The following is a 57671-nucleotide window of genomic DNA, read 5'->3' on the forward strand; positions in this document are numbered from 1 at the left end:
TCAGCAGTTGCTGATACAATCGGATTTGTATTAAGACCAGCAGGTTTCTTTTTCCCTGGATTTACCTTAAATGCGATACTCATTGGGGTAATATTCGGTTTGTTTTTCTATCGAAAGGAAATTTCGCTTAGTCGTATTGCGATTGCAAATTTAGTGGTAACCATTGTTATCACTTTAATATTAACACCAATTTGGTTAAACATTATGTTCGGAAGTCCGCTTTTTGCCGTTCCGCGCTTAATAAAAGCAGTGTTGCTTTATCCAATTGAAGTTGGGCTACTATATGGGGTATTAAAAAGTATTCAACGTGCAGATTTAAGGTTGTAAATGTTACAATTATCACTGTCATATCATTCGCATAAACTATTGTCAGAAGCTAAGTAAAGGATGATTCTCTTTGTTGAAAAATTACTATGTTTCAGCGAATACAGCGGAGGGTTATATCGATTTATTATCCTCCAATCTCCATGGGATAAAGGAAACAATTGAACTTGAATCTCATTCTTACCAAATGAATACGAAAATACTCCAACAGCTGATCGAACAATATAAAGATAAAACTCCGGTTGAAGTGTTAAAAAGTCCGATTAGCGAACGATATGTTGAAGGAATTATTCTCCGCGAGAAGGAAGTTGCAATTATTGGGGAAAGAAAATCCCCTTTTACAACTGAAGCATATGAACAATTTAAACAGGGTTTACGCATTCACGATAACTTGGAAAAAGTATATATTCAAGAAATGGATTTTACAAAAGCCAATCAACTAGCCGATGATTTTACGGAAAAGTTATTAGCAAACGAGTCAAAAATAGGTCGTACTCCACATATTTATCGACGATTATTTGGTACTAATACAGTAGATGGGGTTGTAAATGAGGTACCTAACCTCACTGAACATCTTAAGCAGGTGTATCATATTAAAGGACGTGCTGGGACTGGCAAGTCTACATTTATGAAACGGGTAGCAGAAGCCTGTCTAAATCATGGATTTGATCTTGAAATATATCATTGTAGCTTTGACCCGAACAGCATTGATATGGTACTCATACCAGCATTGCAAATTTGTCTGTTTGATAGTACAGATCCTCATCGTTTTGAACCGCAGGATACAAGTCGTGAGGTTATCATCGACTTATATGAAGAAACAGTGACACCGGGGACCGATGAGAAATATGCCGAAGAGATAAATAAACTTACGAAGGAATATAAAAGTTTTATGAAAAAAGGTTTGGCAGTAATTAAAGCGGAAGGTGAAAAAATAATAGCTGCAGATGATAAAAGGCCATTTTCCCAAATGGAAGTTGATGGAATTGTCAGTGAACTACAAGCGAAGATTAACTAAAGAGGCTGGGACAAAACTAGCCAAAAGAAGAAAATTAAAAGGATCCAAGCAATAAAAATGTTGCTTGGATCCTTTATTGATGAAAATACATCATCGTCAGTTACTGTTTTTCTGGTATTTGCGGTGAACTTCCTCAAGTTCACCGCCATTAATGCAAAGGCCAATTCATTGGTGACCTTTCGTTTCCCTCTGACGGAAAATCGAGTGAAACCCAAATTAGCCTTCAAGAATCCAAAAACTGGCTCTACGTCAATCTTACGTTTTCCGTAAATTGCTCCAGTTTTCTCGTCTGAAAGCTTAGTACGTACATATTCTTTTAGGGACTCCCATTTTTCATTGAAAAATACTTTTCGATTGTTTCCAGGCTTCGCCTTGGTGCACAACTCTCGCAGTGGACAGTCTGAACAGTCCTCACATTCATACACTTTAAATGTACGAGTGAATCCATACTTATCTTTGCGTTTGGAATGGTAGGCAAACCGAAGGTTTCTTCCATTAGGGCATAGATAGGAATCTTCTTCTTCGTTGTACTTCCAATTATCTACATGAAAAGCATTCTTCTTATGTTTCTTTTTCTTCTCCTTTCGATACTGGTTATATGTAATGAGTGGTGTGCGTTTTCTATTTTCGATGATGTCTTCATAGTTTTGTTCGCTGCCATATCCGGCATCCGCAACAATATAATCTGGAAGTTCAAAGAACTTTTCTTCTATGGTATTCAAAAAAGGAATCAAAGTTCGTGTATCTGTTGGGTTTGAAAAAATATCGTAAGCAAGTGTGTATTGACCTTCCGTAGCCACTTGTACATTATAACCAGCTTTCAGTTGTCCGTTCTTCATATAGTCGTCTTTCATACGCATAAATGTCGCATCTGGATCTGTCTTCGAATAGCTATTGCGGTCACCGAAAATCTCCATATCTTTTTGATACTTTTGCTTCCGCCTAATGAAATCCACAAACTGCTTACGAACTTGTTTCGGAAACTTTCGTTTCGAACGAATCTTCTTGCGTTCACTGCCAATCTCGCAAGTTTCAATCTTTTCGTTGTATTCCTCAATTCTTTCATCTAATTTCTCAACTACTTTTTCCATTTCTTGAACGGATAATTCTTCTTCATTTTCACGTTCGATTGCCGGGATGATTTCTTTCTCTAACAGCTCATCATATAGCTGATTTGACTTTTCGATGAGCTTTTCGTTATATCTTTCTATGGATTTTCGCCAAACAAAAGTGAACTTATTTGCGTTCGCTTCAATCTTCGTTCCATCAATAAAAATAGCTTCTTCTTCAATTACTTTGTTTTCCACCAACTGATTGCGGAACTGCACAAAACATTCCCGAAGGAGATCTTCAATCAATGGATTAGAACGGAATCGATTAATCGTGCGGTAGCTTGGTTCATAACCTTGGGCCAACCACATCATTCTAACACTGTCATGTAATAAAGCTTCGATTTTGCGACCGGAAAAAACGGATTGAGTATAACCACACAATATAATTTTCAACATCATCCGAGGATGGTAAGCAGGTCGTCCGGTTTGACGTAAGAAATCTTCGAACGCTTCATCAGGAATACTTTCAACTAAATTATTAATCGCAAATGCAATATCATTTTCTTGTAACTTAAATTCTAAATCTAGCGGCAAAACTACTTGATTCATGGTATAATGTTTAAACATAAGGACACTCCTTTTTTGAATTTTTGTGTGGTAACTTAAATTTTATCAAAGGGTGTCCTTTTTGAAAATAATAAAAAGCCGTTAGCCTACACTTTTTGTGTAAGCCGACGGCTTTGTTTTTATTTAGAGGGTTTTGTCCCACCCTCTTTTTCATTTCATTTATTCAAACTGATTCAAAAGCTCCTCTGTACCATTCATAAGTGTTTCATAAACTGTTTCTGAGATTTGTTTCTCTTTATATTGGTATTCCAGTAAGTCCTTCAATCCGCGCAGGTGTTTAACGGTTTTATCGTCATTCCCTATTTTTTCAAATTGTGCGACAGCCTGTAGATGAACCTTTAGATTGTGTAGGGCTGCATCATGGTTAAACGCGCCTTCTTCTTCCAATTGTGCTACCAGCTCCATTAAACCATTTACATCAACAATCGTTTCATTGATTTTTTCTAAGCCATCTATTGCTGCCTGTAAATCAGAAATTGCTTTTTCCAGTGCTTCTTCACTATGAATCTCCTTTAATACCGTTTCAGCTTCCGTTATTGCTGTTTGTAATGCTTCAAAGGATGCTTCCGTATATTGATTGTTTGCATTTGAAATCGCTTTGGCTTCTGCTATTAATTCTTCGAGCGCAGTAATGTCTAAGATTACAAAGGTCTTCTTTATAGTACCTTCATATTGAACAATACCCTGAATGGTAATGATTGCTTCGCCTGGTTCCGTGTTATCTTCATAAGTGACGCGATAGTCTATTCCCTGTTCAAGTTCCTCAGAATCCAATGTTACCGTTGGTTGAGGGGTCTTGGCTTTTCCATCATAGGGATATACCTCTTCTTCTAGGGTGACAGTTGCATCTGCCAATGATTCTTTAGCAGCGGGGGCTTGACGAAGCCTTATTTCATTTGCTGTCATAAACTTATTAGCCTGATCTCCATACGTTGACAAGGCTGTTAAGCGCACAAATTTAGCCTCTTTTGGTTCATCGAACGTCGCGATGGACCAAGTGTCCCTTTTATTCGGCCAATTGCCAACTGATACTTCTTCCCAGGTCTTATTATCCAAAGAAACTTCTACTTTGTATTCATTCACAATACCATTACTACTTCCACCACGAGACAAATAACGGAGTGCATCAATTTCTGTTGCCTCTTCCAATTCTATAGTAATCCAGAAATTAGAAGGATCTGTTCCTCCCCAAGGCGTATGGAAAATAGTATTTGGATTATTATCCACTGCAAAATTAGGATCTCCTTCTGTTTCATGATTTTGATGGTAGTCTCCGGCAGTTGCTGTCGTTTTTTCATACGGGTAATCTCGTAAATCACTATCTGCTGGTAAATCTTTATCCGGTGCTGGCTGATCGAGATGAATCGTATACGTTTCTCTAGCTGAGTGGTCCTCTGATTCTGTAATGATTCGAATGACATTTTCAACTGGTTCAAGAACGGTGACAGCGACATTCTTACTACTCTCTGTTTCCACTACTGCTTTCTGGTATTCTGTCTTAATCACTTTACTTTTTAATTCTGAAGGAGAAACATGCTTCCCATTTAGCAAAATATGATCCAATTCTGCTTCGCTATTTTCGATTAATGCGCTATGTTCCTCTCTTAATTCCACCTCTGACAGTCCGACTGCATAATGCTTACCTGCACTACTGATTCCTGGATCACTTGTTAAGACAATCTTAAATGCAACTGCAGGGACTCCGTCAAAGCGATAGTTCACTTTTGTAATATTTGGAGTGCCTTCAGATGTTTCTCCTTGGGTTACATCTACATCGTCTAATTTGGTCCATTTTGCGTTTTCTGTTCCTTCGTTAGACCAATAGAGTTCGACATTTTCAGGCAGTTTTGCAGCCCAATTATCTTGATAGAAGTATAAATCTGCAGACCCTAAAAACTGTGCTGTTGCATAGGTGAAAGTAATTTCAGCTTGATTATTTCCTGTTTGGGCCATATCATAATTCGTCCAGATAGACGGGTTTGGTCCTTCCTGAACCGTTTTAAATCCTGTATCGCCATCAACGATTGCTGCTAAATTATCAGATTGCAATTCTTCTGGTATATCCTGTGTTATTGTCAGGTGATTACCTGCAATATTATCACCTAGAGTATATTTTTTATCAGCCACACGAACAGATGCGGTAACTGGAATATCTTCCCCAAATACAGTTGATGTTCCTGCTACTTTTACAATTCCCGGTTCCTGATAGTTCTTATCATCTTGCGCTTCCCATTCCACAGGAAATTCAGTTTCTAAAACATCACCATTCTCTAAAACAAGTGGTCTGCTAGATGGTAATTTAACCGTATCTGTTCCCGTTTCAACAACTTGTGAATAATTTAGAAGTCCACCAACCGATTGTAGTACAGTAACATTCGCAAATACGAGAAGGTCATGCTTTTTTAAATCTCCTGCCACATTGACAGTCCCAGGAGTATTAAACATGTCTTCTTCTATATCCCATGTAATTTCGCTCGTTTCTGTCGTGCCATCACTGAAGCGCAGCTCTGTCTCCGTTACAAGTTTTGGTTGGTATCCTAATTTTACATAGTAATTTTTTGGCATTGTATACCCTACAACATATTTTTCTGTCGGCATTTCAGAATCTTGGGTCGTTTGAATAGTAATACTCTGACCCTCTATTCCTTCACCTTGTACATGAAGGGTCATTTCTCCTGCATCTGTTGTAGATTTTACAATTGCTACAAGCTTTCCATTAAATAATTGACGTTTTCCACTGTCATATGGTTCATGATCGACTTGATCTCCGTTGTCAAGGGCCATAAGTTCCCCATCACCACTTACACTGGCTTCAACCAAATTCGCAGCATCTTCAACGATATTTCCATGTTGATCAACTGCTTCAATAGTAATATAGGATAAATCACGACCATCGGCTACAATCGATTCTCTGTCCGCTTTTAGTGTTAATTCAGATGTTTCCTCAAATGTAGTAACACTGCTCCGTCCTTCTGTGTCAGTTATTTCAACCCCATTTTCATCATAAGCCTTGGCATGGACGGTTCCATCCTCATATGGAACATTCCACGTTAAATATAGATTTCTAAAATCTTTATCCTTCTTATCCTCACCCTCATAAATCTGGTACTTGTGTCCTGCATCTGTTGTATAAGATGTAAATGTTTTCTTACCTAGCGATTTTTCCTCCCCTTTTTGATTCGTAAAGAATAATTCAACGCTAGGAGCATTACTATAAACATCCACACGTACATTGCCTTGTTCATCGATTTCAACCATATCCTCTTTCCATGCTGGGAGAACATGAAGCGTATCTACTTCCTCATTCCATTGGGATTGATAGAAATAGAATCGATCCTTAGGCAATCCTGCCGTGTCGACAATACCAAAATAACTAGACTTAGGTGATGGCCATGCACCGGTTGGACCCGAACCTACATTATTCCATGGAGTTGGCTCGCCAAGATAATCAAAACCAGTCCAAACAAATTCACCGGCCATAAAATCACGGGTTATGATTGTATGCCATGATTCTGCTGAAAGATGTCCCCATCCAACAACAGATTCATCATATGATGTTAAATGTCTATCATAATTGGAAGGTTTATAAACTCCACGACTGTTAATGGATGATGCTGTCTCTGATCCATACATTTTCCAGTCAGGATAATTTTTATGGAAGTTGTCTAATATATTTCCATTCGCATAGTTAAAGCCAACTGTACCATCCAGCTCTGTTAATGTATTGCCAAATTTGATCGCTTCTCCCCAGCTTGCTTGCAGCTTATTATCACCTATCGTAGCTGGACGAGTTTGATCTACTTCGCCAACCCAAGTTGCCAATTGCTTCAAAGTATCTGGATATTCATCATATGGACCACTATTCCCTTCCATCACTTCATTACCTGTAGACCAGCTAATGATTGACGGGGCATTGATGCCGCGACGTACCATTGTTTTAATATCCAATTCTGCCCATGTCATTTCCGGTGTTGCACCTATTAGCGGGTTATCACCGACTGACTTGTTAAACCATACCGCATAGTCATTTTCATTTCCATTTTTGCTATCCAGCCACATGTCAAATGCTTCGTCGATAATGAGCATGCCTTTTCTATTGGCAATTTCAATTAATTCATCGGCAGCTGGATTATGTGTAACACGAATCGCATTTACTCCCATCTCTGCTAAAATTTCGACTTGACGCTCCATTGCACGATGGTGCGCGGCTGCACCTAAGGCTCCTTGATCCGAGTGCATACTCACCCCTTTTAATTTAATCGCTTCTCCATTTAAATAAAATCCGGTATCCGCTTTAAATTCAAAGGTTCTAAAGCCATAATCGGTTACATATTCATCAACCACTTGATCATCGACTAAAACCTCTGTAACAATTTCATATAAATAAGGATTGGAAACAGACCACAATGTTGGATCATTTATCTTCAAAGGGACATTTGATGATACGGATCCATTGGCTTTTATTTGTAAAACATCACTTTTTCCACTAACAATTCTTTCTTCTGAGCCCTTTTGGCGGATACTTTGTTTCACAACTGCCTGCACAGCTTCAGATGACTGGTTCATAATTTCGGCATTCACTTCCATATCCACATCTTTACCAGCCTGTTCTTCTAGGTTTGGTGTTAATACTTGAACACCATAATGATCCACATGAACAGCATCTGTTATAGTAAGATGGACGTCACGATATATACCACTACCTGAATACCAACGACTGGATGGAAATTTGTGATTCACTCGGACTGCAAGAACATTTTCTCCATCATGATTCAAATAATCTGTTAAATCGTATGCAAATGGCGTATAACCATTTGGATGATCTCCCAACTTATGGCCATTAATGTATACACTAGCATTCATATATACGCCGCCGAACTCCACAATAACACGCTTATTTTTATCAACATGATCAAGTGTAAACGACTTACGATACCAGCCAATACCACCGAGCTTGTATCCACTTTCTGCCTCACCTGCCTGGCTATATGGCAGACTTAAACTATAATCATGTGGAAGTTGAATATGATTCCAATTTGAATCATCAAAGGAATTCACTTGAGCATTACTTTGTTCCCCATAATGAAATTTCCAATTATCATTAAACAATTGGCTTCGATTTTCATCACTTACACTTGTATGGTGAATAAACGTTTCTGGTGCACTAATGGAATAGTCCTCCTCTGCTGCCCTAACCACATAGTGATTTGAAAATGTAGACGCTACCAGCATCGTAGATAATAATGCAACTGCTGCTTTCTTAACATTCTTCGACATGTTTTACCTCCTGTGAATTTTCGTAGTAACTTTCTTTTTGTCACCCTTTTCCAAAAATTTTTAATGTCTGTGTGTATGGTGCACGATTCTATGATGTATACATTAAAATTACTTATTTAAAAGCGCTTTCACAATATGGATATTGTTCTTTATTTTATGTTTATTGCTCACTATCACCCTGTGCATCCCAATGCGGGACGTAAGTATTAGTCCATTGGATGCCTTTACTAGTTTTCAGATGAATTTTTCTTCATTTTTCAGGAATCATAAGCATCTATTTAGTAGTAACAAACTTGATGTCGGTGCTACGATAAAAAATAATAAACAAAGCATTATTTTTCCATCAAAAATAGCCATTAAATATTCCATTTAAATGTACTTGGAATTTTAATGGCTACCACTTTACAGGATATTATTTTAAATACTGTTCTTTTACAATGCGTCTCTCCATGCTATCAGTTCTTCTTTTTCTGTTGCTGTCAGTTTTTCATCTTCTAGAAGTGCTTCAAGAAGGATGTCAAAGCCTGTGATTGTATTTAAGGAAATACCTGCAGCTTCAAATGATTCCTTCGATTTTTTTAAACCGTATGTAAAAATGGCTAGAACACCAGTTACATTTGCTCCTTCTTGTTGTAGTGCATGTGCGCTTTCAAGGGAAGAGCCGCCTGTTGAAATCAAGTCTTCAATCACAATCACACGTTGTCCTGGCTTTACTTCCCCCTCAATTTGGTTGCCCTTGCCATGCCCCTTCGGCTTCGAACGAACGTACACCATTGGCAAGTCCAAGCGTTCTGCGAGCCAAGATGCATGTGGAATCCCTGCAGTGGCACAGCCAGCAATGACATCTGGTTTCGCGCCTTGTGCCTCCATGATATGTACAAATGCATCTGTAATTTTGCGGCGAATTGCCGGATACGACATGGTCAATCGATTATCACAATAGATGGGAGATTGAATACCTGATGTCCATGTGAAGTATTCTTTTGCATTAATTTGTACTGCTTGAATATGTAATAAATCCCGAGCTACATCTTTACTCCATTCCATTATTGCTCCACTCCTTCATTGCTTGTTCATATGCTTTCTTCGGATTAGCTGCCTTCGTAATACTTCTGCCGATCACAAGTATGTCTGCTCCGTTATCCCTTGCAAATCCCGGGGTAGCTACACGTTTTTGGTCATCATGTCCGGATTCCTTTAAACGAATGCCTGGTGTAACGGTTAGAAAATCCGTTCCGCATGCGACCTTTATTTCCGTTGCCTCATGTACAGAGCAAACGACACCATCTGCACCATGTTGGTTCGCCAGCTTAGCTAAATGAACCGCATTGCTCGTAATATCGCCTGGAATTCGTAAAGCTTCATTCAATACGGTCTGATCCATCGATGTTAAAATGGTTACTGCAATTAATTTCGTATGACCACTAGGATCACCTGCTAACAGGCCTTCCTTTGCACGTGCTATCATGTCACCGCCGCCAAGGGCATGAACATTAACGATATCAACACCCAATGCCGCGATATTTCGCATGGCACGCATCACTGTTGTTGGAATATCATGTAATTTCAAATCTAAGAAAATGTTATGTCCACGTTGTTTTAATGTTTCAATGAGCTGTGGGCCTTCTCGATAAAATAATTCCATACCTACTTTGACCGGTACCCCATATAGTTCATGCTGATCTAAAAATTGTTCTGCCATTTTCCATTCAGGAAAATCCAGTGCAACATAAATGTCCTTATTCATAAACAGACACCCCTTTTCCAATTGCATCCTGAACAGATGAAAAACCATATTGTGCTAACACATTAGGTAGGGCTTCGATAATCTCTGGGCAAACAAATGGGTTTTGAAAGTTTGCTGTCCCGACCGCAACAGCACTTGCTCCAGCAAGCAAAAATTCCAGCACATCCTCTGCATTACAGATCCCACCCATTCCAATGATTGGGATGGATACATGTTGACTTACCTCATAAATCATTCGAATCGCAACTGGTTTAATAGCCGCCCCAGATAATCCACCTGTACGATTCGCTAATAGTGGCTTTCTGGAAGGTAGATGGATTTGCATACCAGTTAGTGTGTTAATCATGGTCAGACCGTCTGCACCTGCTTTTTCCACAGCCTTAGCCATCGCAACAATATCAGATACATTTGGTGAAAGCTTTACATATACAGGATGATTGGAGGCTGCCTTCACTCTTGCAGTAACTTCTGCCGCCATATCAGGGTCTGTACCGAATTGAATACCACCCTCTTTTACGTTTGGACAGGAGATATTTAATTCCAGCGCATGCACATCTGAAGTTTGATTAAATGCAGCAGCAACTGTTTCATATTCTTCAATGGTACTTCCAGCAATATTTGCGATAATGCAAGTATCATATTTAGCTAAGAAAGGAACTTCTTCCGCAATAATTTTATCAACACCCGGATTCTGTAACCCGATTGCATTTAACATGCCTGAAGCTGTTTCGGCAACTCGTGGGGTTGGGTTTCCAAAGCGCTCCGTCCCAGTTGCAGCCTTCATCATGATTGCACCGAGCTGATCCAAATGATAAAACGCACTATATTCGCGGCCAAATCCAAAGCAGCCTGATGCAGGCATAATTGGATTTTTTAAATGTAAACCTGGTAGGTCTATCGATAAATCGATACTCATAGCGCAACCTCCTCTGCATGGAAAACGGGACCATCCTTGCAAATTTTCTTATAACCATTTCCATCATTAACTGGAATAACACAAGCAAAACATGCACCGACACCACAGCCCATTCTTTCTTCCAAGGAAATATAACCATCCTTCCCCTTGAGTTTCGTCGTAATGGCTTGTAGCATCGGAACAGGGCCACATGTATAATACCGATCAAAATCTAAATCATCCAACACATCTGTTACAAAGCCCTTTTCACCGTACGACCCATCGTTTGTAACAATAATGGTTTGGCCAAGTGCCTTAAATTTCCCCTCATAAAAGACGTAATCTCCAGTTTGAAAACCGAGTACTGAAATAATATTTATTCCTTTAGCAGCCAGTGCCTTACCTAAATTATAAAGTGGAGGGACACCGATTCCTCCACCAACCAGCAGGATAGTAGCTCCTGAATGATTTTCAAGCTGAAAACCATTACCACTTGGACCAAGTGCATCCACATATTCACCAACCTGATAAGCGGCGAGCCTCTTCGTCCCAGAGCCGATTATCTTAAATAAAATGGTAATTGTTTGCTGCTCACGATTGATATCAGCAATAGATATGGGGCGGCGTAATGTGTGACCGTCAACTGTTAGATGGACAAATTGGCCAGGAGTTGCATGTTTACTTATATAGTCATTTTCCAATACCATTTCCACCGTGTCTTTTGCAATTTGGCAAGATGAAACAATACGCAGCTTCTCTTTATTTATCATATACAACAACCTCTTTATCCCATATTATTTTTCTTATCACAGTAACTAGTCCTACATACACACGCAATGATGAATAATTTACCAGAAAACAACAGCTCTCCCTTAGGAACGAGCTGTTGTCGTTGCGTGCACGCCATCTTCATATACAGTTTCACCGGCAACCATCGTGCGTACTGGCCATCCAGAAACCTTCCAATTGTGAAAAGGGGTATTCTTTCCTTTTGAGAAAAATGTATCCTTATCAATGGTTGTTTCCTTATCTAAATCAATAAGCGTTAAGTCTGCTGGTGCGCCTTCTTCCAATGTACCATAAGGTAATTGAAACACCTCGGCTGGTTTGATGGTGAACCAGTCTACTAACTGCTGCAATGTAAATTTGCCTGTCTTGACAAAATGGGTGTATAGCAAAGGAAATGCTGTTTCTAAACCAACTATTCCAAATGGCGCCTTCAAAAATCCAGCAGCTTTTTCATCTTCCGCATGTGGTGCGTGATCCGTAGCAATAAAATCAATGGTCCCATCAAGTAACCCTTCTATTAATGCTTCCTGATCTTCTTTACTTCTTAATGGCGGATTCATCTTATAATTTGCATCATCTTCTTTAATATCATGCTCATTCATGAGTAAATGATGTGGTGTTACTTCAGCTGTCACATGTATACCAGCTTTTTTAGCATCACGAATCACACGGACGGATTCCTTTGTACTAACATGGCACACATGGTAATGACAGCCAGCTGCTTCCGCAAGTAATACATCACGAGCTATCTGAACAGACTCTGTAATGGAATGGATGCCTGGTAATTGCAGGCGCTCACTCACTTCACCCTCATGAAGGACACCACCGTAAAGGACACTATTATCCTCACAATGCGCAACTACCGCTTTTCCGCTTGCAGCTGCTTGTTGCATCGCACGGTACATGACGTCAGCAGTTTGGATTCCTACGCCGTCATCCGTAAAAGCAAAAATATTTGCCGCGGCTAATTTAGGAATATCAACCAAATCAGTTCCTGCCAACCCTTTTGTAATCGCTGCATAGGGAAGCACACGTACTTTTGCATCAGATGAAATTTTTTCCCATAAAGCTTCCACTGTTTCTAGTGAATCGGGTACTGGATTAGTGTTGGGCATAGATGCTACAGTCGTATAACCGCCTCTTGCTGCTGCCATGGTTCCTGTTGCGATGGTCTCTTTATGCTCTCCGCCCGGTTCACGTAAATGAATATGCACATCAATGAATCCAGGTGATAACAGCTTTCCTTTACCATCGATTACTTCGGTTGTTGAATCAGCATCTATTTGTGAATCAATCTCCACTATCTTACCATTTTCAATAAGGACATCTTTAGCCACTAATTCGTTTGAATGAAATTGTGTCACGTTTTTTAACAGCGTCTTCATGAATAATCCCCCAGTCATGCAATAATTTCGTCATAATGGCCATCCGTACATATACGCCATTTTCCATTTGTTTAAAAATCCGAGATCGTTCACATTCTACCAAATCTGTATCAATTTCCACACCACGATTAATTGGTGCAGGATGCATAATAATCGCATTTGGTTTCATGTTTGCTTCTCTTTCTTTTGTTAAGCCGTATTCCTCTAGATAATGATTCATCACTTTCACACCATCATGACGTTCATGCTGGATTCTTAGAAGCATGACAACATCACACATTTCAGTCGCTTCATCTATCGTAATGTAAGGAAATTCTAAAGTGTGATCCTGAAAATCTGGTGCTGCACAGAAGAAAACATTGGCACCTAATCGTTTCAAAGCATGGGCATTTGATTTGGCCACGCGGCTGTGTAAAATATCACCAGCAATTGCAACATTTAGCCCCTCTATTTTGCCAAATTCCTGATAGATAGTTAGCAAATCAAGCATGCATTGTGTAGGATGCTCTGCTTTCCCTGCACCACCATTTATAATAGGAATGTTGATGTTTGCATTGATTTCTTCATACCATGTATCAGATTCATGGCGAACAACTAGCAAGTTTGCACCAATTGCTTCAAATGTTCTTGCCGTATCATACAGTGATTCTCCCTTTAATACGCTTGAAGAATTGCTATGAAAATCAAGTGTTTCCATCCCTAGCTTTTTCTGGGCAACAACAAAGCTCATCTTTGTTCGTGTGCTCGGTTCAAAAAATAAATTTCCGGCAAAAATTTGTTGTTGAATTGGCGTATGACCAAGACGAAAATCCTCTGCGGACTCCAAAATACCATACATATCTTCCACAGTTAGTTGATCTAAAGAAATAAAATGTCTCATTGGTTTTGCCTCCCATATTTGTAAAAAGTTTGGGTCGTTTTCGCCAAGAAAAAAGCTCCTTGCGCAACGTCGCAAAGAGCTTTGCATGCCAGAAACAGGCACACGTATCTTAAACGACCTTGAAAATCTCTCTGGATTTCTTTAAAGGTCTTTCTTTTCCATTATTCAGTTCCCTGCTTGACTAATTTTAAAACAATTGCTTTATCTTTCGTAGTTATGCCTCAACAAGTTAACTTACCTATCAGCCATTACTGCTCTTCGATTTTTTCATAAATACTTACAAGGTCTTCCTGATCACTTTCCGCTAGTTGAACGACGATAATTTCTCTGTCAGAGGTTGGGATATTTTTCCCAACATAATCTGCTCGAATCGGCAACTCGCGATGACCGCGATCAACCAATACAGCCAGTTGAATTTGTGATGGTCTTCCTATATCCATCACCGCATCCATTGCTGCTCTTACAGTTCTTCCAGTGTACAGTACATCATCAATTAAAATGACCTTTTTACCTGTTAAGTCGTCCTTGATATTCGTTTCTTTCAGCTCAGGCTCCTCTGCAGCAACTGCTTTCTGCAAATCATCTCGATACAAGGTGATATCTAACTCACCTATTGGTACATGGAGATCTTCTATCTGACGGATCTTTTGTTGAAGCCGCTTGGCAAGTGGTACACCTCGCGTCTTAATACCAACAAGTAGTAAATTTTCTCCGCCTTTATTGCGTTCTAGAATTTCATGTGCAATTCTCGTCAGCGCCCTTTGGATTGCCGGCTGATCCAAAATATCAGTTTTCCTTTTCACGGTGTCACTCCTATTGGTAAATGGACCACTTGTCACACAAGGTGACATTACCTTTGTTATAGGTTGGATAATATATCCTTCCCTACAAAAAAATCCCATTTCTCCATGAGGAAAAAGGGATTAATATGTGCAGACACACATGATTATACGCCTCCTTCATAGCCTCACGGGACTAGATTAAAGGTTCATTTTGTACTTCATTTATTATTTCAAAGTATCATCTGAAAGTCAAGCCATTTTCTTGATATTTTCCAAGGCTTCTTGAAACACTTTTGGAGGATCTGCTTCAAAGAGCAGCCATTCTCCAGAGATTGGGTGATGAAACCCGAGCACCCTTGCATGCAACGCCTGACCTTGTACATCCAATGTCTTTCTTGGACCATATTTCGGATCACCGACTAAGGGATGACCAATATATCGCATATGCACGCGGATTTGATGAGTTCTACCAGTTTCCAGTTGACAAGTTACATGTGTATAATCCGCAAAATGTGTCAGTACTTGGAAATGTGTGATGGCCTGTTTTCCGTTATCGACAACAGCCATACGCTGGCGATTATTTGGATCTCTACCAATCGGTGCATCAATCATACCTTTTTCATGCTGTATCTCACCATGTACAATTGCTTCATAACGGCGTTCCACATCTTTAGCAGCAAGTTGTTTCGCCAGTTCCTGATGAGCTTGGTCGTTTTTGGCCACAACTAATAAACCACTTGTATCCTTGTCAATTCGGTGGACAATGCCCGGCCGCTCCACATCATTTATACCAGACAAGTCCTTACAGTGATATAATAACGCGTGTACAAGTGTCCCATGCTCATGACCTGCCGATGGGTGAACAACCATCCCTTTTGGTTTATTGACAACTACGATTGCCTCATCCTCATAAATAATGTCAAGCGCTATATTCTCCGGCTCCAAGGCAAGCTCTTTTATCTCAGGCTTTGTCCAGGTAAGGATATCGCCTTCCTTGCATTTATAATTGGATTTCACTGGCTTCCCGTTCACTTGGATCATACCGTCAGCAATCCAGCCTTGCATACGTGTTCTCGTTTCTTCCGGTAAAATCATCGTCATCATGCGATCAATTCGTAAATTTTCTTCAGCTTCTGTAATGAAATGGCGTCCATCCATATTAATTTTTTCCTTTCCTTGTCTCTTCCAATAGTGTTGCCAAAATAATAAAGCCTACACCAACAACCAATGCGGAATCTGCCACATTAAAAATTGGAAAGTCATATGTAAAAATAATGAAATCTAGAAAGTCAACAACCTCCTGGCGAAACAATCGATCAATAAAATTACCAATCGCACCACCTAATACAAAGCTAAGGCCCAATGCCAGCAGCATATTTCCTTTTGCATGCTTTTGCATATAATAAACAATTCCAATGACAACAATGACGGTAATGATATAAAACAATACCATTTGGTCCTGTAATATTCCCCATGCTGCACCTTTATTTCGATGAGAGGTAATATAGAAAAAATCTTCAATCACAGGAATTTGTTCAAACTGTTCCATGTTTTTGACGATAATCAGTTTCGTGAATTGATCTACAGCAATTACTACCGCAGCAATAATATAATAAAAATACATGCATTCATCCTCCAACTTTTCAAACTTGGCTTCCTTATGCATTTTACCATAAGCACGTATCAATTAGTGAGGATTCATAAGAAAATAATCCTCATCTATATATTATTATCGAGTCATACGATAAAGTGAAACTTCAATCAGGGGGAATTTTCGCACTTCACCACTGATTGTTAGTTGAACCAATCAGGCCTTTACTGGCTGTTGTTCCCCCACTTACAATGCTTGTTATCAAAAATATTCTTGATGTGGGGGGCTTACAGCCAGTTAATCTGTGATAAAGTGAAACTTCAATCAGTGGGGGTTTTCGCACTTCACCCACTGATTGTTAGTTGAACCAATCAGGCCTTTACTGGCTGTTGATCCACCACTTACCATGCTTGTTATCAGAAATATTCTTGATGTGGGGGGCTTACAGCCAGTTAATCTGTGATATAGTGAAACTTCAATCAGTGGGATTTTTCACTTCCTCCACTGATTGTTAGTTGAACCAATCAGGCCTTTACTGGCTGTTGTTCCCCCGCTTACAATGCTTGTTATCAAAAATATTCTTGATGTGGGGGGCTTACAGCCAGTTAATCTGTGATAAAAACATCCCGCAGTATGACCTGCGGGATGCATGATTTTTATTCATAATGTTTTTTTACTACATCTGCACAACGTGTACATAGCGTAGGATGTGCTTCATCTTCACCAACCGTTTTAGAAGCCATCCAGCAACGTTCACATTTCTCACCAGAATGTTTTTCAACAAGTACATCAACCAAGCGATAAGGTTTCGCTTCAGTTGCCTGATCTGTTACTACAGCCTCAGACACAATCAACAATTGATGAAGATCCGGAATAGCTTGAAGAACACGCGCTGTTTCATCATCCTTTGCTACAATCGTTAGTTTCGCTTCTAATGATTTACCGATGACTTTTTCATTACGAGCTTCCTCCAATGCCTTCAACACATCGTCACGAATATTCATAAAGTGATCCCAGGTCGTTTCCATATCCTTACCATCGATTATGTTACGCGGTTCTGGAATGTCTGTTAATTGTACACTTTCCTCTTCCACGCCAGGAATATACTCCCATACTTCTTCTGTTGTATGTGGAATAATAGGTGTCAACAACTTTACAAGTGTTGTGAGTATATCATAATATCCAGTTTGAATACTTCTGCGACGATGGTTATCTGCCGCCTCGATATAAAGCACATCTTTGGCAAAATCCAAATAGAATGAACTCAAATCATCGGCAATGAAATTATGAACCCGATGGAATACAGGTGAAAATTCAAAGCGATCATAGTGATCCCGAACATCTGCCACCAGCTTTTGCAGTCGGTGCAGCATATATCGATCTACTGATTCCAAATCCTTTTCTTGTACACGGTCCTTGGCAGGATCAAAGTCTGCCAAGTTTGCCAGTATGAATCGGAACGTGTTTCTAATTTTACGATAGGACTCAGATACTTGCTTCAAAATATCCTGTGAAATTCGAACGTCCGCCTGATAATCCACAGAGGATACCCATAAACGAAGGATATCTGCTCCCAGCTGCTTTTGAACCTTTGCGGGAACCATCACATTCCCCAAAGATTTACTCATTTTTCTACCTTGACCATCTAGTACAAATCCATGACTCACGACTGTTTTATATGGTGCCTTGCCAGTTACGGCTACAGAGGTAGACAAAGATGAGTTAAACCACCCGCGATATTGGTCGCTTCCTTCTAAATAAATGTCAGCAGGTCGGCGCAGTTCTTCACGTCCAACCAACACTCCCTCATGCGAGGAACCAGAATCAAACCAGACATCCATGATATCTGTTTCTTTTGTAAAGTGACCATTTGGGCTGTGCTCAGAAGTGAATCCTTCCGGCAATAGTTCTTTTGCTTCTTTTTCAAACCAAATATTAGAACCATGTTCGGCAAATAGTTTTGATACATGTTCAATTGTTTCATCTGTGATAATTGGTGTTTGATCTTCCCCATAAAATACAGGAATCGGTACACCCCATGTCCGTTGGCGTGAAATACACCAGTCTTCACGATCTTTCACCATATTATATAGCCTTGTTTCACCCCAGTTTGGATACCAATTCACCTGTTTGATTTCTTCCAAAATATCATCTCGGAAATCTTTAATCGATGCGAACCATTGAGCAGTCGCTCTAAATATTGTTGGTTTTTTCGTTCTCCAATCATGTGGGTAGGAGTGTGTAATAAATTTAAGTTTTAACAAAGCCCCAACTTCATCCAGCTTTTCCGTAATAGCTTTATTAGCTTCATCATAAAATACGCCTTCAAAGCCAGGTGCTTCATTCGTGAAAAATCCTTTCTCATCAACTGGGCATAGTGCATCAATACCGTAACCTTTGGCAACATAAAAGTCATCCTCACCATGTCCAGGAGCTGTATGAACACAACCAGTACCAGCATCTGTTGTAACATGTTCACCTAGCATAATAATGGAATCACGATCATAAAAAGGATGTTGCGTTACCACTTTATCTGCTTCATTGCCTTTAAAGGATTGGACAACTTCATAGGTTTCCCATTCCAATTCCTCGGCAACAGCTTCGACCAGCTCGCTTGCAATTACAAAACGATCTTCACCAACTTCAACAACATGATATTCAATATTCGGATGTAAACTAATCCCCAAGTTGGCTGGAATCGTCCACGGTGTTGTTGTCCAGATAATAAATTTATCTCCAGCTTCAAGCAAACCTTTACCATCTGTAACTTCAAATGCTACATAAATGGATGGTGACCGTTTGTCATGATATTCAATTTCGGCCTCTGCCAAAGCGGATTCCGAAGATGGTGACCAATATACCGGGCGCAGGCCTTTGTAAATATAGCCTTTTTTAGCCATTTCACCAAATACTTTAATTTGGGCCGCTTCATAATCTTTTGTTAATGTAATATATGGATGATCCCAATCCCCATTGACGCCAATTGTTTTAAATTGTGTACGTTGACTATCCACCTGTTTAAGCGCATAGTCTGCACATAATTCTCTAAATTCAGCGACAGAGATTTTTTTACGGTCTACCTTTTTATTTTTTGTCAATGCTGTCTCAATCGGTAAACCATGGGTATCCCACCCTGGAACATAAGGTGCAAAATAACCAGTCATAGATTTATAGCGGATAATAAAGTCTTTTAAAATTTTATTTAAAGCATGTCCAATATGAAGATCACCGTTAGCATACGGTGGTCCATCATGTAAGATAAAGGATGGTCTTCCTTTTGTTCTTTCCAAACCTTTTTCATATATATGATCTTCTTCCCATTTCTGTTGTCGCAATGGTTCCTTATTCGGTAAATTTCCTCTCATTGGAAATTCTGTTTTTGGCATTAACAGTGTTTCTTTATAATCCATTACCAGTTTCCTCCTTCAATCTAATCATGTGTATACTTCTGTTGTCGTACAAAATAAAAAGCCTTCTAATCCCCAAAAAGGGACGAGAAGACTCGCGGTACCACCCTTATAAATTTAATCTACATTAAATTCACTCGATATTCGTAACGTGAATGACCCGTCCAATTCTACTATCATTCGAATGGCTGCTCCGGAGTGATATTCTAAAAGCGTTCCTGTGCCAGGCTCCCACCATACCCCAGCTCGCTATCCAGTCCACCTGCTTTTATACTGTCTCCATCCATGCATGTTAACTTATTGATTATATAAACCAAGCGTGTTCACTGCCATGCAATTAAGCTTACATGCCAGCTATTTGCGCACTTATCGTATCATGAATTATATGTAATAATTCCATGCCCGTCAAGCACTAGGATTTGGTTTCCACCAATTCTAGATCCTCACCCATTTCTGTGTCAAAGAGATCTTCCCAATCATCTGTATCAATCATATCCAATTGTGCTTCAACCAACATTTTCAAGCGGGTTCGGAAAACCTTTGCCTGTTTTTTTAATTCTTCTACTTCAATGGAAATACGTCGTGATTTACTTAATGCTTCGTTAATAATCCGATCCGCATTCTTTTCTGCTTCTTTAATAATCAGTTTAGATTCCTTAGCAGCATTTCCTTTCAGCTCTTCCGCTGTTTCTTGTGCTACTAAAATGGATTTATTCAAAGTTTCTTCTATATTTGTAAAATGACTTAGTCTTTCATTTAATTGCGATGCCTTTTCGTCTAATGCTTTCTTCTCGCGGATGACCATTTCATAATCTTTCACAACCTGATCTAAAAAATCATTTACTTCATCTTCATTGTAGCCACGTAAGCTTCTTGTAAATACCTTATTATGAATATCCAATGGTGTTAATGGCACTGCGGCCACCTCCTGAAATATATTTTTAGCAATTTATGAATTCGGTATTACGTTACTATTCGACATGAATATAATAATTCCTGCATAACCTGCCAATTATTTTAAAATTGCAGTGGTGATTCGAATTTTGTCTTTTTTTGTTTGACCTGCTATTTCGACGAGTCTACTCCTTCCCTTTTTTCGTAGGGAGAGTAAATCATCTTCCTGCAAAATAAATTTAGTATCTTCTACGACACGATAATTTACCTTAACTAATCCTTTAGCAATATACTCCCCAGCCGCTTTCCGGGGAATACGATAGATTTCCTTTATTACGTTATCGAGTCGAAGCGAGGATACGGTATGATGATGATATATCCATTCCTGCTCTTTCTCCATAAAAACATCGATTGGCTTTTCTGACAAACGAATGGTAGCTTGCTTTATTGAAGTTAAATTAGTCTGTACATAGGCAGAAATTTCTTTTGCCAGCAGAATTTGCAGCATACCATTTTCGACATAAATATCACCCAATTTCCCACGGGTTATACCAAGAGACATAAATGCCCCTAATACATCCCGATGACTCAAGGTAATAAATTTCTCTGGGTAAGCTGCCTCCAGCAAGGTCAATTGATAGCTTTCTGGAGTAATTTCCTCATAAAACGGTGCTAGCACAGCTCGTTTCCGCTCCGAATACTGTCCACCGCCAAATAATTGGATCTGTACATCTTCATTCGTTGTCCCGATAAGTGATTCAACAATCTGTTGCTCTCTTGGGTCTAAAAAATCAGTTAGCTTCGTTTGATAGGAACGCTCGACATCTTCTTTCCAAGATAATACTTGGTCAATGAATGGATGCTCTTCTTTACGGAAATGTTGGTATAAATCCATGAATACCGAGCTCCTACAATACCCGATAAAGCATACTGAACAATGCTGACAACCCAGATGTACGCGCGAAATACAAAACAAATATCGCGACGATTGGTGAAATATCAATCATGCCAAGCGGCGGAATTATCTTTCGAAATGGTTCCAAAAATGGTTCACATATTTTCGCTAAAATCATTCCAAATTGCGATTCTCTCGCACCAGGAAACCAAGACATAAATATATAAATAATTAACGCATAACTATAGATTTCAAGTGCATAAAATAAAATTACGTATATTTGTCCTAACACGCCCTACCATCCTTTATCAAATTCATCCCCACTGTCCATGATATCTGTAATACTTCCAGAGACATCCACATTATCTGGGGTACATAAAAATGTTTCGGAGCCTAATTTCTGAATATCTCCGTTAACGGCATATACAGTACCGCTTAAAAAATCAACCATTCTCATTGCTTGCTGATGGTCGACACGCTGTAAGTTAATAATTACGGCACGACGGTTAACAATATGATCGGCAATTTCCTGTGCTTCATCGTAGGAACGCGGCTCACATAGGACGACTTTTGGTGTAGACTGCTGCACACTTGTTAAGCTAACAACATTCCGCTTCTTTTTTCCAGTGTCTTCCTCTGGTTCTGCGTACGTAGCCTCTTGTTCTACATATTCATATTCATCATCGTCAGCAAAATAATCCTTCAGCTTGCTGAAAAAACCCATGATTACACCTCACTGTTTAGGCACCGACAAGCTGTGTACCTATTCGGATATGTGTTGCACCTTCTTCAATTGCAATTTCAAAATCATTGCTCATGCCCATTGACAAACCTTCACATGGCGCATGGGGAAGCTTTCTACGCTTCACATCATCGCGTAGTGCTCGAAGCTGGCGAAAAACACGTCGAAGTTCGTCTTCATCATCCACATGTGGTGCCATTGTCATCAAACCAACAATTCGAACCTTTGGATAGGCCTCTAGTTGCTCAATAAAATCTGCCGTTTCCTCTGGTTGAAGGCCATGCTTGGATGCTTCTCCACTCACATTTACTTGAACAAAACAATCTACGACATCATCTGCACGCTTTTCAATTTCCTTGGCAATCGACTTACGATCCAATGAATGAATTGCCGTTACCTCATGAATAATATCCTTTACTTTTCGAGATTGCAGCGTTCCAATAAAATGCCACTTAGCATGATTGCCTATTGCCTCGTACTTATTAAAAAATCCTTCTGTACGATTTTCGCCAAGATTGTCAATTCCTGCTTCCAATGCTTCATTTGTTCTCTCTATTGTAACATATTTTGTCACCGCAATTATTGTAATTTCATCCGGATTACGATTGCTTCTATCGCAAGCAGCAACAATTCTCTCCTGAATGGCGGCTAAATTTTCTGCTACCGTCATTATTACCATTTCTCCTTCAGTATATAATGCTTATATATAACCAATAAATCCTAGCATTCTTCCCGTTTGCCCCTGATCACGTCGATGCGAAAAAAATAAGTCATGATCTGCAAAAGTACAAAAGCTAGTAATATCTATATTATGACGAAGTACCCCTGTTTGTAAAAGATTTTCAACATTAAGCGCCTTTAAATCCAATAAATATTGATTTTCACCCATTTTTTCTGTCGTTTTTTGCTTTTCCGATTCAGACAGATGGGAAATGACATGATTATCTACACGGTAGTGCGGCTTTGTGATACAGGGACCAATCGCAACCTTTATGGTTGAAGGATCTACCCCTTTTTCCTGCAGGGTAGCTACCATTTCTCCAGCGATATTCCCAACTGTTCCTTTCCAGCCTGCGTGGGCAATCCCAATATATCCAGTAGGTGGATCAAAAAAGAAAATAGGTGTACAATCTGCATAAAAAGCGGTACATAAAATGCCTGTCTGATTCGTCATCAAACCATCTGTATCTTTAAGTGTCGTTTCTACAGTAGTAGCCCCTTTTCCTTTATCTTCATCACCGACCACTTTAACCCGCACCCCATGTGTTTGTTCACCGGCAACCCAGGTATCTAATGCTAGTCCAAGTGAATTTGCTAATTTTCTACGATTTTGAAGGACATGTTCCTGATGATCTGCAACATGTAATCCCATGTTCATGCTGGTGAATACTCCCTGACTATAACCGGCACGACGTGTGGTAAAACCAACCCGTAATCTAGGTTGCAGCTGTTGCCATGATGTTAGTTGTAAAAAAGATGCATCTTTTTGTTCAAATATGTCACCCATGTTTCACCCGTCCTTTATTTAACGTATCTTCTCATCATTTTATCACATTTTATCAATTAATATCGATTTGATTCCTGAATGTATAGTTGGGGACCGTCTGGTTCTTCAACTAGGATAACATCAGCTCCAATCGTAACAATTTGATTCCAATAAATCAGAAGTTCTTCCGCTTTTCCAAAGAATGACCCCTTCGCTTCTCGCATTTGCAAAATAATTGCTAGAATTCGTCCTTGTTCAGGATCAATTTCCAAATCAATAATATGCCCCAGCCTTCTTCCATCGTTAATGACAATCACTTCTTTTATTTGCAGCTCCGATAATCTGACCATTTTGTCGCCCCCTTTTCCAATGTATATGCTAAGCTTGAAGAAATTTTAACTAGGAGTCCATTTTAGTCACTCCAACCATACAAGACTTGCACATATGAAAATGGCAAAAGGGTGAGACTATGTAAAAGCTCTTCCGTTGAAGGGAAAGCTAGACCCTCGAATTCTATATTTTCCATGAGAAAAACCCCTTCGAAAATAATTCAAAAGGGGTTTTTCCTACAAGTACTTCATAACGTTATTCAAACATATCTTTATTTAATTGTGTTATTGCTGACTTTTCCAGCCGTGAAACCTGAGCTTGAGAAATGCCTATTTCATCTGCTACCTCCATTTGTGTTTTCCCTTGGAAAAATCGCTTATTTAATATGAGCTTTTCTCGTTCATTAAGTTGGAGCATACCTTCTTTAATGGATAAATGATCTACCCAGGATTCATCCTTGTCCTTATCATCACTTATTTGATCCATAACATAAATTGGATCCCCACCATCATTGTAAATTGGCTCAAATAAAGAAACTGGATCCTGAATGGCATCCATGGCAAATACAATGTCTGAATGCGGAATTCCCATTTCTTCTGCAATTTCAGTTGCAGTCGGCTCGCGTGAGGTTTTACTGATTAGTTTTTCTCTCACTTGTAATGCTTTATAAGCAATATCCCTAAGCGATCGCGATACACGAATCGGATTATTGTCGCGCAAGTACCTGCGAATCTCACCAATAATCATGGGGACTGCGTATGTAGAGAAACGAACGTTATGACTTAAATCGAAGTTATCAATCGATTTCATTAAGCCAATACAACCGACCTGAAATAAATCATCGACATATTCACCACGGTTGTTGAAACGTTGGATGACACTTAATACGAGTCGCAGATTCCCATTAATGAGTTCCTCACGAGCCGACAATTCCCCTCCTTGCATTTTTACAAATAACTTTCGCATTTCGTCATTCTTCAGCACTGGAAGCTTTGCTGTATCCACTCCACATATTACGACCTTATGTCTTGTCATTCTGTACCCTCCCGGTTGGAGATGCTGTTCATGGACAGTATCTCCGCACAAAAGGGAAATTATGCAGGGAATAATAGACATCATTCACGAATAAATGGAGGGATTAAGTATAACTAAAGGGCTACACCATTTTATTAAATTCTTTTTTCAATCGACGAATAATCTTCTTCTCCAAGCGGGAAATATAGGATTGAGAAATGCCAAGTAAATCAGCGACATCCTTCTGGGTTTTCTCCTCCTTGCCGACAAGGCCAAAGCGCAACTCCATAATTTGCTGCTCCCGATCATTTAATTGGGATAGTGCTTTTTTTAATAAATGCTTATCGACTTTCGTTTCTAAATCCCTCGTAATAATATCCTCATCTGTTCCGAGCACATCTGAAAGTAATAATTCATTCCCATCCCAGTCAATGTTTAATGGTTCATCAAAAGATATTTCGGATTTTAATTTATTATTGCGACGTAAAAACATGAGAATTTCATTTTCGATACAACGGGACGCATAGGTGGCAAGTTTTATCTTTTTTTCCGGATTGAAAGTATTGACTGCCTTAATAAGCCCAATTGTACCAATACTAATTAAATCCTCAATATTGATACCCGTATTTTCAAATTTACGAGCAATGTATACGACAAGACGTAAATTCCTTTCAATAAGCATCGCACGTGCAGCCTTATCACCCTTTGGAAGCAGAATAAGTAGCTCTCTTTCCTCCTCTTTGGATAGAGGTGGCGGCAGTGCCTCCCTGCCCCCGATATAATAAATTTCATCAGACTTCATTCCAAGTTTAATTAACAAGCGATAAAAGAATAATTTTGATTTAAGCTTCAACTGAATCAACTTGCCTACCTCCTAATCTATTATGCTGGGTGTACAGCTTCCAATTGAATGATTTGTGGGTGTAGCAAGCACTGATACGCGTAATCCTTTACCAAATGCTGAAACTGAATGCCAATGAGCACACGGTTGGTTTCGATGTTTCCAGAGTGATAGTTTATAACAATCTGATCTGGTCTCAGTGCCAAAAGAAAACCATTTTTACCTGCTACCCCATAATAAGGAATGAGCTGTATGATAGATTCCCACCCATTCGGAATTTGATCCATTTCCAAATGTTCATATGCCCGCTCCATTTGCAGCCATTCTTCATCTGTAAACCATTGTGACAAAAAGCCAGCATCACAAATCACGACTGGCTTTTTACTGATTGGATCTACTAACTGATTCCCACTATCTAAAAAACCAGCAGTTGAAAACGTGATATCCTTCATCGTGATAGATACTGGATAAAGCTGATCATATCGCAATTTTTCAACAGCGTGCCTGTCCATGCGTTGCTTTGTGAAGTACCAAATAATCGGAAAGCCGATGATTACAAAGCTCCAGCTTATCGGATCACCAAATCCACCCTGATACGTTAAAAAACCTAAATTGGATAACGCAAATGGACGCTGAAGCATAAAGTGCGCCGCAAATAATCCACCTCCTACTGAAAATGATACGAAGTAAAACAATAGTACCAATTTCATCAAACGTGTGAGGGAACGATAACCAAAGCTGCATATAATGATGAAAAAGGCATAGCATATCTTACCAATTGGACTTACCAATACAGCGTCTGGGAAAAAAATCGTAATAGGCACGAGCAATGATGCAACCAACGCTCCGAAAGCCAGTCTGATTTTTGGAACACGCTGCTTCGCGAGTATTTGAACGAGCATCAACAGCATCATATCCAGAATAAAATTTAATAGCCAGACCGCATCCAGATAGATTTCCATTCTGCTCCCTCTCTTCCGGTCCAAACGAAATTTCACATGCCAATTCCATGCTAGCAGCCTATTCTGGTTGTTCTATCGCACGCTCAAACGGACATTATGTAGAGTATAGCTCATCCTAAAAGCAAAGTCTGTCACTTCTTGTATGCATAAACAGACTAATTTCAACTAGTTATCAGTTATTCTGTCGGAAGAATTAAACCAGGATAGACAAACTTTTTTTACTATTATTTTTTCAAAAGCTGTATCCCTTCCTCGGTTAAATTCACATATACTAAAAAATTTTGAAACCAAAGCCTGGAAAAACACAAAAAGGAGTTTCGGTAAAAGAATTTTACTGAAACTCCTTTTATTGGATTGGTCTCAACCACCATGTTTTTCACTTTTCTCTATCGTTTTCGGACACAGCTGGTCCTGTAGCAGTCTTCCACCTTATGAAATGTAGACATACAAAAAAGTACGCTCTGGTGAAAGAAAGGTATCTACTCCATAACCCACCGAAGTGCGCCTTATGAAAATAAACTAATATTGAATTTATGAACACATGCTGCAAGTTCAAAATAAAAAATGGTCATGTTTATCTTTTCGTGATAAACATGACCATTTTTTCATGATGAGAGACTCATTATGTCCCAGCACCTATGTCATTCGTGATTAACGAATATGTCTTCTGTTTCGATTTCTTAGGAAGGTTGGGATATCTAATGCGTCATCCTCTTCCTGACTAGGCATGTCCTGTGGAGCATCTCTTGGCGGCTCTTCCATTGGTCTGGATGGCTGCTGATGATGTTTCATGACAGGCCTTGATTTCGGTATTGCTTCCGCACGCTTTGTTTCGTCGAAGCCAGTTGCAATCACCGTGACAATAATTTCATCTTTCAAATTCTCGTTAATAACAGAACCAAAGATAACATTCACTTCGTCATCTGCTGCAGAAGTAACTAAATCAGCTGCTTCCTGAACCTCAAATAAGCTCAGGTTGGCTCCACCGGTAATATTCATAAGAATTCCATGTGCACCATCGATTGAAGTCTCCAATAATGGTGAGGAAATAGCTTTTTTAGCCGCTTCCGTTGCACGGTTTTCACCAGTTGCAACACCAATTCCCATGAGTGCAGAACCTTTATCAAACATAATTGTTTTGACGTCAGCAAAGTCCACGTTAATTAATCCTGGCTTAGCAATTAAGTCAGAAATACCTTGAACACCTTGACGCAGTACATTATCTGCCTCTCTAAATGCTTCTAGCATTGGCGTATTTTTATCAACAATTTCCAATAAGCGATCATTCGGAATGACAATAAGTGTATCGACATTGTTCTTCAATGACTCGATACCGGAAACGGCTTGGGTAGAGCGTCTTCTTCCTTCGAACGAAAATGGTCTTGTTACAACACCTACTGTTAATGCACCTAGTTCTTTCGCTATTTGTGCAATGACAGGTGCTGCTCCAGTACCTGTACCGCCACCCATTCCGGCGGTTACAAAGATCATATCTGCCCCTTCCAGCACTTCCTCAATCTGTTCCTTACTTTCTTCAGCAGCCTTTTTTCCTACTTCAGGATTAGCACCTGCGCCCAATCCACGAGTTAATTTACCGCCAATTTGCAGCTTTATTTCCGCTTTTGATAGATTCAACGCCTGTGCATCCGTGTTTACTGCAATAAATTCAACACCTTCTACCCCATGCTCTATCATTCGGTTCACAGCGTTATTACCGCCGCCACCTACACCAATTACTTTTATTGTTGCCAGTTGGTCTATATTTGTATCAAACTCTAACATTTTCCGTTCCTCCTCATATGCAAAGTAACAAGAGTTTTAAATCAAACTGTATCTTTAGAATCGACTATTGAAATTCAACTCGAATTCTAGGAACGTCTAGTCAAAAAAGTATTTGAAAATATTTGCAAAGCCAGATTCTTTTTTCTTTGTTTCCTTTGATTCGTTTGATTTTGATTGCTGTTTTTTAATTCTTTTTGGTCTGACATCGTTTGGTTCCCCAATAACAGATGGAAATAAATCTTTTCCTTGTATTTTCGCATTATGATAGGCAAATTGCAAGATTCCAACACCTGCAGTAAACTGTGGTTCCCTTACGCCTATGTAATCTGGAATAGCAATTCGTACATTTGCACGGAATAGATCCTCTCCAAGCTCTAACACACCGGGCATCTTCACTGTTCCACCTGTCAGCACATAACCGCCAGGAAGATCACGATAACCCATTTTTCTTATTTCACGTTCCGCATAAGCAAACATTTCTTCCATTCTAGCTTCAATCATATCTGCTACTTGCAGTTGATTATAGGACTGTTTTGTATTGCTTCCAATGATGGTTGCTTCAAAAATCTCATCTTCTCTTGCCTCATCGTAAAAGGCATGTCCATAATTGACTTTAATATCCTCTGCTTCGCTCGTTGTTGTCCGAAGACCTATAGATATGTCCTTCGTAATATTATCTCCACCAAGTGGTACAACGCTTGTTGCAGCAAGATGATCATTTTCAAAAATAGATACAGTTGTGCACCCGCCGCCAATATCAATTAACGCAACACCAAGGGTTCTCTCATCCTTGGACAATGCGACAGATCCAGATGCTAGTGGCTGCAAGCAAATATCTGACACTTTCAAACCAGCACGTTCTACACACTTTAATATGTTATGTAAAACGGTTTTGGCACAGGTAATGATGGTTCCTTCCATCTCCAAGCGTACGCCAATCATACCCCTTGGATCAGTAATTTCATCAAGCCCGTCCACTATAAATTGTTTCGGGATTACGTCAATGATCTCGCGCTCAGGCGGTATGGATATCACCTGTGCACCATCAATCACCCTTGTGACATCCTCGTCACTTATTTCACGATTTTCACTTTGTACAGCAACCACACCGTGACATGGCTGCAGTTGAATATGATTTCCATTAATACCTACAACAACACTATCAATCTGCATACCCACCATACGTTCTGCTTGTTCAATCGCAGAACGAATCGATTGAACTGTTTGGTCGATATCTACAATAGCACCTTTTCGCATGCCATTAGACTTCGCAGATCCTACACCGATTATATTTAATGAGTCGTTTAAAACCTCTCCAACTATTACTTTGATTTGTGCTGTACCTATATCTAGACTTACCAGTACTTCACTGTTGCTCAACGAAAGGCACCTCCAATTCAAATGCATCCTAAAAAGTAAATCTCTTTTAGATGTTTTCATTCCATATTAATCACTTTTATTGACATACTATAATCTATTATATTATATGAGTTTGTCAAAAAAAGAAATATATATTAACTAATTCCATAAAAAACTATTTAATCCTTCCATTTCCTTGATTTTCATAAAATTCCCATCCAATTCCATGAATATTTCGTTCCACTAAACTATTCGAAAGAAACCGGTGAATTATGTCTTGCTGGAAGAATTTTTTACTCCTCTTCCGCATCCTCTTCTTTCGGAGGTTGCACGTCATTAAAATCCTCAAAATATGCGCCAACACCGATGTGGACAATTCCCTTGCTTCCTGGTTCCAGCTGGGCGGCAATCGAAGGATAGATCTTCATTTTTTCTGCAAAATCTCGGACGGTACTAGAAACAATTAAACCATCATTCATATACAATTTAATTTTATTTTTATTTTTCTCCTCAGGAGCCCAATATACCTCGGAGATCATATTAAGAATTCCTTTTGGTAATTTACTTAATTCCTCTGTCATACGATTTAAATAGGCTTCTTCTGTAAAATCTAAAATTAATGGCGCATCTCCACTAATCGTTTTTCCCGCATGATTGGTCAGGACTGTTCCATTTTCGATAATTGGATAATAACGATCCTTTTCCCGAATATAGCCGACACGCTTATATTCCGCTATGGAGATTTCTACTGTCCAAGGGAGCTTCCGTTTTACTTTAACGGATTCAACGACGGGCTTCTTTTGGAACGCTTCTTCTATTTCTCCCGTGCTAATTGTCCAGATATTTGTCTTGGTAGACAATCCGCTGATCTCCAATGCCTCATCATCTGTTAGAAACACATTGCCGTTTAATGAAATGGTTTTGATATGGCTAAGTGGTGATTGAAGATAGACAATAATAGCCAATAAGAAGAAAAAAATAGAAAGGTAGAATATGAGACGACGATTCGCCTTCTTTTTTCGAGCTTGTTTCAATTTTGGGATGCGATCCTCGATTGAAACAACATTTTTTTTGTTCATCTCTTTCTTCCTTTTTTATGTATAGTCTATTGTTACCATATAAAACAACACCAAAAATGTTACTTACATGAATTATACCATAATATACCCCCTATTATCACCATACAATCCATAGATTCCCCACTATTTTTATATACAAACATGCACCGCAGTCAAAAATGAGCTGCGGTGCAAGAAAAAACTATAATTTTGTATATTTACTAATGTTTAACAGCATGCCAACGGAGCATAGGGTTAAGGTTAAGGAGGAGCCACCATAACTTAAAAATGGTAAGGTGATTCCAGTAACTGGAATCAAGCCAATGACGACACTTATATTAATCATTGTTTGAATAGATAGCATACCAACAATTCCCAATGCCAGATACCTACCAAATGGATCAGCTGTCTCCAGGGATATTTTCATACCCCTCCAGAATAAAATGAAAAATAATCCAATGACCACAGTGCCTCCAATAAATCCGAGTTCCTCTCCGATGATGGCAAAAATAAAATCAGTCTGTGGCTCAGGTAAGTAAAAATATTTCTGTAAACTGTTACCTAACCCCATTCCCATTAATCCACCCGGACCAATTGCATATAAGGACTGGATAATCTGAAAGCCATCTCCAAGTGGATCTTCCCAAGGATTCAAAAAAGACGTAATCCGATTAATACGGTAAGGTGCGGAAATGATTAATAAAACAAAACCGATAACGCCAAGCATCATCAAGCCAACGAAATGTGATATGCGTGCACCAGCTGCAAATAAAATGACCATGCATGTTAACACAAGTACGACACCTGTACCTAGGTCAGGCTGAAGCATAATCAAACCGAAAGCTAAAAAAACAATGAGCAACGGTGGTAAAAAACCTTTCTTAAAAGATTGAATATATTTCTGGTTGACAGATAAATACATGGACAAAAAGATAATTAAACCAAGCTTCATAAATTCGGAGGGTTGAATACTAAATGCCCCTACTCCTATCCAGCTCCGCGCTCCGCCACGAACCATTCCAATGCCAGGTATTAACACAAGTAACAACAATACAAAACATCCGATTGCGATGATGCCCGCATATTTACGGAGCATCGTATAGGGTACTGCCATCAAAAACAACATTGCTGCCACACCAGCACCAGCAAATAAAAGCTGCCGTTTCACAAAGTAAAAGCTGTCACCATATTTGTATTCAGCCCATACATAGGACGAACTGTAAACCATGACGATTCCGATACCAAGTAATAATAAGATGACAAAAAGCAATGTATAATCCGGTTTATTCATTTCTTTTTTTTGTTTAGAAAGCAAAAAAAACACCCCTTTTTCTCAAGCTTAGGGGCGTCTATTGTGTCACATGACTGTACTATATTTGATTAGGTGGACGATTGCCAAGCCCCTACTTTAATTTATGCACGGCTTGGACAAACATGTCACCTCTTTCTTCAAAAGTTCTATACTGATCCCAGCTCGCACAAGCTGGTGACAGTAGAATAATATCTTTATCTGCAGATAGCTCATACGCCTTTTGCACTGCCTCTTCCATTGAATCTACTTGAGCAACTGTAGAAATTCCTGCCAGATTTGCAGTTTCCATTAGCTTTTCAGCAGTTTCTCCGAAGGTCACCATTGCCTTTACATGTGTGAGAGAAGGCATTAAAGCTTCGAAACCGTTGCCTCGATCAAGACCTCCTGCAAGCAAGATTGTTGGCCTCTCGAATGCAGCCAACGCTTTCTCCGTCGCCAATATATTCGTTGCTTTCGAGTCATTGTAGAATTGTCGTCCATTTATTTCTTCAATAAATTGCAGACGATGTGGGACACCAGAGAATGTCTTTAGTACCTCGCGAATTCCTTCATTGGATGCTCCACTTAGCTTAGCTGCACTAACTGCTGCTAAGATGTTTTCAACATTATGCTCGCCAACAAGAACAATTTCATTGCGATCCATTATTTTTTCGTTCATAAAATAAATACTATTATCATCAGCCCATGCACCGTTTTCCAATCGTGTTTTGGTTGAAAATGGCGCTTTAATGGAAGGTGCCTCTTTAACTGCCTCAGAAACAACAGGATCATCATCATTGTAAATTAATATATCTTCAGCGGTTTGGTTTTTGAAGATGTTGCACTTTGCCTGCCGATAATTTTCCAATGTTTTATGATAATCCAAATGGGCTTGATATATATTTAATAGTACGGCTATATTAGGACGAAACTGTTGGATTCCCATTAATTGAAAGGATGATAGCTCAAGTACCATCTGCATATCCGGCTCGATTGTACGCGCCACATCCGTCGCTACGGTACCAATGTTACCAGCAATTTTCACTGGTACACCACTCTTCATGAGCATGTGACCACATAAAGCCGTTGTCGTTGTTTTACCATTTGAACCCGTAATACCAATAATAGAACCTGCTGTAAGCTTACCAGCCAATTCAATCTCGGTAATAATTGGAATATTTCTTTTTTCCGCTTCCACTAATACTGGGTTGTCATATGGAATACCAGGATTTTTAACAATGATGTCGATATCCTCCAGCACAGACAGCGGATGACTCCCAACAACGACCTCTGCACCGAGCAAACGCAATTCCGAAACAACCAAATCGTTTTCTGAGCCTTTCCCATCGTTTACACGTACCGTTAAGCCAGATTCTAGAAATAACTTTGCAGCAGCCGTGCCACTTTTAGCTAATCCCAAAACAAGTGGTCGCTCGTAAGCAAAATCTTTTAATGTATTCATGATAACCACACCTCGATGTAAATACCTAATGCTGCAAATAATAAACCAATTAACCAAAAGGTTGTGACGACGCGCCATTCAGACCATCCCACTAACTCGTAATGATGGTGTAATGGGCTCATTTTGAACACTCTTTTTCCTGTTGTTTTAAAGGAAATAACTTGAATAATAACAGACAATGTTTCAATTACAAAAATACCGCCAATGATGACAAGAAGTATTTCCATTTTAGCTAAAATAGCAATAGCCGCGATGGCTGCACCAAGCGCCAAAGAACCGGTATCTCCCATAAACACCTTTGCCGGATGAGCGTTGAAAACCAGGAAACCGAGTAAGGCACCAACAACCGCTAGTGAGAATACTGCAATTTCACCATTTGGCAGCAAGTACCACGTCAAGATACCGAATGCTCCAAACGCAATTGCTGCTGTACCTGCAAGCAAGCCATCCAAACCATCTGTTAGGTTGACAGCATTAGATGCCCCAACCAGCATGAAGATAATTAAGATTGCATAACCCCAGCCTAGCTCGAATTGAACGGATGTACCTGGGATTTGAATGTAGGTTGGAAAATCCTGACTACGTAAAATAAAGTAAAAGATAAAAGCAATGATTAGCTGTCCAACCATTTTTTGCTTCGATGTTAAACCTAGGTTACGTTTTAATACCACTTTAATAAAGTCATCCAGAAATCCAATTAAGCCATATCCAACAAGAACAAAAACGAGCAGCCATGTTTCGTAACCAATGGAACCATTACCTAGTTTGGAGCCCATGATCAGTGTTGTAATAATGATACTGGCAACAATCATGACCCCACCCATTGTCGGCGTACCTGTTTTCTTCATATGTGATTTTGGACCTTCTTCACGAATACTTTGTCCAAATTTCAGCCGCCGTAAAAATGGAATCATGATTGGCGATAATAGAACTGTTATTAAAAATGCAATCGCTAATGTAATTAATAGAACCGTAATATTCACTGATTATATCCTCCTTCAGCTGATGCCGTTACGTTAAAACCCTTTCTTCCCAAATCATAATCCTAGCAGAAAAACAAACATCCGTACAGCTTGTTTTATCATCGGCTATATCATGACATAGGTCCAATTGTTTTGGTAACGGCAATTGATTCAGCCTATTGAACTGCCTGAACCAATGTTTCAAACGCCATACCCCTTGATGCTTTGAACAGAATTAATGTATCAGCGCCTGCACAATCATTCAATTGTTGAATCAATGCATCCTTTGATGTGAAATGCTGGATATCCAGCTTTGGATGTTCCAATGCTGCCTGTTTACTAATCGCAACCGCAGCCTGTCCATACGTATATACAGCAGTAATTGGTGCTTCAATCACTTCTGCTACACGTTGATGTAGTACTTCTGAATATGTGCCAAGTTCAAATATATCTCCCAACACCAGTACTTTTTTATCATATCCAGCCATCTGTTTTACAATGTCAATGGCGGCCTTCATTGAAGTAGGTGAAGCATTATAGGCATCATTAATCATGGTAGCACCATTCTTCGCTTTACTTATTTCAAAACGCATCGAAGTAAGCTGCAAATTGTCCAATGCAGCTTTTATCGCCTGCTGGCCGATATTCAATTGTTCAGCTAAGGCAATCGCATAGCTGGTGTTCTTGGCATGATGTCGTCCTAGTAATGGAATCGTATATGTATGTCCATTAGAAAGGTCAAAAGTAGTTTGGTTACCAGTTAGTTCTGTTTGTTGAATCATATAATCATTTGATTGCGAAAATCCAACTGCAATGGTATGGCCAACAGCACGTGCTTCCTTCAATAATGCTTCATCACCATCAAAAATAAGAATTCCTTCTTCATTCATCCCTTTACGAATTTCTAATTTGGCTTGTAAAATCCCTTCTCTTGAGCCCAAAAATTCAATATGCGACTCTCCAATGTTAGTAATAATGGCATAATCTGGTTCTGCAATTCGACTTAATAATTCAATCTCGCCAAAATTACTCATCCCCATTTCCAATACGAGCATTTCAGTATCGCGTGCCATAGATAAAATCGTAAGTGGCATTCCAATATGATTATTTAAATTTCCGACCGTAGCATGGGTTCGATAGGATGAACGTAAAACAGCTGACACAATATCCTTCGTTGATGTCTTGCCATTTGAGCCCGTTATGCCAATAACAGTAGGTTTTATTTGCTTACGATATGCCTTTGCTAATTGTTGTAAGGCAATGGTTGTATCGTCGACAAAAAAAACAGGAAAATCGGACGGCAAGGAGTCGGGAAGTATTTTATCTTTTTCCCATAGCACTGCTGCCGCCCCATTTTGATAAGCCTGCTCTATAAATTGATGTCCATCAAATCTTTCTCCAACAATCGGAATAAAGAGGGTGTTTTTTCTTTGTTTTCTGCTGTCTGTGATTACTTCATCGATATATTGTTTTGGTTGATTTAATCCTTGGCAATCCGGGAAAATACCCGCCAGCCACTCTATAGTAAATAACATTAACAATTCTCCTTTATTTCTATTGCTTCTCGTGCAATTACCCGATCATCAAAGGGGTACTTTTCCCCTTTGATTTCTTGATAATCTTCATGCCCTTTTCCGGCAATTAGTACAATATCTTCTGATGCTGCAAGCTGTATTGCTTTATGTATGGCAGCTTTTCGATCTACAATGACTTGGTAATGATCTACAGCTTGATCCAATTCCACAGTCATATCTTGAATGATTGCCATTGGGTTTTCATTGCGAGGATTATCCGATGTAAATATTGCAGTATCCGCATAGTCAACTGCAACCTTTGCCATAACTGAACGTTTTGTTCGATCACGATCACCACCACAGCCAACGACAACTAAAATCCTTTGTTTTGCAAATTCCTGAATCGTCGTTAGTACATGACGTAGCGAATCTGGAGTATGGGCATAATCGACCAATACGGAGAATGGTTGCCCAATGGCTACCTGCTCCATCCTACCATCGACTCCGTGGATAGATTCCAATCCCCTTTTAATAATAGTTAGCGATACGCCAGATGCTAGTGCAGCAGCCGCTGCAGCAAGCATATTATATATATTGAATTTGCCTACCAGGTTACTGGAAATAGTTGTTGTTCCGACGGGGGTAGCTAACGTAAATACGGCCCCTCCAGCTGTTAATTTCCAATTCAACGCCCGAACCTGTGCTGCTTCACTACAGCCATAAGTCATAATATGTTGCCCTGTCTGCTGTATGAGCGTCTTTGCAGCAGGATCATCCATATTGATAATAGCGAATTTAGGCTTTTCACCATATGCGTTTCCTAATTGCGAAAATAATAATGCCTTCGCTTCCAAATAAGCGTCCATGTCAGTGTGATAATCCAAATGATCCTGCGTCAAGTTAGTAAATACTGCAATATCAAACTGGCAACCATATGTCCTTCCTTCTGCAAGTGCATGCGAGGAAACCTCCATCATCGCCTGCTCTATACCTGCTTTATGCATCATTGAAAAAGCATGTTGCAGCACCAATGCATTTGGAGTCGTATTTTCTAAGGCATATGTCTTCTGTCCGATTTTCATTTGGATTGTACCGATAATGCCTGTTTGTTTATCGTTCTCTTTAAATATCGAATCCAACAAGTAACTGATGGTTGTTTTTCCATTTGTACCAGTAATTCCGATTAAAGGAATGGTAGCAGTTGGATTTCCATAAAATCCTGTTGCTAAAACAGCAAGTGCACGTTTCGTATCTGAAACCAATATTTGTGGTACAGGTACATCGACTGTTTTCTCCGCAATGATTAGCATGGCACCATTTTCTGCTGCTTTTCCTGCAAAATCATGGCCATCAACGGTATGTCCCTTGATACATAGGAAGACATCGCCAGGACGGACAAGTCGGTGATCGATTGCTAATGCGCGAACTTCTTTTTCCTTTATATCTACTGAACATTTCGTAAATGGTAACCACGCAAGCAGTTCCTCTAATCTCATAGCTCCAACATCCCATCTTTTCGTAGTTGGTAAAACATTCGAAAAGATTGTAAAAGTCAAAATAAAGCGTAAGTCATGACACCCTTTCTCATGCCTTTTACCCATTTCGAATGCTGCCTATATAATGTATGCAGCATTCGTACAAATGGGAACAGACAGGCTAGGTTTTGGGATGTTGTTTGCTTTTCATATTATATCAAATCCAAGACAAAATCACGATTATTTTTTGTCGGATAAATAGACCCTTACCGTTTCACCGGCTTCAAGCAGAGACCCTGCTGGAGGTGACTGATCAATAATATGTGTACCTTTACCGCTCGTTTCCACTGATAGATTTGTAAGTAATTCCGTAAGTTCATCTTTTTTCATCCCAATTAAATCCGGAACTTCCACTTTCGGTTCCTCGGGCCATAAATACTCCTTATCCAAACCATCTGTACGCAATGACACATCCATAGCCTGTAAGGAATCCTCAAGTATAGTCCCGACAATAGGCGCTGCAACTACTCCCCCAAATTGAACCGTCCCTTGTGGATTATCTACCGCTACCAGCACAACAATCTGTGGATCATCTGCAGGGGCAAAACCGATAAATGAAACAATGTGATTATTCGTCATATAACGTCCATCAGGCCCGACTTTTTGAGCAGTACCGGTTTTTCCACCGACCCGGTAACCGTCCACATATGCTGGGCGTCCAGTCCCTTTTGCCACAACACTTTCCAATGCCTCTCGAACTTGTTTGGAGGTTTCTCCAGAAATGACCCGTTTTTTCACCTTTGGTTCCTGATCAGATATCACTTTTCCAGTTTTCGGATCCAACCATTTATCAGCAATGAATGGTTCATATAAAAAACCACCATTCACTGCAGCGGAAACTGCCATAACCTGTTGAATCGGGGTTACGGAAACCCCCTGCCCGAAAGAAGTAGTTGCTAATTCAACCGGACCGATTTGTTCTGGCTTAAACAGAATTCCGTTCCCCTCTCCTTGCAAATCAATCCCGGTTTTGGTCCCAAAGCCGAAATTCCTTATATAAGAGAATAATTTTTCTGTGCCTAACTTTTGGCCAAGGTTAACAAAGCCGGGGTTACAAGAGTTTTGCACGACCTCCAAATAAGATTGTGAACCATGTCCGCCAGCCTTCCAGCATCTCAACTTCGCTCCACCAACTGCTATCGAACCGCGATCATGATAATGATCGTCTTCCAGGTCAACTAACTCTTCCTCCAGTGCAGCGGCCAAGGTAATAATTTTAAAGGTGGATCCTGGTTCAAATGTGCTCCAAATGGGTAAATTACGATTAAAAATTTCTTGATCAACTTCTTGATATTTTTCTGGATGAAAGGTCGGTCTGGAAGTCATTCCAAGGACAGCCCCGGTAGATGGGTCAACAGCAATCGCCATCGCACCATCCGGTTGATAAGTGGCCATCGCAATATCAAGCTCCCGCTCCATAATGGTTTGCACTTTTGAGTTAATGGTCGTCTTCAAATCCAGTCCGTCCAGAGGGGCAGTATAACTATCTGCAAAAAAGTCCAACCGCCCCCCCTTTGCATCAGAATAATAGGACAAACTACCTTTTTCTCCTTTTAATTTCTCCTCATGGTACAGCTCCAGCCCCATAAGGCCCTGATTATCAATACCTGTAAAACCAAGCACATGTGCCAGCCGATTACCAAAAGGATAATGACGTTTGGAATCCTTGGCCAAGTAAACACCCGCTAGCTTTAGCTGCCGAATGGCTTGTTCCTGTTCCTTGGAAATTTTAATGCCTTCTGGTCGTATCGAGGTACTCATCGCTGACTTCGTGATGGATTCCAAAACTTCTTCCGTCGGCGCCTGTAAGATCTCTGCTAATCGTTCCGCTGTCTGCTCTGGATTTTCTACCTGTCTTGGTACAACAACAACTGAAGGTGCAGTTACATTCTCCGCGAGCACCTCTCCCTCTGAATCCAAAATTAAACCACGTTCTGGTTGAAATACGATATCCCTGCTCCATGAAGCATCTGCTTTTTCTAGCAGCTTGTCTCCCGTAATAAATTGAACATACCCTAATCTTGCATCAATAATCACAAAAAATAGCAGCCCAAAAAGAAAAACAGCTACTAATCGTTTTCTTACCGTTACAGTTGATACGCGCTTCATATGACATCCCCTTTTCAAAAGGTAGGCTTGTATCAACTATATGCATAAGCAAAAGGATTAGAACGCTGTTTTAATCGTGGAGATGACTCCTCCATTTATCAATTTGAACTGTTTTTCTTTCCGGATACAGTGGGTAGTTTCCGCGCATTTATAAGTGGCGTATGAAAAACAAAGGAAGACCCTCTTTAAAACGGTCTCCCTCTGTTTAAACAATTTCCGTAACAAGCGAAGCTCAATTACGATCCTGGTTATTCACCATGGTTGGTTGATTCAGCATCTGATTCAGAGCTTTCTTTTTTTGGTTTTTTAGCTTTTTTCTTTTGTGGCGGCTTTAATTCCACCCCTAAATAATCACCTTTTTTGATTGATTTACCTTCTTTGATTCCTTGCTTGGTAACATATCCACTTCCAATCGTTTCCAGCTTTAACCCGGTCACGTCAGCAAATTGCAACACTTCCCGTATAGACCAGCCTTTCATGTTTGGCATGGTTGGCTTATCGGTGACTAGAAATACGCGACTATTTGGAAGTAATTCTGATTTACCAATTACATTCGAGGCGATAATTTTCTTCCCTTTACCTGAAATTGTAACATGTAGTCCTTTTTCTGATAGCATGGCTTTTGCTTCTGCTACTTCCATACCCTCCAGTTCAGGTATTTGAATGAGCTGGGATTTTTGATCTTCATCGATATCAGGCTCAATATCTAAATAATGAAGACTATTTTCCATCACATTTTTAAATATATAGGATACAGGAGCTGAACCGGCTTCAATGCCGTCCTCCGTTTCTAAATCAGGCTGCTTTACAGATACATACATAATTAATTGTGGATCATCCAGTGGAGCCATTCCCATGAAGGAATAAATATTATTACCCGTTCCTGTCAAATATCCACCTTTTGGATTCGGTATTTGTGCTGTACCGGTTTTACCTGCAAGTGTGTAATTGTCGAGTGCAAACATTTTACCTGTACCATTTTCAGAGCTGACTACCGTTCCAAGCAACTCCATCACATGATCTGCTGTTTTCTTTGATATGGGTTCCGCTACCACTTGCGGTTTGTTTTCTTTAATAATTTCTCCAGTATTTGGATTGACAATCTTATTAATCACATAGGGCTGAAGCATTTTCCCATCATTTGCAATCGCGGTAGCAGCTTTCATTTGTTGTATTGGCGTGACGGTACTACCTTGTCCAAATGACGTGGACAATTTATCTCGTGGCCAGTTATACAGAAGCTGACCACTTACCTCGCCCGGCAAATCAATACCTGTTTTTTCAAATAGCTTAAATGCTTTGAGATACTCTAAATATTTATCTGCCCCTATTTTTTCCCATAATAGCTTAGAAGCTGCAACGTTTGATGAACGCTGAAATCCTTCATCAAATGTAATTTTTCCCCAGCCTCTTCCACCATTATGATCTCTGACTTTTTGTACTTTACTATTAATTTGATAACTACCTGATTGAAAAACTTCATCCCCATTATACACGCCTTCTTCAATTGCGGCAGCCCAAGTAAACATCTTCATCGTGGAACCTGGCTCAAATGGGGTAGAAATGGCATCATTATACCAATTCTCAACATCTGTTGGGTTATTCGGATCATAGCTTGGACGATTACTCAACGCCTTTATTTCTCCTGTTTTAGCATCCATTACAATCGCAGTCATCCGCTTAGGACTATAGTGTTCATCTACTTGGGACATCACATCATCCAGTAAGGTTTGGATTTTCTGGTCTATAGTTAAATAAACGTCATCCCCATTATCTGGTTTCTTGACTACTTCATCGGGATGTAGAAGTTTTCGGTTATAATTATCACGTTGGAAGGATATATAGCCATCTTTACCTTGCAATAATTTATTCATTTCCTTTTCCATACCCGTAATACCTGTTATCTGATTGATGGTCTTATCATCTTCTGTCTTTGGTTCTGTTTCCCGTGCAAATCCAATAATATGGGAAGCAAACATACCATTTGGATAATATCGAAGTGATTCCTTCGTAAAATGTATGCCAGGTAATTCCAAAGCCTCTATTTCTTCCTTCTGGGTTTGGGAGATTTTTTGACCTGCTCTACCAAATTCAACCTGGAATCTGTCCTGTTCAATCCCATTTTTTAAGGTTTCTAAAAGATCTTGTTCATCTGCATCTAAAATAGGTGCCAATTTAGCGGCCGTTTCCTCCGGGTCTACCACATGACGCTTCTTGCTGGAATTGTCTGAGTAGGATTCCCGTGTGATTGCATAAATACGAAATGCGGGGCGATCATATGCAAGTACCATTCCCTTGCTATCAAAGATCTTTCCCCGCTCTGCTTCTAATGTATAGGATGAGCTTCTTTTTTCTTTCGCCCATTTATCCAACGACACGCCTTCAATTTCACCTGTAGCTTGAATATATAAAAATCTGCCTGTCAGGATTAAGAAAAACCCGACAAAGATCGTAATAAATACAAATGCCATAAAATTGGTCGTTTTATTCTTTTTCATCCTCATTTCACCCGATTTAATTATTGTATGCGCTAGCTTGTTTCACTTTTGCGTTTTGGATGGTTAATCCATGTTTTTTCGCAATTTCTGTGATGCGATCGGGACTGCTTAATTCTTTTACTTCAAATGCCAAGCCCTCGTTCGTTAGCTGTTGTGATTGTACCACATTCTCCAGTTTTTGTAACTCCCTATTCAAGCTATCGGTTTGGGAGGAGAAGGATACAACATAAGTGGAAACGAGGATGAGGATAACACCAAATATTGCATATAAAAATTTTTCTCCTTTGGTTACCCAGCTTTGTCTACGTACTTTTACTACTTTTTTATTATCCTGTTGTGGTGCAGTAGCTGTATACGATTGTTGCCAATTTTTAAGCTTCGGTGCGGCCATTATTTTTTCCACCCTTCTTCATAAGTAAAATCATCATTCCACTCGTTTATTTTCTCAATGATTCTAAGCTTGGCAGACCGTGATCTGCGATTTTCCGTTAACTCGTTATCTGCTGCAGCAATTGGTTTTCGATTGACCAATTTAAATGGTGCTTCAAATTCTTTAGGGATAATCGGTAGATTCCGAGGTGTTTCCTTTGCCGTACTCCACTTTTTGAAGGCTTGCTTGCAAAGGCGATCTTCCAATGAGTGGAATGTAATAACGGCAATTCTGCCATGGATAGATATTACTTTCGCGGCTTGATGAAGGGCATCATTAAAAGCTGCCAATTCATCATTAACTGCGATGCGCAACGCTTGAAAAATACGCTTACCAGGATGTCCACCCTTCCTTCTTGCAGGAGCAGGAATGGCTTCTTTAATTAATTCGACCAAATCAAAGGTCGTATTAATTTCCTGATGTTGTCTCCGTTCTTCAATTTTTCGAGCAATTTGTTTAGAAAATTTCTCTTCGCCATATTTGAAAAAAATAGATACTAATTTCTCATATGGCCATTCATTTACAATTTCCTTTGCTGTCACATCTGTCGTTTGGTCCATCCGCATATCTAATGCTGCATCATAGCGATAGCTAAATCCTCTATCTCCTCTGTCCAATTGTGGAGAAGAGACACCTAAATCAAATAAAATCCCATCTACGTGTTCAATACCATGTAACTGTAATTGTTCCTGGAGGTTCCGGAAGTTGCTATGTATAAACAAAACGCGTCCCTGATATGCTGACAATCTTTCCTCTGCAGCCGCTAGTGCATCCTGATCTTGATCGAACGCAACCAGTAATCCTTCTTTTCCTAAGCGAGAGGCTATCTGTTCAGAATGTCCTGCTCCTCCTACTGTACAATCCACATAAACGCCATCTGGTTTGATAGCAAGTCCATTAATTGTTTCTGTCTTTAACACTGAATAATGTTCAAACATACAAACACCCATTTCTATAGCGGACAGCTTATTTCGGAAGCTATTAAATATCAAAATCCATCAGATTCTCTGCAATCTCTGCAAAGGATTCTTCTGATTGATTGAAATAATCTTCCCAAACATCTTGTGCCCAAAATTCAATCCGGTTGGATACGCCAATAACGACACATTCTTTTTCTAAAGTGGCATATCCTCTAAGCGGCTGTGGAAGGTTTATTCTTCCCTGTTTATCCACTTCACATTCCACGGCTCCCGAAAAGAAGAAACGGGTAAAAGCCCTTGCGTCTTTTTTAGTCAGTGGGAGCTTTTTCATTTTCTCTTCAAGTACTTTCCATTCTTCCATTGGGTATGCGAACAAACACTGATCCAATCCACGGGTCACAACAAAACTTTCACCGAGTCCTTCACGGAACTTCGATGGGACTATAATTCTTCCTTTTGTGTCAATGTTATGTTGGAATTCACCCATGAACATAGAGTCCGCCCCACTTTCATATTTTTATATTACCACAATCCCCCACTTCGTACCACCCTATTTATAAAAAAACTAAAAAAGACGATAGAATCCGCCTTTTTTAGTTGGAATTTTATACTGTTTTGATGAGCTAACCACTAATTGAACCGCCATGCAGTAAATTACACAACACCAGACACACCAATGATTTTAGGGATATTTATCAATTATCCACAGTAGTTATTTTTCAATTTTAGCGTAAATGGTGGTGGGTGGTGGGGGATCTTTTCAAATATCAAAATAAGGGCAATTTGTGGGGATATATCTTTTCTTTTAGACCCTTTATGAAAAACAACTATCATTCATAACGGTTTTTCTCTTGTAATCATTTCTTATCCTTAAAGATAAAAAAATACAGACGAAGGTCATCGCCTTCGCCTGTATGTTATAAATGTACAATATAATGGCCATGTTCCACACTACATCGTTCGTTAGCCAATTTCGCTACGATGTCTGGTCCATATGCGTTGATCCAATACAATGGATTCCAAACCCTTTCTTGTAAGCCATTCATTGGATGAAAATGCATTTCAATTTGATCGAACTCTGTTAATTCAGTCTCATGATTTTTTTTAATACGTTGTTTAATTTTGCGTTCCATAAAATCAATATGCTGTTCCAAGTAAGATAAGTTCTTTTCCGCAAGCTGTTCCATGTCTACACCGAGCTCTCCAGCAATTTCCCGAAAAGGCTGATGCACCTCTTTAATGAGAGATTTCATACGATTCGTTTCATCGTGCACCTGATAATGCGGTTGAGCAAAAAGCCAGCCTTCCTTTTCTTTCCGAATACCAGACTGAATTGCCTGCTCTAAAGAAAGATTGTATTTTCGGACCAGCTTAGCCAGATATCGATCTACCCAAGTAAAGGAAAGCCGCGGCACAACTGGAGGCATGTCTAAGCCAACTGCATCGAACGCTGGCTTTAATGCAGACCAATAGGCTATTTCACCAGGTCCACCAATAAATGCTAAGGTTGGAAATAATAATTCCTGCATGACTGGACGTGTCACCACATTATTACTTAAATTCTCGGGATGATGTGAGGCAATTTCTAATATCTCATCTGTCGAGAATTTTACTTCATTTTGCTTGCCAATCCAGTCGCCATCTTCATTTCGCATGAGTAAAATACGTTCACCATGATGATGATAAAATAGATGTGCATCAGAAGGTTCCGCATCTAGCGCTATGGAATACCCCTGATTCTTAAGCTCCATTAACGAATCTGCCACACCGGAACTGATATCTGATTGCTTTTCAATTAATTGTGTAAAATAAGTTGATTCTATTGTTCTAACAAGCTGATGTCCCGAATCAACCAACACAAGCCCTTCATTTGGGAATAAGTAAAATATAAATCTCGCAAAAAAATCAACATAGGATTGACATTGCTTTAACATGCTTGCTGCTATTTCATATAAATCTTTTGTATATACTGTTTCCGGAAGTGTTTGAAATACTTGCTCCAACCATTGATTCATATCTGTTTCTTGAATCGTAATGTCTGAGATGGATTTCTTATCCAATACACGTTGCCTAACTTTCATTTTTTTCATGCTTGCTTTGCTCGGCATATATAAATGATTCATTTCTTCAAAATCATGATCCTCTCCTGCAATCCAAAATACTGGAATGACAGGTACACCAAGTTCCTCTTCTTGTTGTTTCGCAAGCTGGAGGATAGAAATCACTTTATGAATGGTATACATGGGACCTGTGAAAACCCCAGCCTGCTGGCCACCAATCACAACTGTACTGTTTTCATCCTGTAATCGATTCACGTTTTGTATCGTTTCAATTGGCGCATCCCAATTTGAGTTCAATGTATGTAAAGCTTGGACCAATTCATTCCGTTGGAAGGAACGTTTTTTTAAATCATTGACCCTATTAGCATATGTTTCGGGTGCATACACATAGCTGAAGTGCTTCATCAATTCATCGTTATTATTTCGAAAATCATGCATGATTTTCGATTCTTTTCCTAATGGCATTGGGTCAATTTGCATCTTTTACATACTCCTTTAAAATAAACTGGAATTTCATTCATATCCATTTGTATTGTACATAAATGCTTGCTGTTTTTCATGGAATCTGCCTATACCTATCCAAAAATGCGACTACCTATACCTATAATGACCAGGAAAACATATAATAGCAGGAAAACCAAAAAGGAGCCACGCCAAGTGACTTTAAATGCCTTTGCAAAATCCACCTCTGTCATGCGCTTCCACTGAAAAAATATAACAGCTGTGAATATAAATAGAAAAAAGATAAGGATAAAAGTTATATAAGTGCGCTGAAATAAATCTTGAAGAATCATCAAAACTGCAATGATATACAATCCACCTGTCCAGTTAACCGCTCGATGTACAGCAAACCATTGATTTTCATAGCGCCATCGGGTTAATTTATACACTAACAAAGTGGCGATTATTGGGATGGTAACAAAAAATGCAATAACGTAAACAAGATAATCAAGCATCAGAATCACCTTGCTTTAACTCCAGTGCCCGAATAGCATGATCTACAAATTTGGTATAGGGCATGTAATTATAATTCTGTAATAAGTAGCCGGTCATCGAATCAATTTCTGTCTTACGCCCTTCTTGAATATCTTTGTACATAGACGATATATTTTCCGACGTTGCCATTGCAATTTGCTCGACACGCTCCCAACTGGAAGACTCTGATAAACGCAATGCTCGCGCTGACTCTTTGCACAGTTCCCTGGCTATGTTACGTATAAATGAATTCTTTAATATCTCGCCATTTCGCACCTGGAACAATGCAGTTAAAGGATTAATTACCGCATTGATGATCAGCTTTTCAGATAGTAGACGTCTCCAGTCATCTGCAGCCTCTACCCGGAAATCAAGTTGATGTAAATGAACCGCCAATTCAGATGCTGATGGACCATCCCCTGAAACTTTAGCAATTGCAATCCGCCCGCTGCCGGTATGATGCACATTCGTATCACTTACTCGAATTGCACCATGCTCTACAATCCCTGCATAAATAAAATGTGCTGGAGATTGAAATTTCTCTATATGGCCCATACCATTTTGCAGGAACACAATCGGCTTCCCTTCTGCCACCTGATATAAAGCAGGCATGACGTCCTGCAGCTGATGTTGTTTGACACAAATAATATACAAATCCTGCGCGTGAATATCCTGTATCAGAGCAACATCCACATTACAATCACCATACTTACTATCCAATGTTAGCCCCTGTTCCATCAAGTTCAATCGTTGCTCCTCACGTCTGACATATAACGTCACAGGATGTTCTTTACGAAAATAACTGGCCAGTAATAGTCCAATTGCGCCTCCTCCAATGATCCCGATATGCATACCAATGACCCCTATCCTATATTTTTCTTCTATTGTAGCAAACATTCAGACCATTTGTACGCTATAACATCCAGTGTTACTGGCTTTTCCTTTATTTATGGCTTTCCTGCACTTCCCCTCATCGTAGCAAAAGTGTTATTTCGGTAGCCATATTTCATTCTTGAGCTGTTTATACTATAATGAAAATAATGCATTCAATATATTCAGAATGTGAAGGGGGAAATGCGCATGCCAAGCAATGTTAAAGTTGAAAGACTTTTAATTAACTACAAAACGCTGGAGAAATTTAAGCATTTTAAAGAATATGGTAATCAGGAATTGTCCATGATGGAAGACTTGCAATCGAATATCATTGAAAATGATAGTGAATCACCATTCTATGGTATATATTTTGGGGATAGATTGATTGCCAGAATGAGCTTGTACAAGGTTGATCGTAAATATGATGCCTTTTTTAAACCACAGCAGGATTATTTGGAACTGTGGAAACTAGAGGTATTGCCAGACTATCAAAAAAAGGGGTATGGTAAGGCACTCGTTCAATTCGCAAAAGATTTTCATATGCCTATTAAAACAAATCCACGGATTAATTCCCATGACTTTTGGGAAAAGATGGGCTTTCAAAAAGCACATTATGAAATGGAAAGGGATTTTGGGCAGAATCCTTTGATTTGGCTTCCAGAAGGTGTCGAGGAAAAGCTCGAGCAATCATAAGTCTTCCAAAACGAACAAAAGACATGAAACAGTTCATGTCTTTTTCTCTTTCACCCTTATCCCCTTTTTATGGTTCATATATTTACCCTTCTCGCTTCTGTACCCAGCTCCAAACATTTCCCATCTCATTCCATGCACTTTCATAGCGTTGCAACTTTTCTTTTAAGGCATGATTTTCTTGCTGTAGATGGGCTACGACTTCATGATGGCCAGTATTTAATGACTGCCTCTCTTTTTGAAATTCCTGTTTCATTCTTTCCAGTAATTTAATAGCATGTTCTATCTCATCATTTGCTGGATCATCCGTTAATAAAGAGGAATGATGGCTAGCCGCTCCCACTTTTCGTTGTTGTTTCGCCTGTAAAATGGCATCGTGATAATTTTTTCGTAAAGTTGCGTTCCAACGAAATCCGCAGGCAGCAGATGTTCGAGATAATTTTTTCGCCACTTCTTTAAAAGCCTCCAGCTGTGTTTTACCAATTCGTATATACTGAAGCACCGTCTCCGCTAATAATAAATCCTCATCTCCAGTCCAAGCATCCTGTCTTGTCGCATTCATATCATCACTCCTAATAGGTTTGCTAACAATGTATGCAACAAAGAGGAATGATAGAATCATGTAAGCTATTTTATTTTAAAATAATCTGTTTTGTAGATAGTAGGGACACTATATTTTAGGTGAATTGTTTTTTTCCAAGAATTGTTTTACCGCTTGTTTATGTTCAGGAGAATCCCAAAGCTCTGCACAGTTTCTCACTTCTTCCTCCATCCGTTTTGCTAATGTAGAAATGGAAATAGCATGTAAATATTGCTGTTTCAGCAGCTTCATTTGATTGTATGACTTTAATACATATGGTTGAAGGATTTGTTCATAATCATGCCAAGCTGATGCATCAACTATATGATGAACCCAGCCTTTATCTACTAATTTCTCAGCCTCATAAATAGCTGCTTCCGTTAGCCATTGTAAAGCAAAAGAAGGATGTGTCTTTTCATAAAGTAGGGCACCCCCACCCCAGCCTGGTAAGATACCGAGCTTCGTTTGCACAAAACCAAATGATGTTCCTGCCTTTGCAATGCGGAAATCACATGCAGTTGCAATTTCACAGCCACCACCAAGTGCATTTCCATTTAACAAGCAAATAACGGGAACCGGGAAAGTAACAAGCTCGTAAAGTAATCCTTTCATCACACGTAAACGTTCATAAGCTTCTGCTGGCGTTAAGTTTCCATGCAGCTCGGTCAAGTCACCGCCTGCACAAAACATCTTGTCCTCAGCCCCTGTAATTACAAGAAACTTTAATGCATCCAATCGCGCCTGCTGTAAGGTGGAATGAAATGCATTTGCCATCTTCTCAGATATGGCATTACGTTTTTCAGGACGATTTAAGGTAATAACTCCGTATCCTTTGTCCATTTTTTGATAACCAATCATCGTAAAATCTCCTTACCATCCATTCATTATAAAACATGTATGCATGCTCATAAAACACACGCAATTTAATAAGTTCATTCTACTAGCGATTAAGCCAGGTCGCATAATTGTTCAAGGTTTACTAGGAAACAAGAACATCTACTTTCCTTGCTATTAAAAAAACAGACCACCAGGTGATCTGTTTTATCCAATATTATTGGCTAATTACTTCTTTTCCATCATAATGACCACATGAACTGCAAACATGGTGTGGCTTCGTTAATTCACCACAATTTGAACATTCAACCATGCCAGGTACGTGTAGTTTTTTATGCGTACGACGCTGATTTTTTACTTTCTTAGAAGTTCTTCTTTTAGGTACTGCCATGACTTACACCTCCTTCAAATCCGAAAGGAAAACACGAATGATTGCTTCTTATTTTTCTTTCTTATAATCTTTTAATAAAGATTCCAGTTTTTGCAAACGGGGATCTGGTTTCTTATCTTCTATTTCCTCGGAAAGAACTGTCCAGCCTTTTCCTTCCTGCATAGAATTTAACTGGTCATCCACATGCTCAGCAAATACTCGATAAGGTACTTCCAATAGAATATTTTCCTTTATTAGCGGCATTAAGTCAAGTACTTCTCCATTTATCGAGTGAATTTCAGAATCTTCCCATTCATCTTCATCAACAGCAGCTGAAAATACTTCATTTGCTTTTATTTTAAATGGATAGGGAACATCTACTAAAGTCCGGGCACATGGCAAAATCATCTCACCTGTTATCGTAAAAGTAAAAATGAATTGATCGCCATGAACGATGCATTTCCCACTGACATGTACAGGCTTTATACTGCGGATATCATTGTTCATGTCAACTAATTCAGAAACATTCACTTCGCCATCAAACGTAAATGGTTGATTGTACGCTATTTTTCTTATCTGACCGAGTGTAAATTTCATTTGAATCACCTCACAGACAACAAGAGTAATTTTAAAAGGAAAATCAAGTTTTGTCAAGATATTTTCTTTACACAATAGAATTAAAAATCCTATATTGCCTTCTTCATCATTTCATACATATTGTACATACTACAACACATTTTGATACAATAAGCAATATCTATTCGAATGGAGTTGTTCGTATGAATGCATGTGGTTTAATTGTCGAATACAATCCTTTCCATAATGGGCATGTCTACCATCTTCAAGAAGCTAAAAAAGTCTCCAATGCAGACTGTATGATTGCTGTAATGAGCGGTTCTTTTTTGCAACGCGGTGAACCGGCCATTGTCGATAAGTTCCACCGAGCCCAGGCGGCGCTCCAGCATGGAGTTGATATTGTTTTAGAACTACCGTATATGTTCGCAGTTCAAAGCAGTAAATTATTTGCCAAAGGGGCTATTTCCATTCTGCAAGCAATGGATGCTCACTCTGTCTGCTTTGGCAGCGAATCAGGAAATATTCAGGATTTTACTTCTAGCTTAACCATCTTAAGAAAAAATCAATCCACTTATGACCAAGCTCTAAAACGATATTTAGCCACGGGCATATCCTATCCGGAAGCAAGCAAATTAGCCTATCAGAAAATTGGACTTACAGAACATGCAATTGATTTAGGGCAACCTAATAATATCTTGGGTTTTAGCTACATTCGGGCAATATTTGATCATGGTAATTCCATTGAACCACTCACCATTAAACGATCTAATAGTCATTATCATGATACCGCAATTCAAGGTCCCATTGCCAGTGCAACGAGTATTCGTGAAGCTTTGTTTCTTCAACAAGAGCCTTTAGAAAATATATTCCGCACCATGCCAAACGCAATGAAAGCGCAATTACAGCGATATCATCAACAAGCAGGTGCTTGGCATGACTGGGAAAGCTATTTTGATATATTACAATATCGGGTACTTACAACCCCAATCCAAGAACTTGCAACGATTCAGGGAATGGATGAAGGAATTGAGCATCGGATTAAAAAAACTGCCAGATCTGCATCTAATATGGTGAATTGGATGGAAGCCGTTAAAACAAAACGTTATACAAGGACAAGAATTCAACGTATTTTCACACATATACTGACCAATACGAAAAAAATGGAATATCCCCAGGACATAGATATGGTAAAAATGCCTTACATACGTTTGGTTGGATTAACAAAAACAGGAGAACAATACCTTCACGACCATCGTAAAAAGATAGATACTCCTATTGTTTCATCTTTAGGTCGTAACATGCACCCAATGTTAGAAATGGAAGAACGTGCATCAAGGGCATATTATAGTATACTCCCAGCAACTCAACGCCAGTTGCTATTTAAACAAGAATTAAACCTTCCAATACGGACAAATTAGTTGAAGAGGCTCTGATGTAACTAGCCTTTCTTCATGAAAAAACAGTCATGTTTATCACGAATAGATAAATATGACTGTTTATTATTCTGAATTTGTTGAAATGCTGGGGTACTGAGAGTGTTTTTTCAATTTAATGCAACAAGGCAAACCCTAGTTCATTTTTAAAATGAGCATTTGCGTAAATTATGGTGTATATACTTTTACCGGTGTTTACTCTTTTTGTTTAAATTGAATAAAGCGGAATAAATCTAAAAAGGCTCCCACGGGACCAACTAAATTTTATCCAAGCCTCTTTCATATCAAACTTATTTTTCTTTTAAGCCTTCTAAAAATTTCAAGGCATCATCAAATGTATCTACAGGTACTACTTTCATGGATGTACCGATTTCTTCAGCAGTTTTTTTGGCTATTTCATAATTAGAATCCTTTGCGCCATTTTCATTAGGAGCAAAGAAAACCGTACAACCCGCTTTATCTGCTGCAATCACTTTTTTATCAATCCCACCAATACGATGTACATTTCCGTTATAATCAATTTCACCAGTTCCAGCGATTTGCTCGCCATTTGTTAAGTCATCCGCTGTCAGCTGGTCATACATTTCTAAAGCAAACATTAATCCCGCGCTGGGGCCGCCAATATTTCCACTGGAAAATTCTACTTTCGGATTTACCGTAACCTGCCGATCTGTCACGAGCTGAACCCCCATGCCAATCCGATTATCCAGCTCCTTCAATTTCTGAAGGGTAATTTCCTTGGTAATTGTGCTGCCGTCACGCTCTACTTGCAGTTCAATCACATCGCCGTCTTCTTTATCTTTAACATAATTGATTAAATCATCTGCTTCTTTTATTTCCGTTTGATCGACTTGTTTAATTAAGTCGCCCATCTGCAAGACACCATCTGCTGGTAACTTTTCCACAACGGAAACAACGTATACACCACTAAAATCGATTTGAATGTCTGCATTTGCTGCCTCGTAGGCAACAACAGTGGAAGCTTCTTGTGAATTCTCCATCATCTGTAACTGTGCATGAAAATACTCTTCATCCGTAATTCCCTCGGGTCGAACCTCATGAATGGGAACAATATCATAATGGGGCATGAACTTTGCAATAACAAATTGTATTGGTGTTGCATCCATCCCTCGTACGGTTACAAGGTGCATATCTCCTTCACTTTCATAGCCCCCATCAACATGTACAATCGGATTCAGAGCATCGGCCCCACCAGGCTTTTGAATATAATATGGTAATTTAAATGTAAACAAAAGCACGATGATAATGGTAATGATTGCTGTATAAATCAAATTCTTTCTCGTAATCATGATTTTCATCTTTAACCCCTTCCGTTTCCCCTTCCGGTATGACACGTAAACATCGTAATCCTATTATTCCAATAAATCCACAGGAATACATCAATTGAAATCATACTTGCTGTCATATTCTTTCCCTGTACAAGCGTATAGATAATAAAGACTACTGCTGTCAATTTTATTCAAGCTAGCATCATTTTACTACTTACAATTTAATAAGTACAGGGAACTGAAAAGGAGAATGAAAATGCTGCTTTCATATGATGAGAGCGTATGATGACATATGTTTCATTACATATACATATTATTTAGCTTTACAACAGTTTTTGAATGATTTGTCAAACTCATGTAACAGGTAGGAGGAAATGCATTGAAACGATTTATAAAAACGATACTCCTAGCGACTGGAACCACCTTTCTTGCTTTTTTACTCATGCAATTTCCTGATCAGGCATATGAGGCAAGTATTCGCGGATTAAATATATGGTGGGAAATTGTGTTCCCTTCCTTGCTACCTTTTTTCATCACGGCAGAGCTTCTGCTTAGTTTTGGTGTGGTAAAATTTCTAGGGGTGTTATTTGAACCAATTATGCGTCCACTTTTCAATGTGCCGGGTGCCGGCAGCTTTCCTTGGCTGATGGGGATGGCAAGTGGTTATCCAACTGGAGCAAAAATCACCACCAGACTTCGTGAGGAAGGACAAGTTAATCAATTTGAAGGGGAACGCCTAGTTGCATTTACAAATGCTTCTAGTCCCTTGTTTATATTTGGAGCCATTTCTGTCGGTTTTTTTCACGATGTTAAGCTTGGCGTTTTACTTGCCAGCAGCCATTATGCAGCAAACTTACTTGTTGGTTTAACGATGCGCTTTCACCCTTTTTTGAGCCGAAATAAAAAACAAACACCCAAAAAACACAGCAGACCTTCAATTCAAAGAGCCTTCCGAGAAATGCACCGAACTCGTATAAAAGATTCCCGACCTTTTGGTGAGGTCCTTGGTGATGCAGTGCTTCACTCTATTCAAACACTTGTCATGGTCGGTGGATTTATTATCTTATTTTCTGTATTAACCAAGCTCTTTTTTATGGTAAGGATTTCGCCTATTATCGCTTCTATATTAAAACAGATATTTGATCTCGTTTTCCTTCCAGTTGACTTAGCGATGCCATTTTTAACTGGAATCTTTGAAATTACGTTGGGCATTCAAATGATGTCTAAAGAAGTAATAGATCCATTTCTGGCAAAACTCGTTTTAGTCAGCTTTATTCTTGGCTTTAATGGATTCTCTGTCCAGGCGCAAGTTGCAAGTATCATCGCGAAAACCGATATCCGCTTCATGCCTTATTTCGCGGGCCGATTATTCCATAGCTTCTATGCAGCCTTTCTAACCATTCTTCTGTATAAACCATTATATTTGAATCGCCAAGCATTTGATATGCATGATATGCCGGTTACAAGTCCTATAGCTGAAAGTAACTGGGGATATTTAACAGAGCTGATGGGAATTGTTGGACCAATCATAACAATCTGCGCACTCTTGGTAGCTGTTATGATTTTATTAACACGTAAATAACGACTACATAGCAAATAATGAAAATGGTCATTCCTTTCTTCGGAATGACCATTTTCATTATTTATATTTTTCTTTTAATGCTTTTTCCACCACTTCAGGTACTAAATCCGCTACGGTTGCACGGTATTTAGCCACTTCTTTTACAATACTTGAGCTAAGGAATGAATATTGGTTGTTCGTCATCATAAACATGGTTTCAATATCTTTGTCTAGCTTTCTATTCATAGAAGTAATCTGCATTTCATATTCAAAATCACTTACTGCACGTAATCCCCTTAGTATCACCTGTGCTTGCTTTTCACGTGCATAATCAATTAAAAGTCCCTCACTCGCATCAACTGTTACATTTGATAAATGCTTAGTTGCTTCTGTTAGTAAGTAAATTCGTTCCTCTACTGTGAACAAAGGATTTTTAGATTGGTTATTAAATACAGCCACAATAACATGATCAAAAATACGCGAACCTCGCTCAATGATATCCAGATGTCCATTTGTTACTGGATCAAAGCTTCCCGGACAAATTGCCAGCTTGCTCATTACAACTTCCTCCTTTGATAGATGGAGATACCAATTGTTCCACCGTAATTCTCTTGTTTGAGCAATGCCAATTCATCCAAATTCAATAAAGGGGTTTCCATAGCAGCATGCTCACAATAAATTATTCCGTCTTCAGTAAGTAAATGTAATTCCAAGGCATGCGACACCAGCTTTTCATACTGGCCTTTGCCATATGGCGGGTCGAGGAATATCAAATCAAAGGATAACCCTCTTTTTGCAGCTGCTCCAAGTGCACGATATGCATCAGCACGAAAAACTTCTACTTCGGATTCCAAATTCAATTGCGCCACATTTTGTTTAATCACTTGCACAGCCTTTGGATGCTGATCAACAAAAATAGCTCTATCCATCCCTCTGCTAATTGCCTCCAGACCTAAAGAGCCGCTTCCAGCAAATAAATCTAAACACGTTCCACCTTGAAAATAAGGCCCAATAACTTGAAAAACTGCTTCCTTTACCTTATCTGTTGTTGGTCTAGTGGAAACACCTGGAACTGCTTTTAATCTTCTTCCCTTATATGTACCTGCTATAACCCGCATATCATCACTCCGAATTGACATGTTTCGTCATTTATCCTATCATAAATCGACTTGAATTTCAGTGAAATCGTTTAAAATATATTTTATAATAAATCGGATTTTTATTATTAACTAACTGCTATTTATGTATTTGGTATTTTTTCCCGCTACATATGTATATAAAAAATTCCTTCGTACATAATATCATATGAGACAGCTAATGCGTAGCTTGGTTGTTTCATATACGGAGAAGACTTACACTTCCCCATAAGTTTTTCTCCGGTTTCTCCTCTCCCTTTGCCTTTTTGTTTTCCTTAATGAAAACAAAGGGACCTGCAGAATGGAATTATTCTGCAGGTTTTTTTCTATCATTTATTCAGCCAATACCATAAAAAAACTTGCGGACCAAATGATATATAACTATCATCTATCCGCAAGTTTACTAAATGCCCATTTTATAATCATATTGCTTAGCCTTATCCGGCTTCGCATTATCAAAATCGGTTCGTACAAATGGCTTATAGGACCGATCGATTTTGGAGACAAATGCATGCTTCATTAATCTATTTTCAACACTTTCTATTTCATCCTGATTTACATATAAAACGGCATATTTTAATTTTCTCGATGAGTAAATCAAATGCCCATATCGTTTAATTTGTTTGATATTTTTAAAATGCTGAAACCAAACAATGATACCCTGTCGATTTATTTTCATAGATAATCCTCATTTTCTGTTCATTTAAAAATATTTTAACAGATTAGCATAGCGGTTTCAAACTCTAATCCTTAAGACGCCTTACAGCCACAACTGCCACCAGATCCACAGCCACAGCCACCATCAGTCAAGGCAGCCCCATCTTTCGGTACCATGATTTGCTCACTGACACTAAATGCTATGAGTTCACTCACCTCGTCCAATAAACGCTGGAGATTACGTTCTGCAATCTTAAATGCAGCTACTTTATCATCCATGTCCATTTCTCGTTTAGCAGCACGCACATTCTTCATGATATCCCGATAATCCGGGTGATATCTGCCAAAACGTTGGACATCCTCATAATGTTCTTTTATATTCGTAAAAGCACGAATAAGCCTTTGGGATTCTTCATCCTCTTCCAATGCCTTTCGCGCTAGCATAAATTGTTCCATATCATCCGATTGGACAATCATTTCCCCTAACTGTTCAGATCGATCTAAGATGTCAGCATATTCAAGGGTAGCTATCATACCAACTCACCTCCACCCTTATCTTACCATGTTATCCAAGGAGTGAAAATGAAAAGTTCTAATCTTTCATTGCTTCGACAAATTGAAACAGCATCCCAAGCATATGAATTCGATCGTTCCACTTATTCATTCGTTGAGGAATTGTTTTACCGAAGTATACCTTTGCTTCCTTTTCCAATTCAAACATTCGCTCTGGATCTCTCGATAAATAACGGTACCAAATGGGATGATGACGAACAAAGGTT

Annotated in this window: 53 protein-coding genes and 1 other annotated feature (2 of these 54 running past the window's edge); of the genes, 5 read left to right on the forward strand and 48 right to left on the reverse strand. The window is 39.2% G+C overall.

The features are described 5' to 3' along the window. Together DX933_RS04990 and DX933_RS04995 are read left to right on the forward strand one after the other, a co-directional pair. A protein-coding gene (locus DX933_RS04990; protein WP_123315381.1) for a folate family ECF transporter S component crosses the window boundary here: on the forward strand, window positions 1-327 show its 3' portion. It extends 201 nt beyond the left edge of the window; 327 of the gene's 528 nt are visible here — the last part of the coding sequence; the start codon falls outside the window, past its left edge; its stop codon occupies window positions 325-327. Window positions 328-400: 73 nt separating this feature from the next. Then, entirely contained in the window at window positions 401-1342 is a 942-nt protein-coding gene (locus DX933_RS04995) for a hypothetical protein (RefSeq protein ID WP_190279416.1), read from the forward strand. On the opposite strand, the gene DX933_RS05000 is transcribed toward DX933_RS04995, so the two are convergent. The 38 genes from DX933_RS05000 to DX933_RS05185 form a co-directional block, all read right to left on the reverse strand. Then, window positions 1339-3021, reverse strand: coding sequence for an IS1182 family transposase (locus DX933_RS05000; RefSeq protein ID WP_123315382.1), 1683 nt, complete (start codon window positions 3019-3021; stop codon window positions 1339-1341). The genes DX933_RS04995 and DX933_RS05000 overlap by 4 nt on opposite strands. Before the next feature lie 159 nt (window positions 3022-3180). Then, complete coding sequence (locus tag DX933_RS05005) at window positions 3181-8298, reverse strand: discoidin domain-containing protein (RefSeq protein ID WP_123315383.1); 5118 nt, start codon at window positions 8296-8298, stop codon at window positions 3181-3183. Between the two features lie 432 nt (window positions 8299-8730). Continuing rightward, entirely contained in the window at window positions 8731-9345 is a 615-nt protein-coding gene (gene pyrE, locus DX933_RS05010; protein WP_123315384.1) for an orotate phosphoribosyltransferase, read from the reverse strand. Next, the gene (gene pyrF, locus DX933_RS05015) at window positions 9332-10045 is read right to left on the reverse strand and encodes an orotidine-5'-phosphate decarboxylase (protein ID WP_123315385.1); all 714 of its coding nucleotides are present in this window, start codon (window positions 10043-10045) and stop codon (window positions 9332-9334) included. Before pyrF ends, pyrE begins: the two co-directional genes overlap by 14 nt. After that, a complete protein-coding gene (locus DX933_RS05020; RefSeq protein WP_123315621.1) occupies window positions 10038-10955 on the reverse strand; it encodes a dihydroorotate dehydrogenase in 918 nt (305 codons plus the stop codon). Before DX933_RS05020 ends, pyrF begins: the two co-directional genes overlap by 8 nt. A gap of 2 nt (window positions 10956-10957) precedes the next feature. Next, window positions 10958-11707, reverse strand: coding sequence for a dihydroorotate dehydrogenase electron transfer subunit (locus DX933_RS05025; protein WP_317843084.1), 750 nt, complete (start codon window positions 11705-11707; stop codon window positions 10958-10960). Window positions 11708-11812: 105 nt separating this feature from the next. Next, window positions 11813-13114: a dihydroorotase gene (locus DX933_RS05030; protein ID WP_123315387.1), complete on the reverse strand. Its 1302-nt coding sequence runs from the start codon at window positions 13112-13114 to the stop codon at window positions 11813-11815. Next, the gene (locus DX933_RS05035; protein WP_123315388.1) at window positions 13059-13994 is read right to left on the reverse strand and encodes an aspartate carbamoyltransferase catalytic subunit; all 936 of its coding nucleotides are present in this window, start codon (window positions 13992-13994) and stop codon (window positions 13059-13061) included. The genes DX933_RS05030 and DX933_RS05035 overlap by 56 nt, the downstream gene beginning before the upstream one ends. Before the next feature lie 248 nt (window positions 13995-14242). After that, window positions 14243-14797: a bifunctional pyr operon transcriptional regulator/uracil phosphoribosyltransferase PyrR gene (gene pyrR / locus DX933_RS05040; protein ID WP_123315389.1), complete on the reverse strand. Its 555-nt coding sequence runs from the start codon at window positions 14795-14797 to the stop codon at window positions 14243-14245. A gap of 228 nt (window positions 14798-15025) precedes the next feature. Then, entirely contained in the window at window positions 15026-15934 is a 909-nt protein-coding gene (locus DX933_RS05045) for an RluA family pseudouridine synthase (RefSeq protein WP_123315390.1), read from the reverse strand. Between the two features lies 1 nt (window position 15935). Next, the gene (gene lspA, locus DX933_RS05050; protein ID WP_123315391.1) at window positions 15936-16400 is read right to left on the reverse strand and encodes a signal peptidase II; all 465 of its coding nucleotides are present in this window, start codon (window positions 16398-16400) and stop codon (window positions 15936-15938) included. Between the two features lie 623 nt (window positions 16401-17023). After that, window positions 17024-19777: an isoleucine--tRNA ligase gene (gene ileS, locus DX933_RS05055; RefSeq protein WP_123315392.1), complete on the reverse strand. Its 2754-nt coding sequence runs from the start codon at window positions 19775-19777 to the stop codon at window positions 17024-17026. Window positions 19778-19852: 75 nt separating this feature from the next. Then, window positions 19853-20069, reverse strand: a binding site (T-box leader). Window positions 20070-20186: 117 nt separating this feature from the next. Continuing rightward, window positions 20187-20690 (reverse strand): DivIVA domain-containing protein, encoded by a 504-nt coding sequence (locus tag DX933_RS05060; RefSeq protein WP_123315393.1) that lies wholly within the window; start codon window positions 20688-20690, stop codon window positions 20187-20189. A gap of 96 nt (window positions 20691-20786) precedes the next feature. Continuing rightward, complete coding sequence (locus tag DX933_RS05065; RefSeq protein ID WP_123315394.1) at window positions 20787-21563, reverse strand: YlmH family RNA-binding protein; 777 nt, start codon at window positions 21561-21563, stop codon at window positions 20787-20789. 13 nt (window positions 21564-21576) lie between these two features. Continuing rightward, window positions 21577-21855 (reverse strand): YggT family protein, encoded by a 279-nt coding sequence (locus tag DX933_RS05070; RefSeq protein WP_263363173.1) that lies wholly within the window; start codon window positions 21853-21855, stop codon window positions 21577-21579. Between the two features lie 3 nt (window positions 21856-21858). After that, on the reverse strand, window positions 21859-22287 hold the full coding sequence (locus DX933_RS05075) for a cell division protein SepF (RefSeq protein ID WP_123315395.1): 429 nt from the start codon (window positions 22285-22287) through the stop codon (window positions 21859-21861). 16 nt (window positions 22288-22303) lie between these two features. Beyond that, the gene (locus DX933_RS05080; RefSeq protein WP_123315396.1) at window positions 22304-22975 is read right to left on the reverse strand and encodes a YggS family pyridoxal phosphate-dependent enzyme; all 672 of its coding nucleotides are present in this window, start codon (window positions 22973-22975) and stop codon (window positions 22304-22306) included. A gap of 30 nt (window positions 22976-23005) precedes the next feature. Then, a complete protein-coding gene (gene pgeF / locus DX933_RS05085) occupies window positions 23006-23812 on the reverse strand; it encodes a peptidoglycan editing factor PgeF (protein ID WP_123315397.1) in 807 nt (268 codons plus the stop codon). A gap of 56 nt (window positions 23813-23868) precedes the next feature. Next, on the reverse strand, window positions 23869-24141 hold the full coding sequence (locus DX933_RS05090; RefSeq protein WP_123315398.1) for a YlmC/YmxH family sporulation protein: 273 nt from the start codon (window positions 24139-24141) through the stop codon (window positions 23869-23871). 235 nt (window positions 24142-24376) lie between these two features. Beyond that, on the reverse strand, window positions 24377-25156 hold the full coding sequence (gene sigG / locus DX933_RS05095; protein ID WP_123315399.1) for an RNA polymerase sporulation sigma factor SigG: 780 nt from the start codon (window positions 25154-25156) through the stop codon (window positions 24377-24379). Window positions 25157-25277: 121 nt separating this feature from the next. Further along, the gene (sigE, locus tag DX933_RS05100; protein WP_123315400.1) at window positions 25278-25997 is read right to left on the reverse strand and encodes an RNA polymerase sporulation sigma factor SigE; all 720 of its coding nucleotides are present in this window, start codon (window positions 25995-25997) and stop codon (window positions 25278-25280) included. Between the two features lie 20 nt (window positions 25998-26017). Beyond that, a complete protein-coding gene (gene spoIIGA / locus DX933_RS05105; protein WP_123315401.1) occupies window positions 26018-26938 on the reverse strand; it encodes a sigma-E processing peptidase SpoIIGA in 921 nt (306 codons plus the stop codon). Between the two features lie 651 nt (window positions 26939-27589). Then, window positions 27590-28720 (reverse strand): cell division protein FtsZ, encoded by a 1131-nt coding sequence (gene ftsZ, locus DX933_RS05110; protein WP_123315402.1) that lies wholly within the window; start codon window positions 28718-28720, stop codon window positions 27590-27592. Window positions 28721-28816: 96 nt separating this feature from the next. Next, window positions 28817-30100 carry a cell division protein FtsA gene (gene ftsA, locus DX933_RS05115; protein ID WP_123315403.1) on the reverse strand — a complete coding sequence of 428 codons (1284 nt, stop codon included), beginning with the start codon at window positions 30098-30100 and terminating at the stop codon, window positions 28817-28819. A gap of 272 nt (window positions 30101-30372) precedes the next feature. After that, the gene (locus DX933_RS05120; RefSeq protein ID WP_123315404.1) at window positions 30373-31158 is read right to left on the reverse strand and encodes a cell division protein FtsQ/DivIB; all 786 of its coding nucleotides are present in this window, start codon (window positions 31156-31158) and stop codon (window positions 30373-30375) included. Between the two features lie 181 nt (window positions 31159-31339). Then, window positions 31340-32428 carry a stage V sporulation protein E gene (gene spoVE / locus DX933_RS05125; protein ID WP_123315623.1) on the reverse strand — a complete coding sequence of 363 codons (1089 nt, stop codon included), beginning with the start codon at window positions 32426-32428 and terminating at the stop codon, window positions 31340-31342. A 112-nt stretch (window positions 32429-32540) separates the two neighbouring features. Beyond that, window positions 32541-33890 carry a UDP-N-acetylmuramoyl-L-alanine--D-glutamate ligase gene (gene murD / locus DX933_RS05130; RefSeq protein WP_123315405.1) on the reverse strand — a complete coding sequence of 450 codons (1350 nt, stop codon included), beginning with the start codon at window positions 33888-33890 and terminating at the stop codon, window positions 32541-32543. Next, a complete protein-coding gene (gene mraY / locus DX933_RS05135) occupies window positions 33887-34873 on the reverse strand; it encodes a phospho-N-acetylmuramoyl-pentapeptide-transferase (protein WP_123315406.1) in 987 nt (328 codons plus the stop codon). Before mraY ends, murD begins: the two co-directional genes overlap by 4 nt. Before the next feature lie 155 nt (window positions 34874-35028). Next, a complete protein-coding gene (locus tag DX933_RS05140) occupies window positions 35029-36387 on the reverse strand; it encodes a UDP-N-acetylmuramoyl-tripeptide--D-alanyl-D-alanine ligase (RefSeq protein ID WP_123315407.1) in 1359 nt (452 codons plus the stop codon). Beyond that, window positions 36387-37862 (reverse strand): UDP-N-acetylmuramoyl-L-alanyl-D-glutamate--2,6-diaminopimelate ligase, encoded by a 1476-nt coding sequence (locus tag DX933_RS05145; RefSeq protein WP_123315408.1) that lies wholly within the window; start codon window positions 37860-37862, stop codon window positions 36387-36389. The genes DX933_RS05140 and DX933_RS05145 overlap by 1 nt, the downstream gene beginning before the upstream one ends. 219 nt (window positions 37863-38081) lie before the next feature. Further along, entirely contained in the window at window positions 38082-40010 is a 1929-nt protein-coding gene (locus tag DX933_RS05150; protein ID WP_123315409.1) for a stage V sporulation protein D, read from the reverse strand. Window positions 40011-40258: 248 nt separating this feature from the next. Further along, window positions 40259-42508: a penicillin-binding protein gene (locus DX933_RS05155; protein WP_123315410.1), complete on the reverse strand. Its 2250-nt coding sequence runs from the start codon at window positions 42506-42508 to the stop codon at window positions 40259-40261. A 16-nt stretch (window positions 42509-42524) separates the two neighbouring features. Further along, complete coding sequence (gene ftsL, locus DX933_RS05160; protein WP_123315411.1) at window positions 42525-42899, reverse strand: cell division protein FtsL; 375 nt, start codon at window positions 42897-42899, stop codon at window positions 42525-42527. After that, window positions 42899-43876: a 16S rRNA (cytosine(1402)-N(4))-methyltransferase RsmH gene (rsmH, locus tag DX933_RS05165; protein ID WP_190279418.1), complete on the reverse strand. Its 978-nt coding sequence runs from the start codon at window positions 43874-43876 to the stop codon at window positions 42899-42901. Before rsmH ends, ftsL begins: the two co-directional genes overlap by 1 nt. A gap of 43 nt (window positions 43877-43919) precedes the next feature. Continuing rightward, window positions 43920-44351: a division/cell wall cluster transcriptional repressor MraZ gene (mraZ, locus tag DX933_RS05170; RefSeq protein ID WP_123315412.1), complete on the reverse strand. Its 432-nt coding sequence runs from the start codon at window positions 44349-44351 to the stop codon at window positions 43920-43922. A 424-nt stretch (window positions 44352-44775) separates the two neighbouring features. Continuing rightward, complete coding sequence (gene bshC / locus DX933_RS05175; protein WP_123315413.1) at window positions 44776-46398, reverse strand: bacillithiol biosynthesis cysteine-adding enzyme BshC; 1623 nt, start codon at window positions 46396-46398, stop codon at window positions 44776-44778. A gap of 95 nt (window positions 46399-46493) precedes the next feature. Continuing rightward, window positions 46494-46874: a DUF3397 family protein gene (locus DX933_RS05180; RefSeq protein ID WP_223805889.1), complete on the reverse strand. Its 381-nt coding sequence runs from the start codon at window positions 46872-46874 to the stop codon at window positions 46494-46496. Continuing rightward, the gene (locus tag DX933_RS05185; RefSeq protein ID WP_190279419.1) at window positions 46867-47745 is read right to left on the reverse strand and encodes a 2-dehydropantoate 2-reductase; all 879 of its coding nucleotides are present in this window, start codon (window positions 47743-47745) and stop codon (window positions 46867-46869) included. Before DX933_RS05185 ends, DX933_RS05180 begins: the two co-directional genes overlap by 8 nt. A gap of 228 nt (window positions 47746-47973) precedes the next feature. Between DX933_RS05185 and DX933_RS05190 the strand changes: the two genes are divergently transcribed. Beyond that, the gene (locus DX933_RS05190) at window positions 47974-48459 is read left to right on the forward strand and encodes an N-acetyltransferase (RefSeq protein WP_123315416.1); all 486 of its coding nucleotides are present in this window, start codon (window positions 47974-47976) and stop codon (window positions 48457-48459) included. 82 nt (window positions 48460-48541) lie between these two features. Here the strand turns inward: DX933_RS05190 and DX933_RS05195 are convergent, their stop codons facing one another. From DX933_RS05195 to DX933_RS05210, 4 genes are all read right to left on the reverse strand, one after another. Further along, window positions 48542-49018, reverse strand: coding sequence for an RsfA family transcriptional regulator (locus tag DX933_RS05195; protein WP_123315417.1), 477 nt, complete (start codon window positions 49016-49018; stop codon window positions 48542-48544). A 108-nt stretch (window positions 49019-49126) separates the two neighbouring features. Next, window positions 49127-49894, reverse strand: a complete 768-nt coding sequence (locus DX933_RS05200) for an enoyl-CoA hydratase/isomerase family protein (RefSeq protein WP_123315418.1) — start codon at window positions 49892-49894, stop codon at window positions 49127-49129. A gap of 193 nt (window positions 49895-50087) precedes the next feature. Further along, window positions 50088-50261, reverse strand: coding sequence for a 50S ribosomal protein L32 (gene rpmF, locus DX933_RS05205; RefSeq protein ID WP_123315419.1), 174 nt, complete (start codon window positions 50259-50261; stop codon window positions 50088-50090). A gap of 48 nt (window positions 50262-50309) precedes the next feature. Further along, window positions 50310-50837 carry a YceD family protein gene (locus DX933_RS05210; protein WP_123315420.1) on the reverse strand — a complete coding sequence of 176 codons (528 nt, stop codon included), beginning with the start codon at window positions 50835-50837 and terminating at the stop codon, window positions 50310-50312. Window positions 50838-51019: 182 nt separating this feature from the next. Between DX933_RS05210 and DX933_RS05215 the strand changes: the two genes are divergently transcribed. Continuing rightward, entirely contained in the window at window positions 51020-52234 is a 1215-nt protein-coding gene (locus DX933_RS05215) for a nucleotidyltransferase (RefSeq protein WP_123315421.1), read from the forward strand. 305 nt (window positions 52235-52539) lie between these two features. On the opposite strand, the gene DX933_RS05220 is transcribed toward DX933_RS05215, so the two are convergent. Next, window positions 52540-53568 (reverse strand): SepM family pheromone-processing serine protease, encoded by a 1029-nt coding sequence (locus DX933_RS05220; protein ID WP_317843078.1) that lies wholly within the window; start codon window positions 53566-53568, stop codon window positions 52540-52542. 349 nt (window positions 53569-53917) lie between these two features. Between DX933_RS05220 and ylbJ the strand changes: the two genes are divergently transcribed. Next, window positions 53918-55120 (forward strand): sporulation integral membrane protein YlbJ, encoded by a 1203-nt coding sequence (gene ylbJ / locus DX933_RS05225; protein WP_123315422.1) that lies wholly within the window; start codon window positions 53918-53920, stop codon window positions 55118-55120. Window positions 55121-55177: 57 nt separating this feature from the next. Here ylbJ and coaD read toward each other — a convergent pair whose 3' ends face one another. From coaD to DX933_RS05250, 5 genes are all read right to left on the reverse strand, one after another. Further along, a complete protein-coding gene (gene coaD, locus DX933_RS05230) occupies window positions 55178-55657 on the reverse strand; it encodes a pantetheine-phosphate adenylyltransferase (RefSeq protein ID WP_123315423.1) in 480 nt (159 codons plus the stop codon). Continuing rightward, entirely contained in the window at window positions 55657-56238 is a 582-nt protein-coding gene (gene rsmD, locus DX933_RS05235) for a 16S rRNA (guanine(966)-N(2))-methyltransferase RsmD (RefSeq protein WP_317843079.1), read from the reverse strand. Before rsmD ends, coaD begins: the two co-directional genes overlap by 1 nt. Window positions 56239-56638: 400 nt before the next feature. Next, window positions 56639-56914, reverse strand: coding sequence for a YlbG family protein (locus DX933_RS05240; protein ID WP_123315425.1), 276 nt, complete (start codon window positions 56912-56914; stop codon window positions 56639-56641). 71 nt (window positions 56915-56985) lie between these two features. Continuing rightward, a complete protein-coding gene (locus DX933_RS05245) occupies window positions 56986-57426 on the reverse strand; it encodes a YlbF family regulator (protein WP_123315426.1) in 441 nt (146 codons plus the stop codon). Between the two features lie 58 nt (window positions 57427-57484). After that, window positions 57485-57671 carry the 3' portion of a YlbE-like family protein gene (locus DX933_RS05250; RefSeq protein ID WP_123315427.1) on the reverse strand. Its footprint extends 47 nt past the window's final position, so only the last 187 of its 234 coding nucleotides appear in the window; its start codon lies off the right edge, out of view; the stop codon is at window positions 57485-57487.

It is taken from the genome of Ornithinibacillus gellani (assembly GCF_003730295.1).
GTDB lineage: Bacteria > Bacillota > Bacilli > Bacillales > Amphibacillaceae > Ornithinibacillus_A > Ornithinibacillus_A gellani.

What these genes read in the sequence shown, in the direction of transcription:
- DX933_RS05000 (WP_123315382.1), bottom strand. Translation starts at nt 3,021, where the DNA reads ATGTTTAAACATTATACCATGAATCAAGTAGTTTTGCCGCTAGATTTA.
- DX933_RS05005 (WP_123315383.1), bottom strand. Translation starts at nt 8,298, where the DNA reads ATGTCGAAGAATGTTAAGAAAGCAGCAGTTGCATTATTATCTACGATG.
- pyrE (WP_123315384.1), bottom strand. Translation starts at nt 9,345, where the DNA reads ATGGAATGGAGTAAAGATGTAGCTCGGGATTTATTACATATTCAAGCA.
- pyrF (WP_123315385.1), bottom strand. Translation starts at nt 10,045, where the DNA reads ATGAATAAGGACATTTATGTTGCACTGGATTTTCCTGAATGGAAAATG.
- DX933_RS05030 (WP_123315387.1), bottom strand. Translation starts at nt 13,114, where the DNA reads ATGAAGACGCTGTTAAAAAACGTGACACAATTTCATTCAAACGAATTA.
- DX933_RS05035 (WP_123315388.1), bottom strand. Translation starts at nt 13,994, where the DNA reads ATGAGACATTTTATTTCTTTAGATCAACTAACTGTGGAAGATATGTAT.
- DX933_RS05045 (WP_123315390.1), bottom strand. Translation starts at nt 15,934, where the DNA reads ATGGATGGACGCCATTTCATTACAGAAGCTGAAGAAAATTTACGAATT.
- lspA (WP_123315391.1), bottom strand. Translation starts at nt 16,400, where the DNA reads ATGTATTTTTATTATATTATTGCTGCGGTAGTAATTGCTGTAGATCAA.
- ileS (WP_123315392.1), bottom strand. Translation starts at nt 19,777, where the DNA reads ATGGATTATAAAGAAACACTGTTAATGCCAAAAACAGAATTTCCAATG.
- DX933_RS05065 (WP_123315394.1), bottom strand. Translation starts at nt 21,563, where the DNA reads ATGGATTTATACCAACATTTCCGTAAAGAAGAGCATCCATTCATTGAC.
- DX933_RS05075 (WP_123315395.1), bottom strand. Translation starts at nt 22,287, where the DNA reads ATGGGTTTTTTCAGCAAGCTGAAGGATTATTTTGCTGACGATGATGAA.
- DX933_RS05080 (WP_123315396.1), bottom strand. Translation starts at nt 22,975, where the DNA reads ATGACGGTAGCAGAAAATTTAGCCGCCATTCAGGAGAGAATTGTTGCT.
- pgeF (WP_123315397.1), bottom strand. Translation starts at nt 23,812, where the DNA reads ATGGGTGACATATTTGAACAAAAAGATGCATCTTTTTTACAACTAACA.
- DX933_RS05090 (WP_123315398.1), bottom strand. Translation starts at nt 24,141, where the DNA reads ATGGTCAGATTATCGGAGCTGCAAATAAAAGAAGTGATTGTCATTAAC.
- sigG (WP_123315399.1), bottom strand. Translation starts at nt 25,156, where the DNA reads ATGACAAGACATAAGGTCGTAATATGTGGAGTGGATACAGCAAAGCTT.
- spoIIGA (WP_123315401.1), bottom strand. Translation starts at nt 26,938, where the DNA reads ATGGAAATCTATCTGGATGCGGTCTGGCTATTAAATTTTATTCTGGAT.
- ftsZ (WP_123315402.1), bottom strand. Translation starts at nt 28,720, where the DNA reads ATGTTAGAGTTTGATACAAATATAGACCAACTGGCAACAATAAAAGTA.
- DX933_RS05120 (WP_123315404.1), bottom strand. Translation starts at nt 31,158, where the DNA reads ATGAACAAAAAAAATGTTGTTTCAATCGAGGATCGCATCCCAAAATTG.
- spoVE (WP_123315623.1), bottom strand. Translation starts at nt 32,428, where the DNA reads ATGAATAAACCGGATTATACATTGCTTTTTGTCATCTTATTATTACTT.
- murD (WP_123315405.1), bottom strand. Translation starts at nt 33,890, where the DNA reads ATGAATACATTAAAAGATTTTGCTTACGAGCGACCACTTGTTTTGGGA.
- DX933_RS05140 (WP_123315407.1), bottom strand. Translation starts at nt 36,387, where the DNA reads ATGTTATTTACTATAGAGTGGCTGGCGGGTATTTTCCCGGATTGCCAA.
- DX933_RS05145 (WP_123315408.1), bottom strand. Translation starts at nt 37,862, where the DNA reads ATGAGATTAGAGGAACTGCTTGCGTGGTTACCATTTACGAAATGTTCA.
- DX933_RS05150 (WP_123315409.1), bottom strand. Translation starts at nt 40,010, where the DNA reads ATGAAGCGCGTATCAACTGTAACGGTAAGAAAACGATTAGTAGCTGTT.
- DX933_RS05155 (WP_123315410.1), bottom strand. Translation starts at nt 42,508, where the DNA reads ATGAAAAAGAATAAAACGACCAATTTTATGGCATTTGTATTTATTACG.
- ftsL (WP_123315411.1), bottom strand. Translation starts at nt 42,899, where the DNA reads ATGGCCGCACCGAAGCTTAAAAATTGGCAACAATCGTATACAGCTACT.
- rsmH (WP_190279418.1), bottom strand. Translation starts at nt 43,876, where the DNA reads ATGTTTGAACATTATTCAGTGTTAAAGACAGAAACAATTAATGGACTT.
- mraZ (WP_123315412.1), bottom strand. Translation starts at nt 44,351, where the DNA reads ATGTTCATGGGTGAATTCCAACATAACATTGACACAAAAGGAAGAATT.
- bshC (WP_123315413.1), bottom strand. Translation starts at nt 46,398, where the DNA reads ATGCAAATTGACCCAATGCCATTAGGAAAAGAATCGAAAATCATGCAT.
- DX933_RS05180 (WP_223805889.1), bottom strand. Translation starts at nt 46,874, where the DNA reads ATGCTTGATTATCTTGTTTACGTTATTGCATTTTTTGTTACCATCCCA.
- DX933_RS05185 (WP_190279419.1), bottom strand. Translation starts at nt 47,745, where the DNA reads ATGCATATCGGGATCATTGGAGGAGGCGCAATTGGACTATTACTGGCC.
- DX933_RS05190 (WP_123315416.1), top strand. Translation starts at nt 47,974, where the DNA reads ATGCCAAGCAATGTTAAAGTTGAAAGACTTTTAATTAACTACAAAACG.
- DX933_RS05195 (WP_123315417.1), bottom strand. Translation starts at nt 49,018, where the DNA reads ATGAATGCGACAAGACAGGATGCTTGGACTGGAGATGAGGATTTATTA.
- DX933_RS05200 (WP_123315418.1), bottom strand. Translation starts at nt 49,894, where the DNA reads ATGATTGGTTATCAAAAAATGGACAAAGGATACGGAGTTATTACCTTA.
- rpmF (WP_123315419.1), bottom strand. Translation starts at nt 50,261, where the DNA reads ATGGCAGTACCTAAAAGAAGAACTTCTAAGAAAGTAAAAAATCAGCGT.
- DX933_RS05210 (WP_123315420.1), bottom strand. Translation starts at nt 50,837, where the DNA reads ATGAAATTTACACTCGGTCAGATAAGAAAAATAGCGTACAATCAACCA.
- DX933_RS05215 (WP_123315421.1), top strand. Translation starts at nt 51,020, where the DNA reads ATGAATGCATGTGGTTTAATTGTCGAATACAATCCTTTCCATAATGGG.
- DX933_RS05220 (WP_317843078.1), bottom strand. Translation starts at nt 53,568, where the DNA reads ATGAAAATCATGATTACGAGAAAGAATTTGATTTATACAGCAATCATT.
- coaD (WP_123315423.1), bottom strand. Translation starts at nt 55,657, where the DNA reads ATGAGCAAGCTGGCAATTTGTCCGGGAAGCTTTGATCCAGTAACAAAT.
- rsmD (WP_317843079.1), bottom strand. Translation starts at nt 56,238, where the DNA reads ATGTCAATTCGGAGTGATGATATGCGGGTTATAGCAGGTACATATAAG.
- DX933_RS05240 (WP_123315425.1), bottom strand. Translation starts at nt 56,914, where the DNA reads ATGAAAATAAATCGACAGGGTATCATTGTTTGGTTTCAGCATTTTAAA.
- DX933_RS05245 (WP_123315426.1), bottom strand. Translation starts at nt 57,426, where the DNA reads ATGATAGCTACCCTTGAATATGCTGACATCTTAGATCGATCTGAACAG.